The 57,671-nt window shown below is 74.2% G+C and carries 46 protein-coding genes and 1 rRNA gene (1 of these 47 running past the window's edge); 36 read left to right on the forward strand and 11 right to left on the reverse strand.

All coding sequences use genetic code 11. The features are described from left to right. The 10 genes from rrf to ACZ5WK_RS32985 form a co-directional block, all read left to right on the forward strand. Positions 1-74 (forward strand): 5S ribosomal RNA (gene rrf / locus ACZ5WK_RS32940); the annotation flags it as partial. Between the two features lie 233 nt (positions 75-307). Beyond that, the gene (locus ACZ5WK_RS32945; RefSeq protein ID WP_465553012.1) at positions 308-1,684 is read left to right on the forward strand and encodes a sensor histidine kinase; all 1,377 of its coding nucleotides are present in this window, start codon (positions 308-310) and stop codon (positions 1,682-1,684) included. After that, complete coding sequence (locus tag ACZ5WK_RS32950) at positions 1,636-2,301, forward strand: response regulator transcription factor (protein WP_465553014.1); 666 nt, start codon at positions 1,636-1,638, stop codon at positions 2,299-2,301. The genes ACZ5WK_RS32945 and ACZ5WK_RS32950 overlap by 49 nt, the downstream gene beginning before the upstream one ends. 203 nt (positions 2,302-2,504) lie before the next feature. Further along, complete coding sequence (locus ACZ5WK_RS32955; protein WP_465553016.1) at positions 2,505-4,130, forward strand: DUF2637 domain-containing protein; 1,626 nt, start codon at positions 2,505-2,507, stop codon at positions 4,128-4,130. A 131-nt stretch (positions 4,131-4,261) separates the two neighbouring features. Further along, a complete protein-coding gene (locus ACZ5WK_RS32960) occupies positions 4,262-5,551 on the forward strand; it encodes a DUF6986 family protein (protein WP_465553018.1) in 1,290 nt (429 codons plus the stop codon). A 91-nt stretch (positions 5,552-5,642) separates the two neighbouring features. Continuing rightward, positions 5,643-6,299 (forward strand): YigZ family protein, encoded by a 657-nt coding sequence (locus ACZ5WK_RS32965; protein WP_465553020.1) that lies wholly within the window; start codon positions 5,643-5,645, stop codon positions 6,297-6,299. A 156-nt stretch (positions 6,300-6,455) separates the two neighbouring features. Beyond that, positions 6,456-6,770: a cupin domain-containing protein gene (locus ACZ5WK_RS32970; RefSeq protein WP_465553022.1), complete on the forward strand. Its 315-nt coding sequence runs from the start codon at positions 6,456-6,458 to the stop codon at positions 6,768-6,770. A 194-nt stretch (positions 6,771-6,964) separates the two neighbouring features. Continuing rightward, complete coding sequence (locus ACZ5WK_RS32975; protein ID WP_465553024.1) at positions 6,965-8,701, forward strand: hypothetical protein; 1,737 nt, start codon at positions 6,965-6,967, stop codon at positions 8,699-8,701. Positions 8,702-8,814: 113 nt separating this feature from the next. Then, a complete protein-coding gene (locus ACZ5WK_RS32980; protein ID WP_465553026.1) occupies positions 8,815-10,497 on the forward strand; it encodes a restriction endonuclease in 1,683 nt (560 codons plus the stop codon). A 418-nt stretch (positions 10,498-10,915) separates the two neighbouring features. Then, the gene (locus ACZ5WK_RS32985) at positions 10,916-11,701 is read left to right on the forward strand and encodes a ZIP family metal transporter (protein WP_465553028.1); all 786 of its coding nucleotides are present in this window, start codon (positions 10,916-10,918) and stop codon (positions 11,699-11,701) included. A 24-nt stretch (positions 11,702-11,725) separates the two neighbouring features. On the opposite strand, the gene ACZ5WK_RS32990 is transcribed toward ACZ5WK_RS32985, so the two are convergent. Continuing rightward, positions 11,726-12,631 carry a LysR family transcriptional regulator gene (locus ACZ5WK_RS32990; protein WP_465553030.1) on the reverse strand — a complete coding sequence of 302 codons (906 nt, stop codon included), beginning with the start codon at positions 12,629-12,631 and terminating at the stop codon, positions 11,726-11,728. 106 nt (positions 12,632-12,737) lie between these two features. Here ACZ5WK_RS32990 and ACZ5WK_RS32995 point away from each other — a divergent pair, with 106 nt between their 5' ends. After that, complete coding sequence (locus tag ACZ5WK_RS32995) at positions 12,738-13,679, forward strand: EamA family transporter (protein ID WP_465553100.1); 942 nt, start codon at positions 12,738-12,740, stop codon at positions 13,677-13,679. Here the strand turns inward: ACZ5WK_RS32995 and ACZ5WK_RS33000 are convergent. Next, entirely contained in the window at positions 13,570-14,178 is a 609-nt protein-coding gene (locus tag ACZ5WK_RS33000) for a MarR family winged helix-turn-helix transcriptional regulator (RefSeq protein WP_465553032.1), read from the reverse strand. The two genes, ACZ5WK_RS32995 and ACZ5WK_RS33000, sit on opposite strands and share 110 nt — an antisense overlap. 226 nt (positions 14,179-14,404) lie before the next feature. Between ACZ5WK_RS33000 and ACZ5WK_RS33005 the strand changes: the two genes are divergently transcribed. Next, on the forward strand, positions 14,405-14,740 hold the full coding sequence (locus tag ACZ5WK_RS33005) for a DUF2218 domain-containing protein (RefSeq protein WP_465553034.1): 336 nt from the start codon (positions 14,405-14,407) through the stop codon (positions 14,738-14,740). Here the strand turns inward: ACZ5WK_RS33005 and ACZ5WK_RS33010 are convergent. Together ACZ5WK_RS33010 and gabT are read right to left on the reverse strand one after the other, a co-directional pair. Beyond that, positions 14,737-15,342: a phosphatase PAP2 family protein gene (locus ACZ5WK_RS33010; protein ID WP_465553036.1), complete on the reverse strand. Its 606-nt coding sequence runs from the start codon at positions 15,340-15,342 to the stop codon at positions 14,737-14,739. The two genes, ACZ5WK_RS33005 and ACZ5WK_RS33010, sit on opposite strands and share 4 nt — an antisense overlap. A gap of 525 nt (positions 15,343-15,867) precedes the next feature. Further along, positions 15,868-17,223 (reverse strand): 4-aminobutyrate--2-oxoglutarate transaminase, encoded by a 1,356-nt coding sequence (gene gabT / locus ACZ5WK_RS33015; RefSeq protein WP_465553038.1) that lies wholly within the window; start codon positions 17,221-17,223, stop codon positions 15,868-15,870. A gap of 240 nt (positions 17,224-17,463) precedes the next feature. On the opposite strand from gabT, the gene ACZ5WK_RS33020 reads away from it, so the two are divergent. The 3 genes from ACZ5WK_RS33020 to ACZ5WK_RS33030 all read left to right on the forward strand — a co-directional run bounded on the left by ACZ5WK_RS33020 (position 17,464) and on the right by ACZ5WK_RS33030 (position 22,965). Further along, positions 17,464-19,551, forward strand: coding sequence for an ATP-binding protein (locus ACZ5WK_RS33020; RefSeq protein ID WP_465553040.1), 2,088 nt, complete (start codon positions 17,464-17,466; stop codon positions 19,549-19,551). 173 nt (positions 19,552-19,724) lie between these two features. Further along, positions 19,725-21,290, forward strand: a complete 1,566-nt coding sequence (locus ACZ5WK_RS33025; protein WP_396325609.1) for a PucR family transcriptional regulator — start codon at positions 19,725-19,727, stop codon at positions 21,288-21,290. 232 nt (positions 21,291-21,522) lie between these two features. Further along, positions 21,523-22,965, forward strand: a complete 1,443-nt coding sequence (locus tag ACZ5WK_RS33030; protein WP_465553042.1) for an aldehyde dehydrogenase family protein — start codon at positions 21,523-21,525, stop codon at positions 22,963-22,965. A gap of 118 nt (positions 22,966-23,083) precedes the next feature. Here ACZ5WK_RS33030 and ACZ5WK_RS33035 read toward each other — a convergent pair whose 3' ends face one another. Then, positions 23,084-23,749, reverse strand: a complete 666-nt coding sequence (locus ACZ5WK_RS33035) for an NAD(P)H-binding protein (RefSeq protein ID WP_465553044.1) — start codon at positions 23,747-23,749, stop codon at positions 23,084-23,086. Positions 23,750-23,871: 122 nt separating this feature from the next. Between ACZ5WK_RS33035 and dxr the strand changes: the two genes are divergently transcribed. The 5 genes from dxr (at position 23,872) to ACZ5WK_RS33060 (ending at position 29,507) form a co-directional block, all read left to right on the forward strand. Beyond that, positions 23,872-25,101, forward strand: coding sequence for a 1-deoxy-D-xylulose-5-phosphate reductoisomerase (dxr, locus tag ACZ5WK_RS33040; protein ID WP_465553046.1), 1,230 nt, complete (start codon positions 23,872-23,874; stop codon positions 25,099-25,101). Between the two features lie 135 nt (positions 25,102-25,236). Continuing rightward, a complete protein-coding gene (locus ACZ5WK_RS33045) occupies positions 25,237-26,541 on the forward strand; it encodes a M50 family metallopeptidase (RefSeq protein WP_465553048.1) in 1,305 nt (434 codons plus the stop codon). 142 nt (positions 26,542-26,683) lie between these two features. Next, a complete protein-coding gene (gene ispG, locus ACZ5WK_RS33050) occupies positions 26,684-27,844 on the forward strand; it encodes a flavodoxin-dependent (E)-4-hydroxy-3-methylbut-2-enyl-diphosphate synthase (RefSeq protein WP_396325604.1) in 1,161 nt (386 codons plus the stop codon). A 137-nt stretch (positions 27,845-27,981) separates the two neighbouring features. Beyond that, positions 27,982-28,857, forward strand: coding sequence for a GNAT family N-acetyltransferase (locus ACZ5WK_RS33055; protein WP_465553102.1), 876 nt, complete (start codon positions 27,982-27,984; stop codon positions 28,855-28,857). Between the two features lie 74 nt (positions 28,858-28,931). Continuing rightward, positions 28,932-29,507: a GNAT family N-acetyltransferase gene (locus ACZ5WK_RS33060; RefSeq protein ID WP_465553050.1), complete on the forward strand. Its 576-nt coding sequence runs from the start codon at positions 28,932-28,934 to the stop codon at positions 29,505-29,507. On the opposite strand, the gene ACZ5WK_RS33065 is transcribed toward ACZ5WK_RS33060, so the two are convergent. Together ACZ5WK_RS33065 and ACZ5WK_RS33070 are read right to left on the reverse strand one after the other, a co-directional pair. Further along, complete coding sequence (locus ACZ5WK_RS33065) at positions 29,480-30,397, reverse strand: aminoglycoside phosphotransferase family protein (RefSeq protein WP_465553052.1); 918 nt, start codon at positions 30,395-30,397, stop codon at positions 29,480-29,482. The two genes, ACZ5WK_RS33060 and ACZ5WK_RS33065, sit on opposite strands and share 28 nt — an antisense overlap. Positions 30,398-30,651: 254 nt before the next feature. Then, positions 30,652-31,182, reverse strand: a complete 531-nt coding sequence (locus ACZ5WK_RS33070) for a ferritin-like domain-containing protein (RefSeq protein WP_465553104.1) — start codon at positions 31,180-31,182, stop codon at positions 30,652-30,654. A 931-nt stretch (positions 31,183-32,113) separates the two neighbouring features. Between ACZ5WK_RS33070 and rimP the strand changes: the two genes are divergently transcribed. The 10 genes from rimP to ACZ5WK_RS33120 all read left to right on the forward strand — a co-directional run bounded on the left by rimP (position 32,114) and on the right by ACZ5WK_RS33120 (position 45,978). Then, the gene (gene rimP, locus ACZ5WK_RS33075; protein ID WP_465553054.1) at positions 32,114-32,668 is read left to right on the forward strand and encodes a ribosome maturation factor RimP; all 555 of its coding nucleotides are present in this window, start codon (positions 32,114-32,116) and stop codon (positions 32,666-32,668) included. A gap of 81 nt (positions 32,669-32,749) precedes the next feature. Then, on the forward strand, positions 32,750-33,784 hold the full coding sequence (gene nusA / locus ACZ5WK_RS33080) for a transcription termination factor NusA (protein ID WP_465553056.1): 1,035 nt from the start codon (positions 32,750-32,752) through the stop codon (positions 33,782-33,784). A gap of 146 nt (positions 33,785-33,930) precedes the next feature. Next, on the forward strand, positions 33,931-34,179 hold the full coding sequence (locus ACZ5WK_RS33085) for a YlxR family protein (RefSeq protein WP_241002778.1): 249 nt from the start codon (positions 33,931-33,933) through the stop codon (positions 34,177-34,179). 250 nt (positions 34,180-34,429) lie between these two features. Beyond that, positions 34,430-37,606: a translation initiation factor IF-2 gene (infB, locus tag ACZ5WK_RS33090; RefSeq protein ID WP_465553059.1), complete on the forward strand. Its 3,177-nt coding sequence runs from the start codon at positions 34,430-34,432 to the stop codon at positions 37,604-37,606. A 141-nt stretch (positions 37,607-37,747) separates the two neighbouring features. Further along, positions 37,748-38,044 carry a DUF503 domain-containing protein gene (locus tag ACZ5WK_RS33095; protein WP_396325598.1) on the forward strand — a complete coding sequence of 99 codons (297 nt, stop codon included), beginning with the start codon at positions 37,748-37,750 and terminating at the stop codon, positions 38,042-38,044. A 153-nt stretch (positions 38,045-38,197) separates the two neighbouring features. After that, positions 38,198-38,638, forward strand: coding sequence for a 30S ribosome-binding factor RbfA (gene rbfA, locus ACZ5WK_RS33100; RefSeq protein WP_209416822.1), 441 nt, complete (start codon positions 38,198-38,200; stop codon positions 38,636-38,638). Positions 38,639-38,640: 2 nt separating this feature from the next. Continuing rightward, positions 38,641-39,744 (forward strand): DHH family phosphoesterase, encoded by a 1,104-nt coding sequence (locus tag ACZ5WK_RS33105; RefSeq protein WP_465553062.1) that lies wholly within the window; start codon positions 38,641-38,643, stop codon positions 39,742-39,744. A gap of 22 nt (positions 39,745-39,766) precedes the next feature. Then, a complete protein-coding gene (gene truB / locus ACZ5WK_RS33110; RefSeq protein ID WP_465553064.1) occupies positions 39,767-40,696 on the forward strand; it encodes a tRNA pseudouridine(55) synthase TruB in 930 nt (309 codons plus the stop codon). Between the two features lie 296 nt (positions 40,697-40,992). Continuing rightward, positions 40,993-44,967 (forward strand): hypothetical protein, encoded by a 3,975-nt coding sequence (locus ACZ5WK_RS33115; protein ID WP_465553066.1) that lies wholly within the window; start codon positions 40,993-40,995, stop codon positions 44,965-44,967. A 66-nt stretch (positions 44,968-45,033) separates the two neighbouring features. After that, positions 45,034-45,978: a bifunctional riboflavin kinase/FAD synthetase gene (locus ACZ5WK_RS33120; protein ID WP_396325593.1), complete on the forward strand. Its 945-nt coding sequence runs from the start codon at positions 45,034-45,036 to the stop codon at positions 45,976-45,978. Positions 45,979-46,054: 76 nt separating this feature from the next. On the opposite strand, the gene ACZ5WK_RS33125 is transcribed toward ACZ5WK_RS33120, so the two are convergent. From ACZ5WK_RS33125 to eccE, 3 genes are all read right to left on the reverse strand, one after another. Further along, entirely contained in the window at positions 46,055-48,490 is a 2,436-nt protein-coding gene (locus ACZ5WK_RS33125; RefSeq protein ID WP_465553068.1) for a MinD/ParA family ATP-binding protein, read from the reverse strand. A gap of 240 nt (positions 48,491-48,730) precedes the next feature. Further along, entirely contained in the window at positions 48,731-49,498 is a 768-nt protein-coding gene (locus ACZ5WK_RS33130) for a hypothetical protein (RefSeq protein WP_465553070.1), read from the reverse strand. After that, a complete protein-coding gene (gene eccE, locus ACZ5WK_RS33135; RefSeq protein WP_465553072.1) occupies positions 49,498-50,757 on the reverse strand; it encodes a type VII secretion protein EccE in 1,260 nt (419 codons plus the stop codon). Before eccE ends, ACZ5WK_RS33130 begins: the two co-directional genes overlap by 1 nt. A gap of 314 nt (positions 50,758-51,071) precedes the next feature. Here eccE and eccB point away from each other — a divergent pair, with 314 nt between their 5' ends. The 6 genes from eccB to ACZ5WK_RS33165 all read left to right on the forward strand — a co-directional run bounded on the left by eccB (position 51,072) and on the right by ACZ5WK_RS33165 (position 56,958). Beyond that, the gene (eccB, locus tag ACZ5WK_RS33140) at positions 51,072-52,751 is read left to right on the forward strand and encodes a type VII secretion protein EccB (RefSeq protein WP_465553074.1); all 1,680 of its coding nucleotides are present in this window, start codon (positions 51,072-51,074) and stop codon (positions 52,749-52,751) included. A gap of 179 nt (positions 52,752-52,930) precedes the next feature. Continuing rightward, complete coding sequence (locus tag ACZ5WK_RS33145; protein WP_396325588.1) at positions 52,931-53,221, forward strand: WXG100 family type VII secretion target; 291 nt, start codon at positions 52,931-52,933, stop codon at positions 53,219-53,221. A 75-nt stretch (positions 53,222-53,296) separates the two neighbouring features. Further along, positions 53,297-53,590: a WXG100 family type VII secretion target gene (locus tag ACZ5WK_RS33150; RefSeq protein WP_465553077.1), complete on the forward strand. Its 294-nt coding sequence runs from the start codon at positions 53,297-53,299 to the stop codon at positions 53,588-53,590. 116 nt (positions 53,591-53,706) lie between these two features. After that, entirely contained in the window at positions 53,707-54,936 is a 1,230-nt protein-coding gene (gene mycP / locus ACZ5WK_RS33155) for a type VII secretion-associated serine protease mycosin (RefSeq protein ID WP_465553079.1), read from the forward strand. A gap of 87 nt (positions 54,937-55,023) precedes the next feature. Further along, positions 55,024-55,566: a SigE family RNA polymerase sigma factor gene (locus ACZ5WK_RS33160; RefSeq protein ID WP_465553081.1), complete on the forward strand. Its 543-nt coding sequence runs from the start codon at positions 55,024-55,026 to the stop codon at positions 55,564-55,566. A gap of 144 nt (positions 55,567-55,710) precedes the next feature. Continuing rightward, entirely contained in the window at positions 55,711-56,958 is a 1,248-nt protein-coding gene (locus ACZ5WK_RS33165) for a hypothetical protein (protein WP_465553083.1), read from the forward strand. A gap of 84 nt (positions 56,959-57,042) precedes the next feature. Here ACZ5WK_RS33165 and ACZ5WK_RS33170 read toward each other — a convergent pair whose 3' ends face one another. Further along, positions 57,043-57,671, reverse strand: partial view of an APC family permease gene (locus ACZ5WK_RS33170; RefSeq protein ID WP_465553085.1) — the final stretch only. 781 nt of this gene lie beyond the right edge of the window; the window shows 629 of its 1,410 coding nt (coding positions 782-1,410); its start codon lies off the right edge, out of view — the gene reads right to left on this strand; the stop codon is at positions 57,043-57,045.

Consider the following 57,671-nt stretch of genomic DNA (forward strand, 5'->3'; position numbering starts at 1 on the left):
ACCCGGAAGCTAAGCCTCACAGCGCCGATGGTACTGCAGGGGGGACCCTGTGGGAGAGTAGGACGCCGCCGAACAATCATTCACAAAGAACCCCCACCCGGGATCCGGGTGGGGGTTCTTTGCGTTTATGCCTTCCCCGATGGCTTTTGGCGCACGCCGGTCCACCGGGGTGGTGCTAGGTCCACCCCGGAAATGGGGTGTGACAGCCAGTGCCCCTGCAGCCCGCCTCGGGAACACTGAACCAGGACGATCGGGACCGGCCTCAGGAGCATCCGTGACAACAGCGAGTCGAACGAGCGGCGCGAGCATGCGCGACCAGACCGAAGCGGCCTTCGTGTCGGGCGTGCGCGGGCTGGCACGGCTGTCGCTGCTGGCGCTGGGTGCCGTCCCGGCGGTGGCCCTGCCGCTGCTGATGACGCTGTTCACCGGTGGCGCGGTCTCCTCGGTCCTGCAGTCGTACTACCCGGGGGACCTGATCGCCCTGGTGGCGGGCGTCGGTGCGGGCCTCGCGGCCGCCGGCCTCTTCGTCCGCCGGGTCGCCGACCGTACGCGTGCGCAGCTCGTCCGCTGGTACGGGGTTCGGCTGCCGGCCGAGTACGGGCCCCGGCCGGTGCTGGAGTCGGACGAGCGCGGGCACTGGTGGACGGGGTACTCGTACCACCGCTCCCGCTCCGTCGCCAGGCTCGCGCAGTTGCTGCACTGGGCGGCGCGGGACACGACGACGCGGTCGGAGATCGCCTGGCTGGTGGTCAGCCCGGTGGCGGCGTTCGCGCTGGCGGCGCCAGTGGCCTGCCTGCTGGTGGGCGGTGCGGCCTACGCGGTCGCGGCGCTGCTGGCGACCCGGGCTCCCGTCCCGATGGAGCTCGGTGGTTCCTCCGTTCTGCTCTCGGCCGTCTTCGGGCTGGCACTGCTGGCCCTCGGCGTGCTGGTCGCCCCGTTCGCGGTGCGCGGGTACGTCGAGCTGGCGCGCCGGGTGCTGGACCGGGACGGTCTGGCCTCGCGTGCGCAGCTGACCAAGCGGGTGGCGGAGCTGACCGAGACCCGGGCGGACGCGGTCGGCAACCAGGCGGCCGAACTCCGCCGGATCGAGCGGGACTTGCACGACGGCGCGCAGGCGCGACTGGTGGCGATCGGGATGACGCTGGGCACGATCGAGCACCTGATGGACACCGACCCGGTAGCGGCGCGCGAGCTTCTCTCGGAGGCGCGGCAGTCCTCGGCCCGGGCCTTGCAGGAGCTGCGCGACCTGGTCCGCGGCATTCACCCGCCGGTGCTCGCCGAGCGCGGGCTGGGCGACGCCGTCCGGGCGCTGGCGCTGGACAGCGCCTTGCCGACCGAGGTGTGCGTGAGCCTGCCGGACCGCCCGGCGGCGCCGGTGGAGGCGGCCGTCTACTTCAGCATCTGTGAGCTGCTGGCCAATGCGGCGAAGCACTCGGGCGCGGAGCAGGTCTGGGTGGACATCCTGTACCGGGCCGGGATGCTGCGGGTCACGGTGACGGACGATGGTGTGGGCGTGGCCGATCCGACGAGGGGTACCGGCCTGCGCGGGATCGAGCGCCGATTGGGTACCTTCGACGGTGTCCTCGCCATCGACAGCACGTCGGGCGGTCCGACCACCATCACCTTGGAGCTGCCGTGCGAGTTGTCCTCGCCGAGGACCTCTACCTCCTTCGAGAAGGCCTGATCCGACTGCTGGAAGCACACGGCTTCACGATCGCGGCGGCGGTCGAGACCGGTCCGGACCTGCTGGACGCCTTGCTGACGCACCGTCCGGACGTCGCGGTGGTGGACGTGCGGCTGCCGCCGACGCTCACCGACGAGGGGCTGCAGGCCGCGCTCCAGGCACGACGGGAGATCCCGGGCCTGCCGGTCCTGGTGCTGTCGCAGCACGTGCAGCAGTTGTACGCGCGGGAGCTGCTGGCGGACGGGACGGGCGGGGTCGGCTACCTGCTGAAGGACCGGGTGTTCAACGCCGAGCAGTTCATCGACGCGGTCCGCCGGGTGGCCGCCGGCGGGACGGCGATGGACCCGGACGTGATCGCCAAGCTGATGCAGAGCACCGCACGCCGCCCGGGTCCGCTCCAGCGGCTGTCGCCGCGCGAGCGGGAGGTGCTGGAACTGATGGCGGAGGGCTGCTCGAACTCGGCGATCGCGGCCCGGTTGGTGGTGAGCGACGGTGCGGTGGCCAAGCACATCGCCAACATCTTCACCAAGCTTGCACTGGCCCCTGCGGACGACGCGAACCGCCGGGTGCTGGCGGTGCTCGCCTACCTCAACGGCACGGTGGAGCGGGCCGGCTGACGGGTCGACCGGTCACGGCCGCGGGCCCGGGTGCGGGGCGGGCAGTGACACCCTGGGCTGCGGGAACGCTGATACAGGTGTACGAGTAAACTCCGGTGGGCCGAGCCCGGAGGTCGCTCAGCCGTCCGGTGCCCCGACAAGCGGGAACCGGCACGCCGGGGCAGCGTACGGCCGCAGCCGACATGCAGGGGTTGATAGACGTAATGGCACGCCCATCGCTCACCAAGGCCCATCGTGGCCTGCTCGGGCTGGTCGCGGCAGGAGCCTGCCTCATCTCGGGGATCGGCTTCGCGGGGTCGTACAACGCCGTGCGGGAGCTGGCCTCGGAGAAAGGATTCGGCGCCTTCTCCTACGCCTTCCCGATCGGCGTGGACGCGGGCATCGTCGTCCTGCTCGCGCTGGACCTGGTCCTGACCTGGCTGCGGATCCCGTTCCCACTGCTGCGGCAGACCGCCTGGCTGCTGACCGTCGCCACCATCGCGTTCAACGCGGCCGCCTCGTGGGGCGACCCGCTCGGGATGGGCATGCACGCGGTGATCCCGGTGCTCTTCGTGGTCGTCGTCGAGGCCTCCCGGCACGCCGTCGGCCGGATCGCCGCGATCACGGCCGACCGGCACATGGAGTCGGTCCGGGTGATGCGCTGGCTGCTCTCCCCGGTGCCGACCTTCCGGCTCTGGCGGCGGATGAAGCTCTGGGAGCTGCGCTCCTACGACGAGGTGGTCCGGCTGGAGCAGAACCGGCTGGTCTACCGGGCGCAGCTGCGCTTCCGGTACGGGCGTGGCTGGCGCCGCTCGGCGCCGATCCAGGCGCTGCTGCCGCTGAAGCTGGCCAAGTACGGGGTGCCGCTGGACCCGGCGGTGCTGGACCGGCTGGACGACGAGGCCCGCGAGGCCAAGGAGCTTCGGGCCGACCGGACGGCGGCCGCCGCGATTCCGCCGGCCGCCACCGCCGAGGCCGCGCTGCCGCAGCCGCAGTCACAGCTCCAGCCCTCGGCACAGCAGTCCCCGGTTCGGCAGGCTGCGCAGGCCCAGCAGCTCCAGCAGTCTCAGGTGGAACAGCCCCAGTCCCAGGCCCAGCAGCCCCAGCCCGAGGCCGGCGCGTCGGCCGTGGCGCCGGTGCCGGCCGAGGTGGCGGCGCCGATGCTCGCCAAGCTGGCCGCGGTGCGGCTGCGGGCGGCGCAGGAGCCGGCCGGCGCGGAGCAGCAGGCTCCGCCGCAGCCCCGGGAGGAGCTGAACGTCTGGACCGAGCGCCCGGTCCGTACCACCGGTCCGCAGGGCGACGGCTCGCCCGGCGGCCGGGTCCCCGGGCAGGCGTCGCCGTGGTTCAAGCCGCCGCGCCCGACCGGTCCGCAGCCGGACGGACCGTCGGCCGCGCAGCCCGCTCCGCAGCCGACGGGCCCGGCCGCCCAGCCGGTGGCCGCCCGGTCCGCGGCGCGGCCGGCCGCGCAGGCCGTCCTGCAGGAGCCCGAGCCGGCCCAGGACGGCGAGTACCAGCAGGAGGCGGAGTACTCCCAGGCCGCCGCGTACCAGCAAGCCGCCGAGTTCGCGCAGCAGGCGGGCAGCGCCCAGGAGCCGGCCGAGTCCGCCCACCAGGAGGACACGGCCGTGCGTCCGGTGTCGTCCCGGCTCGACCCGGAGCTCTGCTACGAGGCGCTGGTCCGCTACATCGACACCTTCGACCACCAGCCCGATCCGCAGCGCCTGGCCGACTGGCTGACCAAGGAGTACGGCGTGGCCGGCACCCGCCCGGACGGCTCGGTGCACCCGAAGGACGTCGCCGAGCTCTTCCCCGAGCTGCGCGACCGCTACGCCGCCGCCGGGAGGGACTGACCGACCGGCCGCGACCTGCCCGTCCATCGCTCGGTCGGCCATTGACGCCCGACCGCGGCGGGGTTACCTTCGCCTCAACAAACTGTTGAAGCGTCGGTCCGTCCGGACCGGCGAGGCGCGGAGGAGTGCGGATGTCGCAGGTCGAGCTGGACGGTACCGGGCCGGCGGGCGGAGCCTCGTTCTCCGGCGAGGCGCGCGCCGCCGTCGACGCGCTGCTCGCCCCGGTCGACGCCGACCTGGCCCGCCGCTACCCGGGCGACTCGGGCACCCGGCAGCCGGTGCACACCGTCTACGTCCCGGCCGACGCCTTCGGCGCCGACACCGTCCGCGACTGGGGCCGCCAGGCCCTGGAGGCCTTCGACACCCACGCCGGCACCACGGCCGAGCTGGCCCGCGCGCTCGGCGTGGCCGACGACGCGCTGCTCGCCGACGTGCACGCCCGGGTCCGGGCCAAGCTGGAGCGGGAGCCGGTCGAGGACCTGCGGATCGACTTCGAGGACGGCTACGGCCCGCGGCCCGACCCCGAGGAGGACGCGGCCGCCGTCCGGGCCGCCGAGCTGGTCGCCGCCGCGGTGGCGGACGGCAGCGCCCCGCCGTACATCGGCATCCGGATCAAGTGCATGGAGGCGGCCGTCCGGGACCGCGGCATCCGCACCCTGGAGCTGTTCCTCGCCACCCTGCTGGCCAACGGCGGCCTGCCCGAGGGCCTGGTGCTCACCCTGCCCAAGGTCACGTACGCCGAGCAGGTCACCGCGCTGGTCCGGCTGCTGGAGGACTTCGAGCGTTCGGCCGGTCTGCCGGCCGGCCGGATCGGCTTCGAGATCCAGATCGAGACCACCCAGGCGATCCTCGGCCCCGACGGCCGGGTCACCGTCTCCCGGATGATCGAGGCCGCCGAGGGCCGGGCGACCGGCCTGCACTACGGGACCTTCGACTACAGCGCCTCGTGCGGGGTCAGCGCCGCCTACCAGAGCATGGACCACCCGGTCGCCGACCACGCGAAGGCGGTCATGCAGGTGGCCGCCGCCGGGACGGGCGTCCGGCTCTCCGACGGCTCGACCAACGTCGTCCCGACCGGCTCCACCGAGCAGGTGCACGCCGCCTGGAAGCTCCACCACGACCTGGTCCGCCGCTCGCTGGCCCGCGCCTACTACCAGGGCTGGGACATGCACCCGGCGCACCTGCCGACCCGGTACGTCGCCGTCTACTCCTTCTACCGCGAGGGCCTGGAGGCCGCCGCCGCCCGGCTGGCCGCGTACGTCGCCAAGGCGGGCGGCGACGTGATGGACGAGCCGGCGACCGCCCGGGCGCTCAGCGGCTACGTGCTGCGCGGGCTGGACTGCGGAGCGGTCGACCTCGTCGAGGTCACCTCGCTGACCGGCCTGGACCGCGCACAGCTGGACGCGCTGGCCGGGCGCTGACCGAGGGTTAGGCTGGCGGGGCCGCCGGGGGCCACTCCGGAGGCCCCACCGGCCCCTGTGCCGCCCTCGTCCCCGGGAGAACCACCGCGCCATGTCCGCCACGCCGGAGCCGACCCCCAGGCAGTACCTCACCATCCGGCGCGCGGGCAGCCACGAGACCGAGATCAAGAAGTCCCGCTTCATCTGCCACCTCGCCCGGGTCACCGACGAGGACGAGGCGCAGGCGTTCATCGCGGGCATCCGCAAGCAGTACTGGGACGCCCGGCACAACTGCACCGCCTTCGTGGTCGGCGACGAGCAGCGGCGCGAGCGCTCCAGCGACGACGGGGAGCCCGGCGGCACCGCCGGGGTGCCCATGCTGGAGGTGCTGCGCCGGCGCGGGCTGACCGACACGGTGGCCGTGGTGACCAGGTACTTCGGCGGGATCAAGCTCGGCGCCGGCGGCCTGGTGCGGGCGTACGGGAACGCGGTGTCGGAGGCGGTGGACGCGGTCGGGCTGCTGGAGCGGCGGCCGGTGGCACTGCTCGCGGTGACGGCGGACCACACCCGGGCCGGGCGGGTGGAGAACGACCTGCGGGCGGCCGGGTACACGGTGAGCGACCTGGCGTACGAGGCCACCGGGGTGCGGATCGAGGTCGGGGTTCCGGAGCCGGACGTGGCCGCGTTCCACACCTGGCTGGCCGAGGCGACCGGCGGTACCGCGGTTGCGGTGGCGGCGGGGCGGACGTACGTCGAGGTGCCGGTCTGAGGCCGGTCCGCGCGCCGGGCCTCCGGGCAACCCGCGACCGCGGATCCGCACGCACGGGTTTCGGACAGACTTCCGGACAGTCCGGGTCCGGCCGGTTTCAGGGCCCGGCGGGCCTGCCTAGCCTGGGCGCACCGCCGACCAGGAGGCCGAGCCGAGATGCCCGTCGTCCAGACCGTCACGCTGCCCCCGGGCGCCAGTACCGGCTGGCACTACCATCCGGGCCGGGTCGACGTGGTGGTGCTCTCCGGGACTCTGACCCGGACGCTGCACGACGGCCGGGTCGAGGTCAGCCGTGCCGGGGACTCGCTGGTCGAGGAGGCGGGGCCGGTCCACGTCCACGTCGGCCGCAACCACGGGGGCGTCCCCGTGGTCCTGATCGCCGGCTACGACATCCCGGACGGCTGCCCGCTGGCGGTCCCGGTGGCGGCGCCGGAGTGGAGTCACAGCGGCGCCGGGCGTGACGACGGCTGAGCGCGGCCGCAGCAGATGACGGCCCGCGGCGGGGGGCGGCTTGAGCAGATTCACTCGAACGTATTGACGTGACCCGGAGTTGGAACTTCCACTCCGGGTTGTGGCGTTTCCTGGGCAAGGATCCGGCCGAACCGGACGAACCACGCATCGATGGAGGACGAGAGACCCCACCACCGCACCACGGAGGTATGCGCATGACCTCAGACCGCTCCCCGTCGCCGGCCCGTGCCGATCTGCCCGGCCCGAGAGGCCCCGCGACGCCCTACCGGATGACCGTCACCACCGCTCTCCCGCACGCCGACGCCGTCGCCCTGGCCGACCAGCGCCTCGGCGACTGGCTGAAACAGGAGGGCTGCGACGAGCCCCAGCGGGTGCTCCGCGAGCCCCCCGGCCACGATCCCGGCAGGCCCGCCCCCGGGCCCGACCTCGCGGCCGATCGCCCCACGGCCCCCACCGAGCGCCTGCGGCTGGGCGGCCGGGTCCTGCTCGACCGCGACGGCGGCCTGCTCCGCGGCGGCCCCGGCACCGGCCGCTACGACCGCCGCCGGCTGCGCACCCCGGCCCCGCACGGCACCCACCAGCTCACCCTGACGATAGCGACCGGGGTCGAGGGCCCCACCTGGGTCCGGCTGGAGGCCGAGACGCACACCACCCGCAGCGGCGTGCGGACGCCCTGCCGGGTGCCGGTGCCCGAGCTGGCCCGCACCCTGCTGCCGCTGCTCGACGCCGCCGACGGCCCCGCAGCCGTCCAGCTCGCGCCGCGGGTGCTGGCCGCCGGCGACGTCGACGCTCTCATCGACGAGCTCTGCGACCCGGAGCGCCGGCTGCCCACCGTGGTGGCCAGCGTGCCGGCCGACCGCGGGCTCGACGCATGGGTCGCCGAGGTCGTCCGCCCGCTCTGCGGACAGCTGCCCGGCCTCGCCACCGCCTACGTGCTGGACCCGGGCGCCCGCACGGAGTTCAACGTCGCGCTGGAGTACCACACCGTGTACGGCGGGGCGGTGCGCACCTACCTGCCCGAGGTCGACCCGGCCTCCCGGCACGACGGAGCCCGCCACCCCGTGCTGGCCCGCCGCCGGATCGAGGAGGACCTCCGCCGGGCGGCCGGCCTGCTGGCCCGCGAGCCCCGCCGGCTCGCCGCCGAACAGCCGCTGCCCCTGCCGCTGGCCGCCGTCCCCGTGCTGCGGGTCCCCCCGCCCGCACCCCGCGCGGGCACCGGTCCGGACGACGCCGCGGCCCTCGCCCACGAGGAGCAGCTGGACCGGGCCGAGCAGCAGGCCAGGGCCGACGAGCTGGAGCGGGCCCGGCACAGCCTGCGCCGGGAGCGCCGCCGCGGCGCCGCCCAGGTGCGCGCCCTGGCCGGCCGCCTCTGCGCCGGCCCCGGCGGCACGGCCGCACCCGGCCGGACCGGTCGCCGCTCCGGCGCGCCCGGTGCAGCCGGCACGCCCGGCACCTTCACCGAACTGATGGCCAGGCTGGGCGAGTTCCCGCTGCTCACCTTCACGGGGGACCAGAAGGCCGCGCTCGCCCTGGACGAGCTGCAGTGCTCCGGAGCCGGCTGGGCCCGGCTCACCTGGGACGGCCTGACGGCCCTTCAGGAGTACGCCGAGGCGGCCGTGCGCGGCGAGGCCGGCGGCGACTTCAAGCAGTGGTGCGAGCGGACCCCGGCCGGCTGCCACCGCTTCCCGCCCCGCAAGGCGGTGCGCGGGGAGTCCCGGACGGTCTTCAGCCACACCAAGTGGAAGCGCGAGCGGATGCTGCCGGTGCCGGAGTGTGTGGACGCCTCCCGGCGCGCGTTCATGGGCGCGCACCTGCGGATCGGCGGCGGGCGCACGGCACCGAGGCTGCACTACCTCGACGACTGCTCCGGCAGTGGCCGGATCTACGTCGGCTACATCGGCCTGCACCTGACCAACACCCGGACCAACTGAGAGGCTTGGCTGACCGGTGCGCCCGTTCGGTGGACAATGGCCGGCAGGGGTGGGCCGCGGGGTCGCCGGCCGGCCCGGGCAGGCGCCGGACGAGTATGGGGGAACGACCACCGATGCAGTACTCAGCAGACGGCCACTCCGACGGCACGGTCATGGCCCCCCAACCCGGCTTCCTGGCCTCGGTCTTCCGGGACCTCGGCGTGGACGTGCCCGACGGGCCCGACGGACCGGACGGTCCGCCGGGCCCGCCGACACAGGCCGGGCCGCCCGACGGCGCCTCGGCCGGCCCACCGGATGACGCGTCGTCGGCCTCCCCGTCCGGCGCCGGCGGGGACGAGGCCGTCGCCGCGCACGCCCGGGCCGCCGCGCTGACGCACCACCGCACGGTCACCGTCCAGGCCGAGCACAAGCGGCTGGCCGACCTGCTGCGCCGGGCCGCGCTGCCCGTCTCGGCCATGGACTTCGAGAGCCAGCTGCGCCAGTACGAGCCGCGGCCCTACCCGGCCGACGGCCCGGCACCGGCAGCCGCGGAGGCCGAGCCGCGCTGGGAGGACTACGCGCCCGCCGAGCCACCCACCGCCGACCCCGACGAGAGCCGGTCCCGGCGCCTGCTGGACTCCGGCTACCAGCGCGAGCTGGCCCGGGCCCGGCTCACCCACCAGCGTGCCCTGCGGGAGTGGCGCACCCGGCAGGCCGAGGCCGGCAGCCCGGCCGCGGACGAGTCCAGGCGGGCCCACGAGCAGGCCGAGCAGGCTCGGGCGCGCGCGGTGCGGGAGTACAACGACAGCCTGGAGGAGTGCCGCCGGGCCTACCGGCTCGCCGAGCCGGCCGCCGTCGAGTCGCTGCTGGAGCGTGCCCTGGCCGCCGCCGAGACGGCCACCCAGGACCTGCCGGCCCCCTGCCGGGCGGTGTTCCGCCCGCTCACCCGCACCGCCGTCCTCGACCTCGACCTGCCCGCGCTCGACCTGGTGCCCTCGCTGACTGGCTACCGGCTGGGCACGGACGGCGAGATCCTCCCGGTGCCGCGCCCGCCCGCCGACCGGGCCACCGACTACCTGCGGCTGGTCGCCCGGCTGGCGCTGCGCGCCCTCCAGGCCGCCGACGCCGTCGACACCGACGAGATACTGGCCGGCGTCGTGCTCAACGGCTGGCTGCGCGAGCCCGGCGGCGCGGAGCCGCTCTGCCTGGTGAGCGTGGACGCCGACCGCGACGCCCTGGCCCGCACCAGGCTGCTGCCGCCGGCCGCCTCCTACGAGGAGCACGACGGCGAGGGCGTCTACGCCGACGCGGAACAGGACGAGGCGCTGGTGCGGCTGCGCCAGCTCGGCGCCGCCGTCACCCCCGGCCCGTACGCCCGGGCCGGCGTCGAACCGGCCGCCGTCGCGGGGCTCGCCGTGCCGTCCGCGTCGGACCTCTCGGCGAACGAGTTCGCCCAGCTGGTCCGCGAACTGCTCACCCGGGGCGGGCTGGCGCAGTGGAGCGTAAGGTTGCGCGGACCGGCCGGGCTGGTCGCCACCGGCGAGGGGCCGGCCGGCAGCGCGCTGCCCGGGCGCTGGGTGGTCTGGGCCTCCCGCGGCGCCCAGCCGGTGGGGGAGGAGGAGATCAGGACGCTGGCGGAGGCGGTCCGGGAGGAGTCCGCCGAACGCGGCCTGCGGCTGACCACCGGGCGGTTCACCGACGAGGCGCTCGACCTGACCGCCGAGGACGGCCACCAGCACATCCATCTGGTCGACGGCGACGGTGTCCGCGAACTGACGCGCACCCACCTCGGACTCCCGCTCGCCGCCGGCCACTGAGGCGCAGGTCACCGAGGCGCGGCCACCGAACCGGAGGCCGCGGACCCGGAGGCCGCGGACCCCGAGGCCACAGCCCCGGACGCCACCGAACCGGAGGCCCCTGAGCCGTCGGCTGCCGGATCGTGGGCGGGAGAGGAACCGGCGGGGGACTGCGGAGGAACCGGCGCAGGAGCAGGGGCGAAACCGGCGCAGGAGCAGGGCAGAACGCCGCTCACCCTGACGGCCCGCCCGGCGGGCGGCTGCCCGGGCGGCGCGTGAGGCTGGTGGGCGCGGGTGCCGGTCTGCCGGAGCCCGGCCGGGTGGTGGCGCTGTACGGTGGCCGCCGGCACAGCCGTCCGGCACCGGTCGGCGGTCGGCCCGGCGGCGGGCAGGATGGGGGAGGCAGGGTGGGCAGGGTGCCCGGTACGGGGGAGATGCGGTGACCGCGATCCTGGTCGCCGCCGGGGCGTTCCTGATGACGCTGATCGGCGGCTACGTCGCCCAGCGCACCGGCGACCGCCGCCATCTGGTGCTCGGCTTCGCGGCCGGGCTGATGCTCGGTGTGGTCGCCTTCGACCTGCTGCCGGAGGCACTGCACCAGGCGCCCGAGGAGGTCCACGGCGTGCCGCAGGCCCTGCTGATGTTCGCGGCGGGCTTCCTGGCCATTCACGTCGTCGAGCGGGCGGTGGCCATCCACCGCGGCCACGAGGGCGAGTACGCCGAACACACCCACGGCCACCAGCCCGCCCACGGGCACGCGCACGGCCGCATGTCCGGCGGCAACGGGGCGCCGGGCATCGGGCTGACCGCGGCGCTGGCCCTGGTCGGCCACAGCGTGATGGACGGCTTCGCGATCGGCGCCGCCTTCCAGGCCGGTACCACCGTCGGGACGGTGGTCGCCATCGCCGTGGTCGCGCACGACTTCGCCGACGGCTTCAACACGTACACGATCACGCGGCTGTACGGGAACGACCGGCGGCGGGCGCTGACCCTGCTGGCGGCGGACGCGCTCGCACCGGTGACCGGCGCCGCGATCACCCTGCTGTTCACCATCCCCGAGCGGCTGCTCGGCCTCTACCTCGGGTTCTTCGCCGGCTTCCTGCTCTACCTGGCGACCTCCGACATCCTCCCCGAAGCGCACAGCCCGCACCCCTCGCGCACCACGCTGCTCTGCACGCTGGCCGGGGTGGGCTTCATGTGGCTGGTGATCGGCTTCGCGAGCTGACCGGCCGTGCGGCCGGCAGCGCGTTCACCCGCCGAGCGCGGCCCACCGGGCGCGGATCGCGGTCAGCGCCGCGGTGATCGCCGGGCGCCGGGAGGCCTGGGTGCGCCAGAGCGCGAACACCCGGCGGGAGGGTTCCGGCACGACCGGCCGGGCGACCACCTCCGGCGGGAGCGCCTTGCGGCCCAGCCGCGGTACCAGGCCGACGCCCAGCCCGGCCGCGATCAGCGCGATCTGCGTCTCGAACTCGCCGACCTGGTAGCACACCTCTGGCTCCTCACCGGCCTCCCGCAGCGTCCTCACCAGCCAGTCGTGGCAGATGTTGCCGGGCGGCACGCTGATCCAGCGCAGTCCGCTCAGCCGCCCCACCGGCACCACGGCCAGTGCGGCCAGCGGGTGGGCGGCCGGCAGCAGCAGGTCCACCGGGTCCGTGCCGAGGTCCAGCCGGGAGAGGCCCTCCTGCACCGGCAGCGGTACGGTCGGCCAGTCCTGGACGAGCGCGAGGTCCACCTCGCCCCGGGCCACCAGCTCGGCCGCCGGGTACGGGTCGCTCTCCAGCAGCCGGACGTCCAGTTCGGGGCAGCGCTCGCGCAGGTCGGCGAGCGCACCCGGCATCAGGCCCCGGGCGCCGGTGGCGAAGGCGGCCACCAGCAGCCGTCCGACCGCCTGGCCGCGCTGCTCCTCCAGCCGCACCTCGGCCTGCTCCACCAGCCCCAGCACCGCCTGCGCGGTGGCGGCCAGCTCGCGCGCGGCGTCGGTCAGCACCACGCCCCGGCCCTGACGCTCCAGCAGCACCGTGCGGGTCTCGCGCTCCAGCTTGGCGATCTGCTGCGAGACCGCCGACGGGGTGAACCCGAGCGAGGCCGCCGCCCCGCCGACCGAACCGTGTACGGCCACCGCGTGCAGCGCCCGCAGGCGTCCCAGATCCATCATGCAGCAATGCTAAAGCGTGGGGTTCAGTATTCATCGCTGGCGCTACACGGTTGCCGGGGGCCATCCTCGGTGCATGACCGCAACACCGGCCGCCACCGGCGGCAGCATGAGACCGCGTCACATCGCCCTGGCCGTCCTGGTCGCCGCCGTCTGGGGCCTCAACTTCGTGCTCATCCACGTCGGCCTGGAGAACTTCCCGCCGCTGCTCTTCTGCGCGCTGCGCTTCGCGGTGGTCGCCGTCCCGGCGGTCTTCTTCGTCGGGCCGCCCCGGGTGGCCTGGCGGTGGGTGCTCGCGGTCGGATGCGTGCTCGGGGTGGTCAAGTTCGGGCTGCTCTTCCTCGGCATGCACGCCGGGATGCCGGCCGGGCTCTCCTCGCTGGTCCTCCAGAGCCAGGCGGTCTTCACCGCGCTGTTCGCCGCCGTCCTGCTGGGCGAACGGCCCGGCGGCCAGCGGCTGGCCGGCCTCGCGATCGCCTTCGCCGGCATCGGGCTGAGCGCCGTCGACCACGGCCTCGGCGGTCCGGCCGGCGCGTTCGCCCTGGTCATCCTCGCCGCCCTGGCCTGGGGGCTCTCCAACGTGCTGACCCGCAGGGCCGCCCCGCCGGACGCGCTGCGCTGGATGGTCTGGGTCAGCGCCGTCCCGCCGCTGCCGCTGCTCGGGCTCTCCCTGATCGTCGAGGGGCCGGCCGCCGACCTGGAGGCGCTGCGCGAGATCACCCCGGCGGGTGTCGGCGCGATCGGCTACGTCGGGCTGGTCTCCACCCTGTTCGGATTCGTCGCCTGGAGCTTCCTGCTGCGCAGCTACGACGCCACCGCCGTGGCGCCCTACTCCCTGCTGGTGCCGGTGTTCGGGATGTCCTCGGCCTGGCTGCTGCTCGGGGAGGAGGTCAGCCCGCCGGCCGCCTGCGCAGCGCTGCTGGTGATCGCCGGGATCGGGATCACCGCGCTGCGGCCGGGGGCGCTGCCCGCCGCGGCGGCGTGGCGGCCGCGTACGCGGCCTCGGCGGAGCGCAGTGCGCGCAGCAGCGCGTCCTGCTCGGCGGGGCTGACCGGGCCGAAGTACTCCTGCGCCACCTCGTGCCGGACCAGTCCGATGCGCTCCACCGCCGAGTGGCCGGCCGCGGTCAGCACGATCCGCACCGCGCGCCGGTCGGCCGGGTCCGGGGTCCGCTCGACCAGGCCCGCGTCCTCCAGGGCGTCGACCACGGTGGTGGCCGAGCGCGGGGCGATGTGCAGCCGGTCCGCGAGGTCGCTCAGCCGCATCGCCCGGTCCGGCAGCTCGCAGCCGGGGGCGTGCGAGAGGGTACGCAGGGCGCGGCCCTGGCCGGGGGTGATGCCGTAGGGCTCCAGCCGCTCGCTGGTGCGGCGCCGGATCCGCTTGATCGCCCGGGTCATCGCGTCGGCGAGTTCGGCGGCGGTGTCCTGGGGGGCACTCTCCCGGTCGGCGCTCTCCGGGCCGGCGCTCTCCGGGCCGGCGGTCTCCGGGTGGGCGGCCGCGTCGGGGGCCGGGGAGGAGCCTGCCGCGTCGTCGGTCGGCGTGGTGGTCATGGGCGGCTCTCCTCGGCAGGTGTCCGACCAAGGGTATCGGCCGGTCCGGGCCGTGGAGTGCGGTGCGGACCGGCCACCGGACGGGCCGTGGAAGCGGGCGCGGGGGCGGGCGCGGAACCGGACCCGGACGGTGCTGGAAAAAATGTTGAGTAAAGCTCAGTATCTGGGTTAACGTAGCCGCAAGTGAGGGCACCCTAAGTGCCCTCCGTCGATTCCTGGAGGGCCCGTGCCCCGTTCCGAAGCCCGCGTCGCCACCGACCGCCCCGCCCGCTACGCCAAGCAGCTCGCCGCCCACATGGGCCGCAAGATCGAAGCCCGCTGGTCCGACGAGACCGGCTGCGGCACCCTCACCTTCGGTGCCGGCACCGCCACCCTGGAGGCCGCGCCCGACGCCCTGCTGCTAGCCGTCGAGGGCGAGACCGAGAACCTGCCCGGCCTGGAGGACGTCGTCGGCCGCCACCTCGTCCGCTTCGGCGCCCGCGACGAACTGGTCGTCGAATGGCGTCGCGACAACGGCGACGCCGGCCTCGTCCACCGCAACGACGAGCCCGCCGAAGCCTAGCCCCTGCGCGGCGGCAGCCACCGGGCGAGCGCCCAGAGCACCAGCCCGGCCAGGCACCAGCCGGCCACCACGTCCAGCAGCCAGTGGTAGTCGCTCCACACCAGCCCGAGGCCGACCCCGACCGCCAGCAGTGCGGCCGCCGCGTACAGCCGGCGGCGGGCCGCGGCACCCACCGTACGGGCGAGCAGCAGCGCGGCCACGCCGTACGAGAAGGTCGCGGTCGCCGTGTGCCCGGACGGGTACCAGCCCCACTGGTCCGGCGCGAGCGGCACCCCGAACGGGCCCGGCCGGGCGAACCAGGCCTTCGCCGGCACCACCAGCAGAGGGATCAGCCCGGCCGTCAGCACCGCCACCACCACCGGCAGCCACCAGCGCGGCGCCCCGGCCCGGCGGGCCCGCCAGCCGGCCAGTGCCCCGCCGGCCAGCAGCACCGGGATCGCCGGCACCGAACTGCCCAGGTCCGAGAGCGCCTTGCCGAGGTGGTTGAGCAGGGTGCTGTGCAGCTCGTGGCGGGTCTCCCGGACGGCGTGCCGGGCCCAGCGGTCCAGCCCCAGCAGCGGCCCGTCCACAGCCACCTGCCAGGACACCAGCACCAGCACCACGCCCAGCAGGACCGGCAGCGCGGCCGAGGCGCCGAACCGGCCGAGAACGCGAAGTGGCCGCCCCGGAGCAGGGGGGAGAGCTCCGGGGCGGCTCTGATGATCGCCGTTCCGCGCGCCCCGGGGGGTGTGGGTCGGACGGTCGGTCGATCGGCCTTCGGTGTGCACCGGCCCTTGCGGGACGGCCTGGTTGTCCTCACGGCCGACACGCGGACCCGCCGCTGGGGGCGGTGCCGCGGACGGGTCCGCCAATGGCTGAGGCTCGCTGTCCATCTGTCATGACACTACGTCAACGGCTGTGCCGCTCCGAGTGGCTTCAGCGATTCCGCACAGCATCTTCACCCCGGCCGGGCCACCGTTCGGACACCCCCGCACACCAGGCCGAACCGGGCCGAACCGGGCCGCGACAGCCGAACGGCCCGTGGGGATGAGAGTCCCCACGGGCCGTTCAGCGCTGTCCGGACATCCCTCCGGCGGGTCTGGGTCGCCCCGTGGGACGGCCGGTGTCGCCCTGCGGGCGCCGCCGGCTCAGGCGGTGGTGACGCCCTGGAGCGAGAAGGCACCCTCGAGGATGTCCAGGCCCTCGTTCAGCAGGTGCTCCGGCATGACCAGCGGCGGCAGGAAGCGCAGCACGTTGCCGTAGGTACCGGCGGTCAGCACCACCAGGCCCTCGGCGTGGCAGGCCTTGGCGATGGCCGCGGTGGCCTCCGCGTTCGCCTCCTTGGTGCCCGGCTTCACCAGCTCGATCGCGATCATCGCGCCGCGGCCGCGGACGTCGCCGATGATGTCGAACTTCTCCTGCATCGCCCGCAGGCGGTCCAGCATGATCTCGCCGATCCGCTGCGCCTTGCCGTTGAGGTCCAGCTCCTTCATGGTCTCGATGGAGCCCAGCGCGGCGGCACATGCCACCGGGTTGCCACCGTAGGTACCGCCCAGGCCACCGGCGTGCGCGGCGTCCATGATCTCGGCGCGACCGGTCACCGCGGCCAGCGGCAGACCGCCGGCGATGCCCTTGGCGGTCGTGATCAGGTCCGGGACGATGCCCTCGTCGTCACAGGCGAACCACTGGCCGGTCCGGCAGAAGCCGGTCTGGATCTCGTCCGCGACGAACACGATGCCGTTGGCCTTCGCGAACTCCACGATCGCCGGCATGAAGCCCTTGGCCGGCTCGATGAAGCCGCCCTCGCCCTGGATCGGCTCGATGATGATCGCGGCGACGTTGTCGGCGCCGATCTGCTTGGTGATGATCTCGATCGCCTGGGCGGCGGCCTCGGCGGCGCAGTTCTCCGCACCGGTCAGCCAGCGGTACGGGTAGGCCACAGGCACCCGGTAGATCTCCGGGGCGAACGGACCGAAGCCCTGCTTGTACGGCATGTTCTTCGCCGTCAGGCCCATGGTGAGGTTGGTGCGGCCGTGGTAACCGTGGTCGAACACCACGACGGCGGTGCGCTTGGTGTAGGCGCGGGCGATCTTCACCGCGTTCTCGACCGCCTCGGCGCCCGAGTTGAACAGCGCGGTGCGCTTGTCGTGGTCACCCGGGGTCAGCTCGTTGAGCTGCTCGGCCACGGCCACGTAACCCTCGTACGGGGTCACCATGAAACAGGTGTGGGTGAAGGCGGCCAGCTGCTCGGTCGCCTTGGCCACCACGGCCTCGGCGCTGTTGCCGACATTGGTCACGGCGATGCCGGAGCCGAAGTCGATCAGCGAGTTGCCGTCCACGTCCTCCAGCACGCCACCGTTGGCGCGGGACACGTACACCGGCAGCGTGGTGCCGACGCCGGCCGCCACCGCACCCAGCTTGCGGGCCTGCAGCTCCTGCGACTTCGGACCGGGGATCGCGGTGACCAGGCGGCGCTCCTGCGGGAGCGGCGTTGCGGCGCTCATGGGTTTCTCCAGACTTCTCGGCTCGGTGCTTCGCAGGCTACGGCCGCCCTCCCCGGCCAGGCATGCGCCACTCGGTAGCACTGGGCCGTCCGACTTGTCCGGGGCGGCCAGCGCGGGTGGTGCGACTACCCGCAGGCTTCGCTCCACTACATTGAGCGCGGGCGTGTCGCCGGTACGGCGGCATGGGTATGGCGGCACCGACGACGGTCGGGCCGGGCGGGCGAGGGAGCGGGGCCGTACATGGAACTGGACGGGGCGCAGGGCCACGGCGAGCGGACCACCACCAGACCCCCCACACCCCTGCCCCATCCCCGACCCGCCTTCGACCTCCGCACCTGGGTCGCCGCCCCCCGCCCCGAAGCCCCCCCGGGCATCTACCGCCAGGGCTACCAGCAGGTCGACCCCGAGCAGGCCGAAGAGGCGAAGGTGCCCACCGGGCCATTGCTGCTGCGCGCTGCCTTGAACGTGGTTGCAACCATTGCCACGTACTACATCGGCACCGTTGTGTTGATGTATGCGGCGGGGTTCCTGCTTCGTTGGTTCGATGGAACGTCTCCCGAACAGTTCGATGTCGTGCAGGTCCTGATCAACCTGGTCACCATCAGCTGCGCGGCGGCTGTTTTCTGGCGGACCGGCCGGTGGCGGGAGGTGGCCCGCCGATTCCTCACCCGCTCGGGCTGGCGGCAGAACATCGCTCCCGTGCTCGCACGAGCCATCACCCATGAAGGGCCGGGACCTGTCAAGCCGATGTCGCCGCCGGAGGCGGGACCGGTTGCGGACCCGTGGCTTGCCCAACGTATTGGTGGGGGCGAGGCGGCGGCAGGCAGACTCGACCGGGAACCGGTCGGGGACGTGGACTATGTGCGGATCCAGCGGGCGTGGGAGTCGGCCCAGGCCGACCGCGTGTTCGTGCCGGCGTTTGTGGAGCAGGTGATGGCCCGCGGCGCGGCAGCATTCAGCCATCCGTCGGGGAGTCGGGATCTGCACGGGCGGGCCGCGCATCACGATCTGCTGGTACAGCAGGTGCGGCTCGGGACGACGCAGGATGTTCCGAAGAACTCGCAGATCTACCGGACGACGGGGTTTGCACTCGATCCGACCCTGCTTGGCACCTCACTGCTGGCAGTCGGCCCGGCGGGCACCGGCAAGACGGCACGACTGGCCCGGCCCGCCGCCGAGGCGCTCTGTCTTCAGGCGCTGGCAGGGACGGCGTGTGCGGTGGCGATCGGGGCTGCGGACGCCGATCTCGGCCCAGACGCCTGGTACGACGTGGTGATCGCGCCGGGAGAGCCGGGTTCCGCCTACGGGCTGGACCTCTACGGCGCCACGCAGGACCCGGACGAGGCTGCCGCTCGGTTGGCGGACGCACTGCTGCCGGACGAGCTGACCGCACGTGCGGAGAGCGCCCGCATGGCGCTCCAGCAGGTGGTGGGTCCGTTCCACGCCGCCTACGGCCGCTACCCCGGTGTGCGAGAGCTGCGGGGGCTGCTCTCGGGTGAGGCGGGCGTGACGGACGCATTGGTGAAGGCCCTGCGGGTGGCGGGCCGACTGGAGACGTACGAGCGGGACCTTGAGCACCGTGACCTGCAACGGGGCAGGGCGGACGACCCGGGCGCACTGCTGGCGGACCGGCTGGCACTGCTGGACAGGCCGGCTTTCGAGGGAGCGTTCATGACGGACGGCTCCGGTCGGCCGCCGTTCGCGATGCGTGCCCTTGATCACCCGCTGCGGGTACGGGTGAAGCTTCCAGAGCGCAGTCACCCGGAGGCGGCGCGCATTCTGTCCCGACTGGTGGTGGGGCAGTTCGTTCTGGCGGCCGTTGTCCGTGAGGATCGTTCGCTCTTCGCCGGTCTCGTGGTGGACGACGCGTCGGCAGCACTCGATGCGAGTACGGTGCGGGGCCTGCAGCGGATGCGCGGCGCAAACGCCGGCGCGGTTCTGCTGCTGCGCACACTCATGGACCTGCCGGAGGCGCTTAGGACCCCGCTGTTCGGTGCCGTCGGGTGCCGAATGGTCTTCCCCGGCATCGCGCCCTGGGACGGAAAGTTCTTCTCCGAAGCCTGGGGCACTCACGTGATACACGAGAAGGTCGTCACCCATGTCCCGCAGACGGAGGGCGGCGCCCTCCGGCGGGCCGGGCGGTTGGGGCGGAAGGCATTGTCGGGGACGACCGCGCAGACCGAATCGGTGACCACCCGGGACGTGGAGCGGTTGCGCTGGTCGCCGTCGGATCTGGCGCACGCGTTGCCGGCGGGGCATGCCGTGGTGTCGTTGACGGCGGTGTCGGGTGAGCAGGTGCCGCCGCTGCTGGTGGATCTGCGGGGCTGAAGCTCGCCTTCGAGGTGGATTCGGCAGTGCCGGTTGTCCGGGGCGTCCATAATGAGAGGAGAGACTCCCCCCTCGACCCCCACCCCGAACCAGAAGCCACTGAAGCCCCAGCTCCTCTGCCCTCTCCTCGCCCGGCCGCAACGGCGCGGTCAGGTCGTTCCCTCGAAGGTGCCATGCCTCCCACACTCGCCTCCGTCGTCCGCAACACCTCGCTCCATCTGACGGTCCTCGCCGGTGCGGACCATCTGGAGCGGCCGGTCCGCTGGGTGCACACCAGCGAGCTGGACGACCCGACGCCGTTCCTCGAGGGCGGTGAGCTGCTGCTCACCACCGGTATCAAGCTGGGCCGTACCGCCGCCCAGCTGCAGGCGTACGTGCACCGGCTGGCCGACGCGGGCGTGGTGGGGCTGGGTCTGGGTGTCGGGCTGTCGCACACGGAGGTGCCGCAGCCGCTGGTGGACGCGGCGGCGCAGCGCGGGCTGCCGCTGTTGCGGGTGCCGGAGCCGACGCCGTTCATCGCCATCAGCAAGGTGGTGTCGGCGGCGCTGGCGGCCGAGCAGTACGAGGCGGTGACGACCAGTTTCGAGGCGCAGGAGGAGCTGACCCGGGCGGCGCTGGGCAAGGACGGCACCACGGCGGTGGTGCGCCGGCTGGCGGCGCGGCTGGGTGGTTGGGCGGCGCTGTACGACGGGTCGGGTGCGCTGTCGGTGGTGGCGCCGGACTGGGCGGCCCGCCGGGCCGGCCGGCTGGCGGCCGAGGTGGACCGGCTGCGCCGGCGCCCGGCGCCGTCGAGTGCGGCGCTGCAGGGGCGTTCGCCGGGGATAGACACGGCGGACGAGGACTACGTGGTGGTCCAGTCGCTGGGGGCGGACCGGCGGGCCCGGGGCTTCCTGGCGGTGGGGACCGAGGACCGGATCACCCCGACCGAGCGGTACGTGCTGAATGCGGCGGTGGCGCTGCTGACCCTCACCCTGGAGCGCTCGCGCGAGCTGCGGCAGGCGGAGGAGCGGATGGGCGCGGCGCTGCTGCGGATGGTGCTGGCGGGCGAGGTGGCGACGGCCCGGCAGGTGGCGGCTGGGCTGTTCGGCGGTCTGCCGGAGGGGACGGTCCGGGTCATGGTGGCGGGCGCCGGGCAGGGCGTGGACGCCGCGGAGGCGCTGGGCGAGCTGGGGGACCGGGCCGAGCAGGCGGGTGCCCGGGTGGGCGAGAAGCTGCTGGTGGCGCGGGAGGACGGTGCGCACGGGGCGCGGCTGATGGTGCTGGCGCTGGACAACGGTTCGGTACACCGGGCCTGTCTCGGTGTGGTGGAGGAGCACGAGGGGCTGTCGCTGGGCGTCTCGGCGCCGGCCGCACTGGAGGAGGCGGGGACGGCGCACGCGCAGGCCGAGCGGGCGCTGGCGGTGGCGCTGCGTGGTGGCCGCCGGTCGGTGGACCACGAGGAGGTGGGCGCGGGTTCGCTGCTGCCGTTGCTCGGGGAGGACGCGGTGACGGCGTTCGCTGAGGGGCTGCTGCGTCCGCTGCGGGAGCACGACCGTACGGCGCGTGGTGACCTGGTGGCCTCGCTGCGGGCCTGGCTCTCCAGACACGGGCAGTGGGACGCGGCCGCCGCCGATCTCGGCGTTCACCGGCACACCCTGCGGTACCGGATGCGGCGGGTCGAGGAGTTGCTGGGCCGCTCGCTGGACGACACGGACGTGCGGATGGAGCTCTGGCTGGCGCTCCGATCCGGCGAGGAGTAACACCGGCTCCGGCCCGAGCCCCCCGCCCGGCCGGCCCCGGTCCCACGGACCCCGGCCCGTCCAGCCCCGGCCCCGGCCCTGCGGGACCCGTCCGGCTGGACGCTGTGGAGTGCGCGCGGAGGCGAACGCTACTCCGTGGCCAATCCGGGTCGGCGTGCCGCCGCCCTACCCTCGGTTTCAGGCTCCACGTCCGTGGGGCCGTGAGGACGACGAGGAGAGGGCCGGTACCACGGTGACCACCACGTACGAATTCTGGCTGGCCGGCCGCCGGGCGAGCGGCGACGCCGACTTCGAGGTGCACAACAGCTGGGACGGCCGCCTGGTCGGCAAGGTCAGCGTGCCGACCGAGGCCCAGGTCGAGGAGGCGCTGGACGCCGCCGTCGCCGCGCTTCCGGTGTTCGCCGCGACCCCCGCGTACGTGCGTGCCGCCGCGCTGGACCACGTGGCCAAGCGCCTGGCCGAGCGCACCGAGGAGATCGCCCGGCTGATCACTGCCGAGAACGGCAAGCCGATCAAGTGGGCCCGCGGTGAGGTCGGCCGTGCCGTCTCCGTCTTCCGCTGGGCGGCCGAGGAGGCCCGCCGGACCAACGGCGAGACCATGCGGCTGGACACCGACCCGGGCGGCGTGGGCCGTTTCGCGGTGGTGCGCAAGTTCCCGCGCGGCGTGGTGCTGGGCATCGCGCCGTTCAACTTCCCGCTGAACCTGGTCGCCCACAAGGTCGCCCCGGCGATCGCGGTCGGCGCCCCGATCATCCTCAAGCCGGCTCCGGCCACCCCGCTCTCGGCGATGGTGCTGGGCGAGATCCTGGCCGAGACGGACCTGCCGGCCGGCTCCTGGAGCGTTCTGCCGGTGCCGAACGACCGGATGCCCGCCCTGGTGCAGGACCCGCGTCTGCCGGTGATCTCCTTCACCGGCTCGGACAAGGTCGGCTACCAGATCATGGACTCGGTGCCGCGCAAGCACACCACCCTGGAGCTGGGCGGGAACGCCGCCGCCGTGGTGCTCGCCGACTGGTCCTCCGAGGCCGACCTGGACTGGGCCGCCACCCGGATCGCGATGTTTGCCAACTACCAGGGCGGCCAGTCCTGCATCTCGGTGCAGCGCGTGATCGCCGACGCGTCCGTGTACGACGCGCTGGTGGAGAAGGTCGTGGCCAAGGTCCGGGCCCAGGTCACCGGTGACCCCAACGAGGACGCGACCGATGTCGGCCCGCTGGTCGACGAGAACGCCGCCAAGCGGGTGGAGTCCTGGGTGGACGACGCCGTCGCCAAGGGCGCCAAGGTGCTCACCGGCGGTACCCGCGAGGGTGCGACCTACGCCCCGACCGTGCTGGCCGACCTGCCGGCCGACGCGATCCTGGCCAAGGCCGAGGTGTTCGGCCCGGTTCTGTCGCTGCACAAGGTGGACGGCACCGACGAGGCCTTCGCCGCCGTCAACGACTCGGCTTTCGGCCTGCAGGCGGGCGTCTTCACCCGTGACCTGCAGACCGCCTTCCGCGCCCAGCGGGAGCTGGAGGTCGGCGGCGTGATCATCGGTGACGCCCCGTCCTACCGCGCCGACCAGATGCCGTACGGCGGCGTCAAGGACTCCGGCGTCGGCCGCGAGGGCGTCAAGTACGCGATGGACGACTACACCGTCGAGAAGGTCCTGGTCCTCACCGGCCTGGACCTCTAGGACGGCGCACCGACAGGACGGCGCACCGACAGGACGGCGCACCGACAGGACGGCGCACCGAGGGCCCGGCACCGCTTCAGCGCGTGCCGGGCCCTCGGTGCGTCGACGTCCGGGCCGGTCAGGCGTGCCCGGCGGCCGCCGCGACGGCCTCCGCCACGGTGGCGTTGCCGGAGACCAGTTCCAGGGTCTGCCCGGCGGTGCCCGGCTCGTGCAGCAGCGCGGCCAGGACGGCGGCCACGTCGGCCCGGTCCACCGCGCCGCGCCCGACGGACGGGGCGAGCCGGACGAGGCCGGTGCCCGGTCCGTCGGTGAGCCGGCCGGGGCGCAGCACCGTCCAGTCCAGCGTGGTGCGGGCCCGGACGGCGTCGTCGGCGGCGCCCTTGGCCTGCAGGTAGGTCTCGAACACGGGGTCGGCGGGGTAGTGGGCGCCGGCGTCGGCGCCCATCGAGGAGATGATCAGGTAGCGCCGGACGCCGGCGAGTTCGGCGGCGTCGGCGAACAGGACGGCGGCGTCGCGGTCGACGGTGTTCTTGCGGGCGGCTCCGCTGCCCGGTCCGGCGCCGGCGGCGAAGACCACCGCGTCGGCGCCGGTGAGCAGGGGGGCGAGTTCGTGGACGGTGGCGGCCTCCAGGTCGAGCAGCAGCGGCTCGGCGCCTGCGGCCTCGAGGGCCTCGGCCTGTTCGGGGCGGCGGATGATCCCGGCGGGCCGGTCGCCGTGCTCGGCGAGCAGCCTTTCCAGCTTGAGCGCGATCTGTCCGTGGCCTCCGGCGATGACGGTACGCATGGCTTTGACGGTAGCCGGGGCGTCCGGCGGCGTCCTGCGGAGGAGGGGCGTCCCGGGGAGGAGGGGCGTCCTGCGGAGGAGGGGCGTCCCGGGGAGGCCGGCGGGCAGGACACAATGGGCGCATGACTTCGCTCGCCCACCCGCAGCTGCGCTTCACCCCCGCGGTGAAGGACCCTTCCGCTCCCCGGGAGCTGGTGATCCTCGGCTCCACCGGTTCGATCGGCACCCAGGCCATCGACGTGGTGCGCCGCAACCCGGACCGTTTCCGCGTGGTCGCCCTGTCGGCGGCCGGCGGCCGGGTGGAGCTGCTCGCCGAGCAGGCCCTGGAGCTGGGCGTGCACACGGTGGCGGTCGCCGACCCGGCGGCCGAGCCGGCGCTGCGCGAGGCGCTGGCGGCGAAGGCGGCCGGCCGGCCGCTGCCCGCCGTGCTGGCGGGCCCGGACGCGGCCACCGAGCTGGCGGCGATGGAGTGCCACTCGGTGCTGAACGGCATCACCGGTTCGATCGGCCTGCGTCCGACTCTGGCCGCGCTGGAGGCGGGCCGGGTGCTGGTGCTGGCCAACAAGGAGTCGCTGATCGTCGGCGGTCCGCTGGTGAAGGCGGTGGCGAAGCCCGGGCAGATCGTGCCCGTGGACTCCGAGCACGCCGCGCTGTTCCAGGCGCTGGCCGGCGGCACCCGGGCGGAGGTCCGCAAGCTGGTGGTCACCGCCAGCGGCGGCCCGTTCCGCAACCGGACGCGTGAGCAGCTGGCCGGCGTCACCCCGAAGGACGCGCTGGCGCACCCGACCTGGGCGATGGGCCCGGTGGTGACGATCAACTCGGCCACCCTGGTGAACAAGGGCCTGGAGGTGATCGAGGCGCACCTGCTCTACGACGTGCCGTTCGAGCGGATCGAGGTCGTGGTCCATCCGCAGTCGGTCGTGCACTCGATGGTGGAGTTCACGGACGGGTCGACGCTGGCGCAGGCCAGCCCGCCGGACATGCGGATGCCGATCGCGCTGGGCATCGGCTGGCCGGACCGGGTCCCGGACGCGGCGCCCGGCTGCGACTGGACCAAGGCGGCCACCTGGGAGTTCTTCCCGCTGGACAACGAGGCCTTCCCGGCGGTCGAGCTGGCCCGCGAGGCGGGGTCGCTGGGCGGCACCGTCCCGGCCGTCTTCAACGCGGCGAACGAGGAGTGCGTGGAGGCGTTCCTGAACGGCCGCCTCGCCTTCACGGGAATCGTGGACACTGTTGCCAAGGTCGTGGCCGAGCACGGGGCGCCGGCGTCGGGAACTTCTCTGACCGTCGAGGACGTCCTGCACGCGGAGGACTGGGCCCGCGCCCGGGCCCGCGAGCTGGCGGCGGGCTGACGGCTCCGGCCGCAGTGCAGCGGTACCGCGGGACCGACGGGCCGTCGTACGGTAGGTCGCCCTGCCGTACGACGCTCTACGGCACGACGCGGTACGACAAGACGACGAGCGGAGCGGCATGACGGAGGGCCAGCTGTGGCAACGGTTTTGACGGTGGTCGGCATCCTGGTCTTCGCGGTCGGGCTGCTCATCTCGATCGCCTGGCACGAGCTGGGCCACCTCTCCACGGCCAAGCTGTTCGGCATCAGGGTGCCGCAGTACATGGTCGGCTTCGGCCCGACGGTCTGGTCCCGGAAGAAGGGCGAGACCGAGTACGGCTTCAAGGCGATCCCGCTGGGCGGGTACATCCGCATGATCGGGATGTTCCCTCCCGGTGAGGACGGGCGGATCACCAAGCGCAGCAGCTCGCCGTTCCGGACGATGATCGAGGACGCCCGGGAGGCGTCCTACGAGGAGCTCCAGGAGGGTGACGAGAGCCGCCTCTTCTACACCCGCAAGCCCTGGAAGCGCGTCATCGTCATGTTCGCCGGCCCGTTCATGAACCTGATCCTGGCGTTCGGGCTCTTCCTGACGGTCAACATGGGCTTCGGGCAGCCCACCGCGCTGCCGACCATCGGCTCGGTCTCCCAGTGCATCGTCAAGGCCGGCCAGCCCACCGACGTCTGCCCGGCCGACGCGCCGCCGACCCCGGCCTTCCAGGTCGGCCTGAAGCAGGGCGACAAGGTCGTCTCCTTCGACGGTGACCGGATCCGCGACTACGACCAGCTCCAGGCGGACATCCGCAAGTCGGCCGGCAAGGTCGTGCCGATCGTGGTCGAGCGCGACGGGCAGCAGCTCACGCTCACCCCCACGATCGCCGTCAACGCCGTGCAGAAGTTCGACGGCAACAATCTGCCGGTCAAGGGCGAGACCGTGCAGGCGGGCTTCCTCGGGTTCACCCCGAAGCGCGCGATCGTCCAGCAGACCTTCGGCCAGTCCCTCGACCGGATGTACGACATGGGCGAGAACGGGGTGAAGTCGCTGGCCGCCCTGCCCGGCAAGATTCCGGGCCTGTGGAACGCGGTCGTCGGCGACGCCCCCCGCGACCCGGACTCGCCGATCGGCATGGTCGGTGCCGCCCGGGTCAGCGGTGAGGTCTTCTCCCTCGACATCCCCGGCAGCCAGCGGATCGCCTTCTTCGTGAACCTGCTGGCCGGTATCAACCTGTCGCTCTTCCTGTTCAACATGCTGCCGCTGCTCCCGCTGGACGGCGGCCACATCGCCGGCGCGGTCTGGGAGTCGGTCCGCCGGCGTCTCGCACGGCTGTTCAAGCGGCCCGACCCGGGCCCCTTCGACGTGGCCCGGCTGATGCCGCTCGCCTACGTGGTGGCCAGCATCTTCATCGGCTTCACCCTGCTCGTGCTGGTAGCCGACCTGGTGAACCCCGTCAAGATCAGCTGACGGTGCGGGTACGGCTGGTGTGCCCGGGGCCACCACCGTGCCGTACCGTTGGAGGCCGGGTGCGCGTTCATCGGCGCGCCCGGCCCCGGCCTTCCCGAACGGCCGGACCGACCTCACCTCAACCCCGGGGAACCCTGCGCACATGACCGCGATCTCGCTCGGTATTCCGTCCCTGCCGCTCAAGCCGCTCGCCAAGCGCCGTTTCTCCCGGCAGATCATGGTCGGCAACGTTCCGGTCGGCGGCGACGCGCCCGTCTCGGTGCAGTCCATGACCACCACGGTGACGGCGGACATCAACGCCACGCTGCAGCAGATCGCGGAGCTGACCGCCTCCGGCTGTCAGATCGTCCGGGTGGCCTGCCCGTCGCAGGACGACGCCGACGCGCTGCCGATCATCGCCAAGAAGTCGAAGATCCCGGTCATCGCGGACATCCACTTCCAGCCGAAGTACGTCTTCGCCGCGATCGACGCCGGCTGCGCCGCGGTCCGCGTCAACCCGGGCAACATCAAGGCCTTCGACGACAAGGTCGGCGAGATCGCCAAGGCCGCCAGGGACGCCGGGGTCCCGATCCGGATCGGCGTCAACGCGGGCTCGCTCGACAAGCGCCTCCTGGAGAAGTACGGCCGGGCCACTCCCGAGGCGCTGGTCGAGTCCGCGCTCTGGGAGTGCTCGCTGTTCGAGGAGCACGACTTCCGCGACATCAAGATCTCGGTCAAGCACAACGACCCGGTCGTGATGATCAACGCGTACCGCCAGCTCGCCGCCGCCTGTGACTACCCGTTGCACCTCGGCGTCACCGAGGCCGGCCCGGCGTTCCAGGGCACCATCAAGTCCGCGGTCGCCTTCGGCGCGCTGCTCGCCGAGGGCATCGGCGACACCATCCGGGTCTCCCTCTCCGCCCCGCCGGCCGAGGAGATCAAGGTCGGCAACCAGATCCTGGAGTCGCTCGGCCTGCGCGAGCGCGGCCTGGAGATCGTCTCCTGCCCGTCCTGCGGCCGCGCCCAGGTCGACGTCTACAAGCTCGCGGAGGAGGTCACCGCCGGCCTGGAGGGCATGGAGGTGCCGCTGCGCGTCGCCGTCATGGGCTGCGTCGTCAACGGTCCGGGCGAGGCCCGCGAGGCCGATCTCGGCGTCGCCTCCGGCAACGGCAAGGGCCAGATCTTCGTCAAGGGCGAGGTCATCAAGACCGTCCCCGAATCGAAGATCGTCGAGACCCTGATCGAGGAGGCCCTCAAGCTCGCCGAGCAGATGCAGGCCGAGGGCGTCGAGTCGGGTGCCCCGACCGTGACCGCTGCGGAGTGACCAGCGGACGGTAGTTTCCGGAGGCGGGGTCGTCCGTGCGCGGACGACCCCGCGGCCGTAGCCGGGTGGGGCCACGGAGTAGGGTGCGGCCAGAGTCGTCTCAGTGAGGTGCTGTCTCGATGCTCGATCGAGGTGTGATGCTCCCCAGCTCGTTCCAGGCCGCCCGCGCCCTGGTGACCACGCGCGTCCTGGAGGCCCCCGACCTCGCGGACACCCTGGAGGTGTTGCACCGGGACCCGGTCGCCAACGCCTTCGTCGCCACCCGGGTCGAGGCCGTCGGCCTGGACCCCTGGCGCCTCGGCGGCGAGATGTGGGGCTGGTACGACGAGCACGGCGAACTGGACGCGCTCTGTTACGCCGGCGCCAACCTCGTGCTGGTCAACGCCGGGCCGCAGGCCGTCCAGGCCTTCGCCGAACGGGCCCGCCGCCAGGGCCGCAGGTGCTCCTCGATCGTCGGCCCCGCCGAGCCCACCGCGGCCCTCTGGGCACTGTTGGAGCGCAGCTGGGGCCCGGCCCGGGAGGTCCGCGGCCACCAGCCGTTGATGGCCACCACCGTGCCGTCCGCCGAGATCGCCCCCGACCCGCTGGTGCGGCGGGTGCGGCGCACCGAGGTCGAGACGCTGATGCCGGCCTGCGTGGCGATGTTCACCGAGGAGGTCGGGGTCTCCCCCCTGGCCGGCGACGGCGGACTGCTCTACCAGGCCCGGGTCGCCGAACTGGTCGCCGCCGGGCGCTCGTTCGCCCGGTTCGCCGAGGACGGCCAGGTGGTCTTCAAGGCCGAGATCGGAGCCGTCACCGAGGGCGCCTGCCAGATCCAGGGCGTCTGGGTGGACCCTGCCCACCGCGGTCAGGGGCTCTCCGAGACCGGAATGGCCGCCGTCCTCGACATCGCCCTGCGCGAGGTCGCCCCGGTGGTCTCGCTCTACGTCAACGACTACAACCTGCGCGCCCGCGCGGCCTACCGCCGGGTCGGCTTCCGCGAGGTCGGCGCGTTCATGAGCGTCCTTTTCTGAGGCGTGCGCTGTGGAGGAAGCCGGTTCCGGGCCCAGGGCCGCACCGGGCCCTCGCCGGTAGTAACGTCCGGGTCATGGATCAGCTGACCGGGGTGACGATCGAGGCCATCGACCTTGCGGCGTGGGCGCCGCAGGCGCTCGATGTCCAGGCGGTGGCGTTCGGGCTGACGCCCGAGGAGGTCATGGTCCGCCTGCACATCGTCGGGCGGCACGCGCAGCAGCCCGGGGTGATCGCGCTGGGCGCGCTCAGCGGCGGCCGGCTGGTCGGTTTCGGGTACGGCATGCCCAACCGCCGCGAGCACTGGTGGAGCACCGTGATCCAGCCCTACCTGGAGGCGTACGGGTACGGGGAGTGGCTGGACGACGTCTTCGCGATCACCGAGCTGCACGTGCTGCCCGACCACCAGGGCCGGGGTATCGGCTCCGCCCTGATCCGGACCCTCTGCGAGCGGTCCGGCCTGCGCCGCAGCATCCTCTCCGCGATCGACGCCGAGACCCCCGCCCGCCGCCTGTACCGCTCCCTCGGCTACCAGGACCTCGCGCGCGCGGTGCACTTCCCCAACACCGAGCGCCTCTACGCCGTCATGGGCGCCCGGCTTCCGCTGCTGAAGCCGCCGGCGCCTCAGAGCGCGCCGGCGAACTCCAGGTAGAGCTCGGCGTCCTCCCGGCGGCCCGCCGCCAGCGCGCGCAGGCCGAGGTCGGCGGCGCGGACCAGCGTCCAGCCGCGCAGCCGGTCCCGGTCCACGTCCAGGGCGTCGGAGAGCTGGTGCAGCCGGCGGCGGACGGCGGCCGGCACGCCCGGGGAGCCGACCAGCGTGTCGGCCCGGTCCAGCGCCAGCCGGGCCAGGTCGTAGGCGCGTTCGCCGGTCAGCGGCCGGGGGTCGATCGCCAGCCACGGCGCGCGGTCGGCGGCCAGTACGTTGCCGTGGTGGAAGTCGCCGTGCAGCAGGAACACCTCGGTGGCGGAGCCGAGCAGCCCCTCGGCGGTCTCCACGGCCTCGGCGACCAGGGCGGACACCTCGGCGGCGCCGGGCAGTTCGGGGTGGCGGCGCAGCCGCTCGGCGGTGGCGGCGACCCGGTCGGCGAGCGGGGGGAACGGGTGGCCCTCGGACGGCTCCACCCAGAGCCGGTGCAGCAGGCTGGTGGCCTCCAGCATCGCCTTCGGCTCGGCCAGCGACCGCAGCGGGATGTCACCGTGCAGCCGCTCCAGCAGCAGCACCCCCCGGGCCGGGTCGGCGGCCAGCAGGAGCACGGCCCCGCGGCCGGCCCAGTGGGCGAGCGCGGCGTGCTCCTGTGCGGTCTCGGGAGTGACCAGGCCGGCCTTGAGGACGGCGGGGCTGAGGTCGTCGCGGTGGACGTAGCCGATCAGGCTCAGGCTGCCACCGGGGTCGAGCACCCGTTCCAGGGTGAGATCCCAGCGGGCCAGCCCGTCGGCGACCAGGCCGGGCAGCTCCGCCAGCCAGCTCCGCCCCTCCTCGTCCGCGCCGACGCTTCGCGCCAGCCACTCGGGGACGGTGATCTGCCCTGATGCTGCCGACATGCTGGCCTTCCGGTTGGTGCTCCCCCGTGGTGCTACCCGTCCATTGTCGGCCATGGCGGCGAAACCGCAGGTCAGCGACGCAGGGGAGTGGGGCGGGGCGAGGGCGGTATCTGCAGGTCAGGGCGGTGGGGGCGGGAAGCCGGCGGGGCCGGTCCCGGTGCGGGGCACCGGGGCCGGGAGGCGGGGGTGAGGGGGCGGGGCGAGGGGGCGGGGCGTGGGAGGCCGGCGGGCCGGCTTCCCGTGCGGCCGCGGCGTCAGGCGCCGGCGGTCGGCGCGGGGCTGCCCGCGCTGGGGCTGCCGGCGGTGGGGGTGCCGGGTGCCGGGGTGGTGGCGGGGTCGGGAAGGCCCGGGAAGGCCGTGGGGGCGGCACCCCAGCGGCGGGCGCGCAGGGCGCACTCGCGGAGCGCGTCGGCGGCGGTGGTGCGCTGGGTGCCGGTGACGGCGGCGACCAGGTCGGCGTAGACGGCGGTGAGCCGGGTCTCGATGTGGGCGGCGAGCCGGCCCGCGCCCGCAGCGTCGCTGACCGCGAACGGCAGCTGGTACCCGGCGGCGGCCGCGCTCGGGGTGGCGCCGGCCCCGCCGAGCAGCCGCTGCCAGGCGTCCCGCCGGGTCTGGTGGGCGGCGTAGGCGGTGCGGGCGTCGGTGCGCTGCTGGTCGTCGGGGAGCCGGGCGCCCACGACGCCGTAGCCGTAGATCGCGGCGTGTTCGGCACTCAGGGCGCCCTGGAAGGCCGTGACGGCGTCGGGGCCGATGGCCGCCGCGCTGCCCGGACCGGACGGGGACACGGACGAGGCCCCGGACGGGGCGGCGGACGGCGAGGCGGACGCGGAGGCGCCGGCCGGCTCGGTCGGCGCGGGGGCCGGGACGGTCGGCGGGGCGGCGTCACCGAGCGCGACGGCGTGCAGCACCCCGGCGGTGGAGACCGAGGCGAGCAGCCGGGCCAGCTGCGGCGAGGCGGCGCCGAGGTCGGCGAGCCGGGCCTGCGCGGTCTGCCGTTCCAGCGAGGCGAGCGCGGCGGTGGTGGTGACCGCCGAGGCGGTCCCGCCGGCGGCGGAGGCGGGGGCCGGGGGAGAGGCCGAGGCCGAGGCGGCGCCCGGGGTGGTGGCGGACGGCGACGCCCCCGGAAGGCCGGCCGCCAGGGCGGCCCGGTGCTGGACCACCTCGGCCCGCAGCGGCTGGAGCTGTGCGGCCTGCCCCGCACCGGGCCCGGCCAGCAGGGCGTCGTACCCGGCGAGCAGCGCGTCGGTGGCGGTGACGGCGCGCAGCCGGACCGGCTCGTCCGGGTCGGGGCGGCGCCGCTCGCCCTCGGTGGTGCCGTGCCCGTCGTCGTGCGAGTCGGTGCACGCGGCGAGGGCGCCGCCCGTCGTCAGGAGCAGCCCGAGGGCCAGGAAGGTCCGTCGGCTGGGCGGCTGCATCGTCGTCACTCCGGGGCGTGTACGGGAGGACGGCCTGCCCGTCTGCCTCGTTGGCGTGAATGATTACAGAATCCCCATGTCTGTGGGGGCGGATTGGGTCCGCCGGTGCCCGGCCGGGCCGGTGTGACCTTGCTCGCAGTGGTGTCGCGCGGGCTGCCGTGCGCCGTCCGGAATCGGTGGTTGGCGGTTTCACCGGATAGGCTTTGGGCCGAGCTGCCGCGACCCGGCCTGTGCCGTACCGGCGCCGGGGGGCGCGGTCCCCCTCCTGACAACAGCAGACGCGGCCGAGGAGTCCACCCGGATGAGCACCACCCACATCGACCGGCTGCGTGCGTTGCTGGAGCCCTTGGCGGCCCGGGAGGGCCTGGACCTGGAGGACGTGAAGGTCACCCAGGCGGGCAGCCGCCGGCAGGTGCAGATCGACGTGGACGCCGACGGCGGCGTGGACCTGGACGCCATCGCGGAGTTCAGCCGCGTGGTCGGCGAGGCCCTGGACGAGTCCGACGTGATGGGCGCCGGCGCGTACGTGCTGGAGGTCGGTTCGCCGGGCGCCGAGCGTCCGCTGAGCGAGCCCCGCCACTGGCGCCGGGCCGAGGGCCGGCTGGCCAAGATCCACCTGGTCGACGGCGGGGAGATCGTCGCCCGCGTGCTGGAGGCGGACGAGGACGGCGCGCTGGTCGAGGTGCAGCCGGTGAAGGGCCGCGGCCGCCCCAAGGAGCGCCGTCTGGCGTACACCGAGGTGGACCGGGCGCGCGTCCAGGTGGAGTTCAACCGCAAGGACGAGAAGCTCCTCGACGAGACCCCGGACTTCGCCGACGACGACGCTTCCGACGAGGGGGACGACGGTGCCGAGTGACGCTCCGCGCACCGACCGGAGGGCCGCTCAGGCCATGAGCCCCAGCAACATGAACGTGACGAAAGACGAGGAGGCGTAGCCGTGGACATCGACATGAGTGCCCTGCGCACGCTGGTCAACGAGAAGAACATCCCCTTCGACCTGCTGGTCGAGTCCATCGAGTCGGCCCTCCTCACCGCGTACCACCGCACCGAGGGCTCGCGCCGCCGCGCCCGGGTCGAGCTGGACCGCAAGTCCGGCCACGTCACGGTGTGGGCGACGGAGGACCCGGCGGAGCTGGACGAGGGCGTCGAGCCGAAGGAGTTCGACGACACCCCGAGCGGCTTCGGCCGGATCGCGTCCAGCATCGGCATCCAGGTGATGATGCAGCGCCTGCGTGACGCCGCCGACGACCAGACGTTCGGCGAGTACGCGGGCAAGGAGGGCGACATCGTCACCGGTGTCGTCCAGCAGGGCAACGACCCGAAGAACGTGCTGGTCGACATCGGCAAGCTGGAGGCCATCCTGCCGCCGCAGGAGCAGGTCCCGGGCGAGGACTACCGGCACGGCACCCGTCTCAAGTGCTACGTGGTGGCGGTGCGCCGGGGTGTCCGCGGCGCGTCGGTGACGCTCTCGCGCACCCACCCCAGCCTGGTGAAGAAGCTCTTCGCGCTGGAGGTCCCGGAGATCGCGGACGGCAGCGTGGAGATCGCGGCGATCGCCCGCGAGGCCGGCCACCGCACCAAGATCGCGGTCTGGTCGCGCCGGGCCGGGCTGAACGCCAAGGGCGCCTGCATCGGCCCGATGGGCAGCCGGGTGCGCGCGGTGATGGGCGAGCTGCACGGCGAGAAGATCGACATCGTCGACTGGTCGGAGGACCCGCGCGAGATGGTCGCCGCGGCGCTGTCCCCCGCACGGGTGACGAGCGTGGAGATCGTGGACTACAACCAGCGCTCCGCACGGGTGATCGTGCCCGACTACCAGTTGTCGCTGGCGATCGGCAAGGAGGGGCAGAACGCCCGCCTGGCCGCCCGCCTCACCGGCTGGCGGATCGACATCCGGCCGGACACCGAGGGCCAGGGCGAGGGTCAGCCGGAGGGCCGGCCCGAGAACGGCGGCCGTGCCGGTGACGTCTGAGAGCGGCTTCGCCCAGTCATAACCGTTGTCACGGGCCCCCCGCCGTTCCACCCTGGATCGGCGGGGCGGCGCCATGTCCCTTCGGAGGGGTAGACTTGCCTTCGTCTGGCCGGACGCATGTCCGAGCACGCCCGGAACGCACCTGCGTGGGCTGCCGCAAGCGAGCGGCCAAGCACCAGCTGTTGCGTGTCACGGCGGTCGAGGGCGTCTGCGTCCCCGATCCCCGTGGCGCACTGCCGGGCCGGGGCGCGCACCTGCACCCCGATCCGGCCTGCCTCGACCTCGCGGTCCGCCGCCGGGCGTTCCCCCGGGCCTTCCGGCTCCAGGGCACGCTCGACACCGAGCGGCTCCGCGGGTACATCGAGGAGCGGGCAGGCGACACCCCGGCGCCCTGAGCTTCCTCAGGCCGGCCCGGCGGGCACCTCCCCGTTACGGCCGCCGCTCCACGCGGCGGAGAACCACCGCAACAAGCACAGTGCGCGGGCAGCCGCGCGCCGTGCCACCAGTCAGGTACCTCGCGATGTGGAAGTAGGTCGAGATTGCGATGAGCACTCGATGAGTACGCGATGAGTACGCGATGGGTACGCCCATGAAGTAGCGACAGTCCGGCGGACGAGACCCCCCGGACTCATAGACAGGAGTGAAGTGGCTAAGGTCCGGGTTTACGAACTCGCCAAGGAGCTTGGCTTGGAGAGCAAGGCCGTCATGGCCAAGCTGACCGAGCTCGGTGAGTTCGTCCGTTCGGCGTCCTCGACGATCGAGGCGCCGGTCGTGCGCAAGTTGACTGACGCTCTGGGAGTGGCCCCCACCGCTGGTGGTTCCGCTGCCAAGCCTGGCCCGCGGAAGCCCGCGGCGCCCCAGCCCGCCGGTGGTTCCGCCGCCGGTGCGGCCGCACCCAAGCCGGGTGCCCCGACCCCGGGTCCGCGCCCTGCCGCGGCGCCGGGCCCCCGTCCGACCCCCGCAGCCGGACCGGCGCCCGCCGCCCCGGCTGCTGCCGCCCCGCGCCCCGCGGGCGCGCCGACCCCGGGCCCGCGCCCGGCGGCCCGCCCCGCCGCACCGGCGGCTCCGGCTGCTCCGGCGGCCGAGTTCTCCTCGCCGGCTCCGGCCGAGGCGCCCACCGAGCGTCCGGCCGCCCAGGCCGCGCGTCCGGCGGCTGCCGGCCCCGCCGGTGGCGGCGCCCGTCCGGGCCCGCGTCCGGCCGGTCCGCGTCCGGGCAACAACCCGTTCACCTCGGGCAGTGCCACGGGCATGGCCCGTCCCGGTGACCGTCGTCCGGCCGCGCCGGGTGCGCGTCCGGGTGCCGGTGCTCCCGCCGGTGACCGCCCGCGTCCGGGCGGCGACCGCGGCCCGCGCCCCGAGGGCCTGGCCGGTGGACGTCCGGGTGGCGACCGTGGCGCCCCGCGCCCCGGTGGTGACCGTCCGCGTCCCGCCGGTGCTCCCGGTGCCGACCGTGGCGCCCCGCGCCCCGGTGGCGACCGTCCGCGTCCGGCCGGTGGCCCCGGTGCCCCCGGTGCCGGTGCCCCCCGTCCGGGTGGTGCCCCGCGTCCCGACGGCATGCCCCGTCCGGCCGGTCCGCGTCCCGGCGGCCCGACCCCGTCCGGCATGCCGCGTCCGAACCCCGGCATGATGCCGCAGCGTCCGGCTCCGGGCCCGCGTCCGGGCCCCGGCGGCCGTGGCCCCGGTGGCCCCGGCGGCCGTCCCGGTGGTCCGGGTGGCGCCGGTGGCGCCCGTCCGGGCTTCGCCGGCCGTCCGGCCGGTCCGGGCTCGCGTCCGGCCGGTGGCGGCTTCGGCGGCCCCCGTCCCGGTGGCGGTGCCCCCGGTGGCGGTGGCGGCTTCGGCCCGCGTCCGGGTGGCTTCGGCGGCCGTCCCGGCGGCCCGGGTGCCCGTGGTGGCACGCAGGGTGCCTTCGGCCGTGGCCCCGGTGGCCGTCCGGCCCGTGGCCGCAAGTCGAAGCGGGCGAAGCGCCAGGAGTACGAGGCCATGCAGGCCCCGTCCGTCGGCGGTGTGATGCTGCCTCGCGGCAACGGTCAGACCGTTCGCCTGTCGAGCGGCGCCTCGCTGATGGACTTCGCGGAGAAGATCAACGCCAACCCGGCCGCGCTCGTCTCCGTCATGTTCAACCTCGGTGAGATGGTCACCGCGACCCAGTCGGTCTCCGACGCGACCCTCGAGCTGCTGGCCGGCGAGATGGGCTTCATCCTGGAGATCGTCAGCCGCGACGACGAGGACCGCGAGCTGCTGGAGTCGTTCGACATCGACTTCGGCGCCGACGAGGGCGACGAGGACCAGCTGGCCCCGCGCCCGCCGGTCGTCACCGTCATGGGTCACGTCGACCACGGTAAGACCCGCCTGCTGGACGCCATTCGCAAGTCGAACGTGGTGGCCGGCGAGGCCGGTGGCATCACCCAGCACATCGGTGCCTACCAGGTGGCCACGATCGTGAACGGCGAAGAGCGCCCGATCACCTTCCTGGACACCCCGGGTCACGAGGCGTTCTCCGCCATGCGTGCCCGTGGTGCCAAGTCCACCGACATCGCGATCCTGGTGGTCGCGGCCAACGACGGTGTCATGCCGCAGACGGTCGAGGCGTTGAACCACGCCAAGGCCGCGGGTGTGCCGATCGTGGTCGCCGTCAACAAGATCGACGTCGAGGGCGCCGACCCGACCAAGGTCCGCGGTCAGCTGACCGAGTTCGGGCTGGTGGCCGAGGAGTACGGCGGCGACACCATGTTCGTCGACATCTCCGCGCGCCAGGGCCTCAACATCGACCAGCTGCTGGAGGCCGTGGTCCTGACCGCGGACGCCTCGCTGGACCTGCGGGCCAACCCCGAGCAGGACGCGCAGGGTATCGCCATCGAGGCCCACCTCGACAAGGGACGCGGCGCCATGGCGACCGTCCTGGTCCAGCGCGGTACCCTCCGCGTCGGTGACTCGATCGTGGTCGGCGACGCCTACGGCCGCGTCCGCGCGATGCTGGACGAGAACGGCAACAGCCTCGCCGAGGCCGGCCCGTCCCGCCCGGTGCTGCTGCTCGGTCTGACCTCGGTGCCCCGCGCCGGCGACAGCTTCATCGTCGTCGACGAGGACCGCACCGCCCGTCAGATCGCCGAGAAGCGCTCGGCCCGCGACCGCAACGCCGCCTTCGCGCAGCGTCGGGTCCGGGTGTCCCTCGAGGACCTCGACAAGGCCATCGCCGCAGGCGAGATCGAGCAGCTCAACCTCATCATCAAGGGTGACGTCTCCGGTTCGGTCGAAGCCCTCGAGGACGCCCTCGTCAAGCTCGACGTGGGCGAGGAGGTCGAGCTCCGCATCCTGCACCGCGGTGTGGGTGCGATCACCGAGTCCGACGTCAACCTGGCGATGGGTTCGGACGCCATCATCATCGGCTTCAACGTGCGCGCCGAAGGCCGTGCGCGTACCGCGGCCGACAAGGAAGGCGTGGACGTCCGGTACTACTCGGTCATCTACCAGGCGATCGAGGAGATCGAGAACGCCCTCAAGGGCATGCTCAAGCCCGAGTACGAGGAGGTGCGCCTCGGCTCCGCGGAGATCCGCGAGGTGTTCCGTTCCTCCAAGTTCGGCAACATCGCGGGTGTCATCGTCCGCGAGGGCCTGCTGCGCCGCAACGCCAAGGCCCGCCTCATCCGCGACGGCAAGGTCGTGGCGGAGAGCCTCACCATCGAGGGTCTGCGTCGTTTCAAGGACGACGCGACCGAGGTCCGCGAGGGCTTCGAGGCCGGTGTGACCCTGGGGTCGTTCAACGACATCAAGGTCGAGGACATCATCGAGACCTACGAGATGCGCGAGAAGCCGCGCGCGTAAGCGAGTGGTGTCCGGGGCCGGTCGACGGGTGGAATTCCCGTCGACCGGCCCCGGTCTCGCTGTGTAGGGTCCGGGAGTAGCAGTACCAGCCCGGTTCAGGGCTGTCCCCGAGGCCTTCCAGGTCGGCGAGACCTGTCATACATGTTCGTGGGAACACTCACCTTCGACCTGCTGCTGGGCGACGTCCACTCGCTCAAGGAGAAGCGTTCGATCGTGCGGCCCATCGTGGCCGAACTGCAGCGCAAGTACAGCGTGTGCGCTGCCGAGACCGGGAACCAGGAGCTGCACCGCAGGGCCGAGATCGGCCTCGCGGTGGTGTCCGGCGAAGCCGGGTACGTCACAGAGATCCTGGACAGCTGTGAGCGGTTGGTCGCCGGCCGCCCCGAGGTTCAGCTGCTCTCCGCCAGGAGGCGCTACCACAACGACGACGATGAATGAGGTCTGCGGAAGGGACCGGCGCGAGTCGCCGTTCTCACACAGATCAGGACCGAGAGCGCCCACAAGGCTGGGCGCGGGCCGGTACTTTGGGGCATGGGCCCCGACGGGCAGGCAGTACGCCCGGGCACCCGGCCCACTGCACGAGGAGGCAACGTGACCGACACCGCAAGGGCGCGCAAGCTCGCCGACCGCATCCAGGTGGTCGTCGCCCAGACCCTGGAACGGCGGATCAAGGACCCCCGGCTGGGGTTCGTGACCATCACCGACACCCGGGTCACCGGCGATCTGCGCGAGGCCACCGTCTTCTACACCGTCTTCGGTGACGAAGCCGAGCGCGAGGCCTCGGCCGCCGCGCTGGAGAGCGCCAAGGGCGTGATCCGCTCCGAGGTCGGCAAGATCGGGGTGCGTTTCACCCCGACGCTGACCTTCGTCGCGGACGCCCTGCCGGAGAACGCCCGGAACATCGACGACCTGCTCGACCGGGCCCGGGCCATCGACGCCGCGGTGCGCACCACCGCGGCGGGCGCGACCTTCGCCGGCGACGCCGACCCGTACAAGGTGCCGGCGTCCGAGCGTGACGACGAGGACGAGTAGTCATGGCGGGTGAGCCGGCAGCGGCCGGTTCGACAGCTGGATCAACCACGGGGGCGTCCTCCACCAGCACGGTGGAGGGTGCCCTCGCGGTGCTTCCGGGGCCGCGCGCCGAGGAGAGCGGCTTCGAGCTGGTCTGGCAGCAGGTGGTCGCGGAGATCGGGCGGGCCGGCTCGATCGACCTGATCTGCCACATCTGCCCCGACGGTGACGCGCTCGGCTCGGCCCTGGCGGCCGGGCTGGCCCTGCGCGGGCTCGGCCACGACGTCCGGGTCTCCTTCGGTGACGACCCGCAGATCGTGCCGGAGTCGTTGTCCTTCCTGCCCGGCCAGGAGCTGATCGTGCCGGCCTCCGAGGTGCCCGACACCCCCGAGCTGGTGCTCTGCTTCGACGTCGCCGCGGAGAGCCGGCTCGGCCTGCTGCACGACAAGGCCTTCGCCGCGCCCGTGCTGGTGGTCATCGACCACCACGCCTCCAACCCGGGCTTCGGCACCCACCAGCTGATCGACCCGACCGCCCCGGCCACCGCCGTCCTGGTGGACGAGCTGCTGCGCCGCCTCGGCGTCGAACTCGACCAGCCGCTGGCCACCTGCCTCTACACCGGGGTCGCCACCGACACCGGCTCCTTCAAGTACCGGGCCACCACGCCCGCGACCCACGAACTCGCCGGGCGGCTGCTGGCCACCGGCATCCGGCACGACCTGATCTCCCGGCAGCTGTGGGACACCTCCTCCTTCGGCTACCTCAAGGTGCTGGCCGCCGCGCTCGACCGGGCCGTCTACGAGCCCGACGCGGCCGGCGGCCTGGGCCTGGTGTGGACCTGGGTGCCGTACCAGGACCTCGCGCTGTTCAGCGTCACCGTCGAGGAGATCGAGGGCCTGATCGACATCGTCCGCCGCCCGGCCGAGGCCGAGGTCGCGCTGGTGCTCAAGCAGGACCCGGACGGCACGCTGCGGGGCTCCTCGCGCTCCAAGGGTGCGGTGGACGTCGCGGCCGCCTGCGCCGAACTCGGCGGCGGCGGGCACACCTTCGCGGCCGGGTTCAGCGCCCGGGAGGGCGTGGAGACCGTGGTCGAGCGGTTCCGGGCCGCACTGCGGCCCGTCAGTTGATCATCTTTAGAGAAAGAACTTGATGAAGCGCAAAGGCACCGGTCCGGACGGCCTGGTCATCGTCGACAAGCCGGAGGGCATCACCTCGCACGGGGTGGTCGCCAAGCTGCGGTGGCTGGCCGGGACGCGGAAGGTCGGCCACGCCGGCACGCTCGACCCGATGGCCACCGGCGTGCTGGTGATCGGCGTGGAGCGGGCCACCCGCCTGCTCGGGCACCTGATGCTCACCGCCAAGACGTACGAGGCGACCATCCGGCTCGGCCAGACCACCGTCACCGACGACCGGGAGGGCGAGGTCACCTCGTCCACGGCGGCGGACGGCGTGGGCCGGGAGGCCGTCGAGGCCGGGATCGCCGCGCTCACCGGCGAGATCATGCAGGTGCCGTCCAAGGTCAGCGCGATCAAGATCGACGGCAAGCGGTCGTACGCGCGGGTGCGCGAGGGCGAGGAGTTCGAGCTGGCGGCCCGGCCGACCACGATCCACTCCTTCACCGTGCACGAGTACCGGGAGGCCGTCGCCGAGGACGGCACGCCGGTGCTCGACCTGGACGTCACGGTGGAGTGCTCCTCCGGCACCTACATCCGGGCGCTGGCCCGCGACCTCGGCGCCGGGCTCGGCGTCGGCGGCCACCTGACCGCGCTGCGGCGGACCAAGGTCGGCCCGTACGGGGTGGAGTCGGCGCGGACGCTGGAGCAGCTGGAGGCCGCCGTCACCGGCGACTCCGGCGCGGGGCTGGAGGTGCTGCCGATCGGGGAGGCCGCCGCGGCGGCGTTCCCACGCTGGGACCTCGACGCCGAGCAGGCCAAGCTGCTCTCGCACGGCGCCCGCCTGAAGGCGCCCGGGCTGGGGGTGGACGGGCCGATCGCGGTGTTCGGGCCGGACGACCGGTTCCTCGCGCTGGTGGAGGAGAAGGGCGGCCAGGCGAAGCCGGTCGCGGTCTTCGTCGGCTGAGTCCTTCCGCTGAGTCCTTCCGCGGTACGAGCCCCCTGGCGCCCCTGCGGGCGGCAGGGGGCTTTCTGCTGCCCCGGTACGGCTGCGGCGCGCGGCGGCGGGGCCACGCACGGGGAGCATGGGCGGGCCGGTGCCGAGGTTCACCCGCACAGGGGAGCGCACGAGGTGAACCATGGTGGTGAGCGGCGTGGGCGGGGTCGGGGCGCGCCGACGGCGGGCAGGCTCCCGGGCGGCGAGCAGGTCGCCGCGACGAGTCCGCTCCCGGGCCGGCGGGCCCTGCGGGGAGGGCTGCGCGAATGCCGGGAACCCTGGACGGAAACGAGGCGGCGCACGATCCGGGGCGGTACCTGCTGCGGATCCGCGACCTGGACGGACGGCTGCACGGGCTGGGGTTCGTCGCCGACCCGCAGGGCACCGTCCTCACCGCCCACGAGAGCGTCGCGGGCCTCGACCGGATCGTCCTGCACACCCCAGGAGGGCAGACCCGCGTCCTGGGCCCGGAGAGCGTCCTGCCACTGCCCGGGCACGGCCTCGCCCTGCTGCGGACCGACGGCGTCGGCGGGCTGCCGGTGCCGCCGCTGCCCGTCGCCCGCCCGGACGGCGTGCGCACCGGCCGCGACGTGGTGCTGCCCGCACTGAGCGGGGAGGACGGCCGGGTGGTAGCGCTCGCCTGCGGCCTCATCGGCGCCACCGGGGCGGTCTACGTGCCCTCGCCGCCGGCCGTGGGGCCGGACCGCTTCCACCTGCTCGGCGGCGTGCTGCTGCTCGGTCTGCCGGCCGGCGGCGGTGCGGTGGCCGTGCCCGCCGGGGCGCCCGTGCTGGACGCCCGCAGCGGCGTGGTGATCGGCGTCGCCGCGCCGGCCGTGCGCGCGCCCGAGCAGGCGGGCGCGCTCGCGGCCGTCCCCGCGTACGGGGGCGGTGCGGGGGAGCGCGCGCCGGAGCTGGCCGAGGCGCTGGCGCGTAACGACGCCGGTGTCCCGGCGTACGGGCCGGCGCTCAACCTGGCGGGTGTCCTGCGCCTCACCGCCGCCCAGGTGGCGTCCGCCGGCGCGGGCCCCGACCGGGTGGGCGCCCTGGCCGCCGACCGGGTCGACCGCCCGGACGGCCTGGCCGGGGACGAGCCGGCCGCGACGGTCACCGCCCTGGTCGGCGCGCCGGGCTCGGGCCGGAGCACCGAACTGGCCGCGCTCGCCGTCCGCCGCGGTGGCGGCGACCGTCCGCTGCCCACCCTCTGGCTGCGTGGCGCCGACCTGCGCGCGGAGTCCGCCGCGCTCGCCGACGCGGTGGAGCGCGCACTGGCGGCGGCCGCGACCGCCCTGGGCAGCCGCCCGGTGCCCGGGCCGGACACCGTGGCAGGTCTCTGCACGGCGGCGGGGCGGCCGCTGCTGGTGATCCTGGACGGGCCCGAGGAGGCGCCCGTCCCGCTCGACGCGGCCTGGCTGCGGGCGGCCGGGGAGTGGCTGACGGCCACCGGCGCACGGCTGGTCACGGCCTGCGGGGAGGACGCCTGGGAGCGGCTGGCACCGGACGGGGACGGGGCCGACGACGGCGTGGCATGGGGGGAGCGCTATGCGGGGGGTGGTGTCGATGGCGGGGCGGCGGGGTGCGGCGGCCCGGCCGCCGGCCGGTGCCTGCCGGGCGGGGGCGGCGGGGCCGCGGTGCCGGGGGAGCACCGTCTGCCGGGTGGTTCAGGGGGCGCAGCGGTGGAGCAGGGGGCCACGGCCGCCGGCCGGTGCGTCCCGGAGGGGGGTGACGCCTGGGCGGCGGCCGGGGAACGCCATGCGCCGGGTGGTGTCGTAGGCGGGCCGGCGGGCCCGTCCGGCGGCTTACCGGACGGCGCGGGCTGTCGCTGTCGCAGGGTCCTCGCCGTTCACCGGCTCGGGCCGCTGCCGGCCGAGGCGGCGGACCGGGTGCGGCGCCGGTACGGGCTGCGGCCGGGATGGCCGGCGCCGGCGGACGCCCGGCATCCGTTGGCGGTGCGGCTGGCCGGGGAGCTGTGGGCGGAGGGGGTGCGCGGCGAGCCGCCGGGCCGGGGCGAGCTGTTCGCGGCGCAGCTGGACCTGCGCTGTCTGCGGGTGGCCCAGCGGCTCGCCTCCGACGGCCGGCCCCGGCGGCCGGGGGCCCACCGGCGGGGCGCCGGCCGGCCGGCGGGGCTGTCGCACGGCCGGGTGCGGCGGCTGGCGGCCGCGGTGGCGGGCCGGGTGCACGAGGCGGCCCGGCGGATGCTGGGGGCGGAGCAGGGCGGGCTCGGCCGGGCGGTGTTCGAGGAGCTGTTCCCGGTGGCGGGCGGCTGGGCGACGGCCGTCCTGGCGGAGGGCCTGTTCGTGCCCGCCGGGCCGGGCTACCGGTTCGCCCACGGCGAGTTCTCCGACTGGCTGCAGGGCCTGCACCTGGACCTCGACGCGGCGCTGCGCCTGCTGCTCGGCGAGGCCGAGGACACGCCCCCCTCGCCCGCCAACGGGCAGGAGGGGCCCGGGCCGGCGGGGGAGGCCCGTTCGGTGGCCCGGCACCGGGTCGGCCCGGTGGCGGCCGCGCTGCGGCGGCTGGCGCAGACCTGGGGCGCGCCCGCCCTGGATCCCTGGCTGCACCGGATCTGGCGGGCCCTGGACCTGCGCCCGCCGGGCAGCGAACCGGGCTGGTGGGCGGGCCGGTTGCTGGTGGCCGGGCTGGCGGCCAGCCCGGACCTCGGTGAACACCGCGCGCTGCTCGGCCAGTTGGCCGTCCGGATCGCCGAAGTCGCCCCGGCGGCCGGAGGGTTCGAGCGGCTGCCGGCCGACGGTCTGGGCCGCTTCGGCCCGGCGTTCTGGACCGGTCTCGGCCTGCCTGCGGAGCAGGAACTGGAGCTGCTGCGCCGCCTGGTGACCGCGGACGGCCCCGGGCAGCCGTTTCTCGCCGCCGCGGCCGGCCGGCTGCGTGCCGACCCGGCAGGCGTGCTGCCGCTGCTCTGCGGCTGGTTCGACGACCCGCGCGGCCTGCCCGGCCGCCCCGGCACCACCGTCGCCGACCTCGCCCACGACCTGCTGTACGCCCACCGGGCACTGGCCCTGGACGAGTTGACGGAGGCGCTGGCCGACGCCGCGCACCCGAGGGCGGACGCGCTGCTCACCGTGCTCGCCTCCGAGGAGCCCTCCGCGCTCTGCCGGGCGGTGGACCGCTGGAGCCACGACCGGCGGCCCGAGCGTCATGTCGCCGCCGCCGTCCACGCGTTGCGGGCCGCCCCGTACGCGCGCGGCGCCGGTGCGGAGCTGCTGCGGTTCACCGCGCTGACCCTGCTGGCCCGGGAGGAGGAGCCCGGGCTGCACGGCGCCGCCCTGGCCCTGCTGGTCCGGGACGGGCGGACCAGGGCCGCCCACCTGCCGGCGGCGCTCGCCGTCTACCGGCACGGCGAGGACGGCTTCCTCACCGCGCGGGCGCTGGCCCCGGCGCTGGAGAGCGACCCGGAGCCGGTGGTCGCCGCGTTCGCCGACCGGCTGCAGCGGCCGGGCACCCCGGCCGCCGAGATCCTGCGGGTGCTGGCCGACGCCGCCCCACCGGCCGGCCGGCGGGGCGCCGAGCTGGCCGCCCGGCTGCTGCGGGCGCAGCCGGCGTCGGCCGGCCCGGTCGCCGTCGACTACCTGGGCCGCCGGCTGCGGCACGGGGCGGCCGAGGAGCCGGCCGCCCGGTTGGAGCTGAGGCTGCTTCTCGGCAGCGCCCTGGCGGCCCGGGAGGCGGCCGTGCGGCGGCCGTTCGCGGAGGTGCTGGCGGTGCCGGTGGCCCAGGCCGCGGCGGACGCCCTGCGGTGTGATCTGCTCGACACGCTGCTGGCCGCCGAGAGCGACCCGGAGGTGCTCGGAGCCGTCGTGGAGCGGCTGGCCGGGCACTGCGCGGCCGAACGGCCGGCCCGGGCCCGGACGGTGCTGGCCCGGGTGGTGGCCGGACTGCCGGATGCGGACGGGCTGCTGGTCCGCTGCGCCGTCCGCTCGGCGGAGTTCGCGCTGCTGCTGGCGCAGTGGCCCGAGGACGGCTGGCCGCTCCCGCCGCGCGGGCCCGGGCTGGACCGGTTGCGGGCGCTGGCGGCGGCCGGGCGCGACCCGCGGTACGCCGCCGCCGACGCCGAACGGGGCGAAGCGCGCGGCGAAGGGCCCGAAACCGGGCGCCGTGCAGGGCAGGAGGACGCCTGGGAGGACGAGCAGGTGACCGTTCGCACACCGGCCGGCCCGGCCCGGTACCCGGCGGTGCGCCCAACCCGCCTTCCGGTGCCGAAGCAGGGGCAGGCGCATGGCACGCTATAGGGGTTCGGGTTTTGAGCGTTTGAGCGTACAGAAGGTACGCGCCGTACGGAACAAGGAGCGGTCAGGGTGCAGCGCTGGCGTGGCCTGGAGGAGATCCCCGGTGACTGGGGACGCAGCGTCGTCACCATCGGTTCGTTCGACGGTGTGCACCGCGGACACCAGCTGATCATCAACCGGGTGGTCGAGCGCGCCCGCGAACACGGCGTCCGTTCGGTCGTCGTCACCTTCGACCCGCACCCGAGCGAGGTGGTCCGCCCGGGCAGCCACCCGCCGCTGCTGGCCCCGCAGCCGCGCCGCGCCGAGCTGATCGAGGCGCTCGGCGTGGACGCCGTGCTGGTGCTGCCGTTCACCGCCGAGTTCTCGAAGGAGTCCCCGGAGACCTTCTTCCAGCAGGTGCTGGTGGACGCGCTGCACGCGTGCCTGGTCATCGAGGGCCCCAACTTCCGCTTCGGGCACCGGGCGGCCGGCGACGTCCGGCTCCTCACCGAGCTGGGGCGGGCGGCCGACTGCGGCGTCGAGGTGCTCGACCTGGAGGTGCGCGGGGCGGCCGGCGACGGCGAGCCGTTCTCGTCGACGCTGACCCGGCGGCTGGTCGCGGCCGGCGACATGGCCGGCGCCGGCGAGGTGCTGGGCCGCCCGCACCGGGTCGAGGGCGTGGTGGTCCGCGGCGCGCAGCGCGGCCGCGAGCTGGGCTTCCCGACCGCCAACGTGGAGACCGTGCCGCACAGCGCGATCCCGGCCGACGGCGTCTACGCGGGCTGGCTGACGGCCGACGGCGAGAGGATGCCGGCGGCGATCTCGGTCGGGACCAACCCGACCTTCGACGGCACCGCCCGCACGGTCGAGGCCTACGCGATCGACCGGGTCGGCCTGGACCTCTACGGGCTGCACGTCGCCGTCGACTTCCTGGCGTACCTGCGCGGGATGGAGAAGTTCGACTCCATCGACGCGCTGCTGGACCGGATGGCCGACGACGTCAAGCAGGCCCGCGAACTCACCGACGCCGCCTGACGCCCGCGTCCGCGGACACCGAAGGGCCCGCCGGCCGGTCTCGATCCCGAGACGGCCGGCGGGCCCTTCCGCGTTGCTACTGCTGCTGGGGCGGCTGCGGGTAGCCGTACCCGGCGGGCGGCTGCGCACCGGGCTGCGGCTGGCCCTGGGGCGGCTGCCCCTGGGGGTAGCCGTAGCCGGCCGGCGGCTGGGCCTGCTGCTGCCAGTCCTGCTGCGGCGGCTGGGTGCCCGGCTGCGGCTGGGCCTGCGGGTAGCCGTAGCCCGGCGGGGGCGGCGGGGTCTGCCCCGGCTGCGGGGACCACGGCGCGCCGGGCGCGGGCTGGTTGGCCGGGTAGCCGCCCTGACCGGGCTGGCCCGGCTGCGGGTAGGGCTGCGGCTGTGCCTGCTGCGGGTAGCCCTGCTGCTGCGGGTCCGCGTACGGCTGGGGCTGGCCCGGGTACGGCGCGGCGGCCTGCGGGGGCTGCTGCGCCTGCTGCTGCCAGCCGGACTGCTGGGCGGACTGCTGGGCGCGGATGATGTCCTCGCCGACCAGGGTGGCCAGATCGAAGTACGCCTCGCGGACCTTGGGCCGCATCATGTCGAGGTTGACCTCGGCACCGGCCGCCAGGCTCTCGTCGAACGGCACCACGACGACGCCGCGGCAGCGGGTCTGGAAGTGCGCGACGATGTCCTCGACCTTGATCATCTTGCTGGTCTCGCGGACCCCGGAGACCACCGTGATGCTGCGCTGCACCAGGTCCGCGTAGCCGTGCGCGGAGAGCCAGTCCAGCGTGGTGGAGGCCGACGAGGCGCCGTCCACGCTCGGCGTCGAGACGATGATCAGCTGGTCGGCGAGGTCCAGCACCCCGCGCATCGCGCTGTACAGCAGGCCGGTGCCGGAGTCGGTCAGGATGATCGGGTACTGGCGGCCCAGCACGTCGATCACCTGGCGGTAGTCCGAGTCGTTGAACGTCGTCGAGACGGCCGGGTCGACGTCGTTCGCCAGGATCTCCAGGCCCGAGTGCAGGTCCTGCGAGGTGAACTGGCGGATGTCCATGTAGCTGCGCAGGTGCGGGATGGCCGTCACCAGGTCGCGGATGGTCGCGCCGGTCTGGCGCTTGACCCGGCGGCCGAGGGTGCCCGCGTCCGGGTTGGCGTCGATCGCGATCACCTTGTCCTGGCGCTCACTGGCCAGGGTCGCGCCGAGCGCGGTGGTGGTCGTGGTCTTGCCGACGCCGCCCTTGAGGCTGATCACGGCGATCCGGTAGCAGCTCAGCACCGGGGTGCGGATGACCTCCAGCTTGCGGGCCTTCTCGGCCGCGGCGGCCTTGCCGCCGAACTGGAAGCGCGGCTGCTGGCGCTGCTGCTTCGGCTGGCTGCGCAGCAGGCGGTCCGAGGAGAGCTCGACCGCGGCCGTGTAGCCGAGCGGGGCGCCGTGCGCGGTCTGCTGCGGGGTTGCGGCCTGCTGGAACGCCGCCGGAGCCTGCTGCTGGGGCTGCTGCTGCGCCTGCTGCCACGGCTGGGCCGGACCCGGCTGCTGGGCCTGCTGGGGTTGCGGCTGGACCTGCTGGGGTTGCTGCGGCTGCTGCTGCGCCTGCGGCACCTGCACCTGCTGCGGGGACTGCTGGTAGGTGTTCGGCTGCGGCCAGCCGGCCTGCCGGGGGTCGACCGGCGGCGCCTGCGGACCGGGTGCCTGCGGACCGGGCGCCTGCGGGCCCGGCGCCTGCTGGGCCTGGGCCCAGGCGGCCTGCGGGTCCTGCGGCGGCACGGGCTGGGCGTACGGGTGTGCCTGCTGCGGCTGCACCTGCGGGACCGGCTGCTGCACGGGCTGCTGCGGGTCCGCGTACGGCTGCGGCTGCTGCTGCGGGTCCGCGTACGGCCCGGGCTGCTGGGGCGTCGTGGGGGCGGCCGGCGGCCAGGACTGCGCGGCGGCCTGCGGCTGCTCCGGCGCGGGGCCGGGGACCGGCGCGGCCGCCTCGGCCGACGGCGCGGCGAACGGGACGTGCTGCGCCTCGACGTGGGTGGCGGGCGCGGGGGCCGCGGCCGTCTCCGGGCCCGGGACGGGGGCCGGAGCGGCGACCGCCTGCGGCGGCACCGCAGGACCGTCCACCCCCGCAACGACGGGCGGCGCGGCCAGGACGGTCGGTGCAGGCTCGGGCGAGGCCACCGGCGCGGGCGCGCCCACAGGGGTCGGCGCAGGCGTCGCCACCGGCGCCGCCTCCGACGCGGGTACGGGCGCAGGGGCGGGCACGGGCGCGGGAGAAGGAGTGGGCACCGGTGCGGCCGCAGCCCCCGAAGCCGTCCCCGAACCAGCCCCCGCCGCGGCGGCCCCCGCCGCCGGCGCGCCCACCGCACCCGGTGGCCCGCCCGCCGCTCCGGCCGCAGGCCCGGGCGTCACCGGCGCGGCCGGAGCCGCGGCGGCCTCCGTCTGCACGTACCAGGACGGGGGAGAGTAGTCGGGCGCGTCGGACCAGTCGTCGTCGTCCTCCGCCGCGTTGTCGCCGACGTAGACGCCGTCCCGATCGCTGCTCACCTAGGGCTCCCTCGTGTTCGCCGCCGCTGTTCGCGGTGCCGTTGCCGCATCAAAGACTAGGCCGTGCACCAGCCCCCGTTGAAGGCGGAGTCTCATCTCGCCGGGCAACCGGCGGGCGAGCACCGGGCCGGAACCGGGGGAATCCGGGCGGACAGCGGGGCGGCACCGGCACAACGGCGGGGGCGCGGCCGGAAGCACGGCCGGGGAGCACCGGGGCACCGGCGGGGGCGCGCACCGCGGTCAGTCGATCCGGCGCGGACCGCCCAGGACCTGCTGCTCGGCCTGCCCGGCGATGGCTCGGACGTACTGGCGGCGCATCCGGGTCGTCCAGAGCGTCATGTCGTCGCCGAGGGTGGGCAGCGAGGCGACGTCCTGCGGGCCGAGCGAGAGCACCCGGCCGATCAGCTCGGCCTCCTGCGGCGAGACCCGCTGCACACCGACCAGGTCGGCCGCGTTCAGCACCCGGGCCGCGTTCGGGCCCAGGTAGGGCAGCAGGGTCAGGGTGGTCTGCCAGGGTGCGGCGGAGAGCCTGCTGCGCGGCGGGCGGACGCCGAGGTCGCGCACGACCAGCACCGGCGAGTTCACCGAGGCGCCCTGCGGGCCGAGCCGGCCGACCTGGTGGATCGTCACGCACGGCTGGCCGCCGCCCGCGGCCTGCGCCATCGGGCCCCAGAGCTGTGCGCGGGCGGTCTCGACGGCGATCCGGGCGCCGGTGGCGGCCGCCCGCAGCGCGATGATCTGGGCCGTCCAGACGCCGCCGACCAGGACGAGGTCGTAGGCGCTGGGCCGGAACAGGCCGAGGACGGCGGGCTGCTGCTGCACGTCCTCGCCGATCAGCACGCCGTCGTCGCCGACCGGGAAGGAGAGCGCGCCGAGGTCCTCGACGGTCAGCACGTGCTTCTCCCGGCGCGGGCCGCGCAGCCCGAAGCCGGGCAGGATGCGCGGCCGGACCCGGGGCTGCTCGGCGCCGGGCTGCGGGCCGGGGGCCGGATAGGTCTGGTAAGCCATCAGGAAACACCTCCCAGGGGCAGGGTGGCGAGCATGCCGGGGGCCTGCTCCAGGTCGAGCCGGGTCAGGCCGAGGCCGGCGCTCTGGGCCCGGGCCTCCACCTGGCGGCCGACCTGGACCACCTCGCTCTCGCTGCGCCCGGTCACCCGGACGTGGCCGCTGATCGTCACCGAGCCGCCGGTGCCGTGACCGGCGGTCAGGCTGAAGGTGCTGGCCAGCGCGGGCGAGCCGGTGACCAGGTTGACGAGGTCGGGGGCGGCGATCCGCCCGGGGGAGCCGCCGGGGCGGCTGAGCTGCGGCCACCGGGAGACCCAGTAGGTGCTGTGCCAGCGGTCGTCGATCCGCCAGAACCGGTTGCTCTCCTGGGTGCGGCGCCCGCTGCCGCCGCCGCTTCCGGTGCCCTGGCGTCCGGCCACGGCGAGCGGGTTGGCGCAGCTGGAGATGGCGAGTGCGGCGATCAGCTCCCGCTCGTCCAGCACGGTGGCGTTGAAGCCGGCGCTGTTGAGCCGCCCGGCCAGCTGGTCGGTGACCCGCTGGAGCGCCTTGCGGGCGCCCTCCTCGCCGCCGCCGCGGGCGAGGACGGCGGTGGCGGCGCGCTCCGGGTCGAGCTTGAGCGCGACCCAGGTCAGCCGGAGGCCGGGGGTGGCGGTGCCGTCCGGCAGCTCGCGGTAGGCGCGGGAGGCCAGCGACTGCTCGGGCAGGTGCGGGGCGGGAGCGGGCTGGGTGTGCTGGACGACCTGGATCGACTCCAGGGTGATGTCGTCCACCTGCAGCGCCGAGCAGACCACGTCCAGCGGCAGCGGCAGCGCGGTCCGGACCGGGCGCAGCGGCTGGTCCTTGGCCTGGACGAGCAGGACCGAGCTGAGGAAGGTGCCGTCGCCGACCATGCCGGTCTCGCGGCGCATCGGGCGGCCGCCGAAGTCGGTCTCGGTGGCGTGGGTGTAGGTGCGCAGGGCGGGTTCGAGTTCCAGCGCGGGGGCGAGGGCCGGGTCGGTGCCGGCCGGCGGCACGTTGGTCCGGGCCTGCTTGCGACGGGCCTTCAGGGTCGAGCGCACCAGCAGCAGCTCGGGGATGGTCCGGCCGCGCAGCGGGATCACGGCGAGGACGACCAGCGTCAGCGCGACCGCGCCGAAGGCGCCGGCCATCGGCTTGCTGATGGTCCAGCCGACCGCCACCAGGGCCACCGCGACCTCGACCAGCACGAGTTGCTGGAGCCTCAGCCGGCCGCCGAGCAGCCCGGGCCGGGGGTGGACGCGCACCGGGACGGCGGAGCCGGGCCCGCCGGCGGGCGTGGGCAGGGGCGCGGAGGCGGAGCCCGGGTCGTGCTGTGCCCGCCGGCCGGACCGGCGCGACCCCCTGCCCTGTGCCGTGCTGCGGCGCCCTTGAGCGGTCTGGCTTGGCATCCCCCGAGTGGCCCTCTCTGATCAGTTGTCGCGGCCCGGTTGGCCGGTTCGCGAACCGTACCCGTACCGTACTCACCGTCTGCTGCCGCATCGTAGAGGGTTCGAGGTCGCTCTCGCCCGGCGGGTGCGGACTCACGGGGCAGGTCGGTCGGACAGGGGAGACGACGAGGATGGCATCACGCCGGGACGAGCTGAACGCCTACACGTTCGCCCGCAAGCGCACAGTCGGGGCATTTCTGCTGCCCGGCGGCGGGGGCAGTGACGAGGACGCGCCGCGTCCGGTCAAGGCGATCCTGCCGAGTGTGGTGGTGGGTGCGCTGGTGGTCGGCGGGTTCGGGCTCTGGGGCGTGTTCAAGCCGAGCGCGCCGGTGGGCTGGGACGACGGCAAGAACATCATCCAGGGCAAGCAGAGCACCACCCGCTACGTGGTGCTGAAGGACCCTGACGGCAAGACCAAGCGGCTGCACCAGGTGCTCAACATGGCCTCGGCGCGGCTGGTGCTGGCGGCCGACGCCAAGGTGGTGGTGGTCGCCGACGACGTGCTCGACAAGTACCCCAACCACGGCCCGACGATCGGCATCCCGTACGCGCCGGACAAGCTGCCGACCAAGGACAACGTCAGCAGGGCGATGAAGTGGTCGGTCTGTGACCGCCCCGGCTCGGACGACAAGCAGGCGACCGTCAACCAGGCGGTGTTCGTGGCGGGCGGCGCCGACGCCAAGGCGCTGGAGGCCAAGGACCGGGTGCTCGACGTCGACCAGTCGCTGCTGGTGGAGCAGAAGGACGACCAGCAGGTGACCGTGCAGCCCGGCGCGGGCCAGCCGGCGGCCGGCCAGAGCAAGCTGAAGCTGTTCCTGATCGACGCGAAGGGCCGCAAGCACGCCATCGCGCCGAACGACCCGGACGACACCAAGACGCAGCTGATGGGTGCCATCTTCGGGACGACCGCGACCTCCCAGCCGGTCAAGAAGGAGTGGCTGGACACCCTGTCGAACGGCAGCGACATCGTCTTCCCGAAGATCGACGGGCTGGTCCCGGACGCCAAGGCCCCCAACTCCTCGGTGGCGCTGCAGAACGCGGAGGACCGCAAGGTCGGCCGGCTGGTCAAGGCCGGCGACCGGTACTACGTGGTGGGCAAGGACAAGCTGTACCTGATCACCCAGTTCCAGGCCGAGTTGATCCGTCAGAACCCGGCGCTGCAGCCGCTGTACAACCAGGACGCGAACAAGAACCCCCGGATCGACGACATCACGCCGGCGGAGCACGCCGCGCTCAAGAGCGACGCGCCGCTGATGGGGGAGGGCGGCAAGGACTGGCCCAGCAGGACCGGTGCGCCCGCCAACAACTGGCAGGCGCAGAAGGACGCGAAGATGGTGCTCTGCAGCACCTTCGACGGCGTGGCGGAGGACGGCAAGACCCCCCGTCGCAGCGTCTGGGCGGGCCCCGACTACCCGGTGAAGTCCGGTACCGGCGCGGCCGTCTCGGCCCATGTGACGCCCGGTCTGGGCCTGTTCTACCGGGCGCTGGACAGCGGCGTGGACGGCTCCGGCAGCGACTACCTGATCACCGAGACCGGTCTGCGCTACGCGGTGCCGGCCAACAGCACCGGTGGCAAGGGCGGTTCGGCGACGGCGCCGCCCGGGCAGCCGAGCCCCAGCGCCACCAAGGCCCCGTCGGCCCAGCCCACCGACCCGGCCGCGCCGCCGCAGCAGGAGGAGACCGGCGGGAACCAGGCCCGGCTCGGCTACCAGGGACTTCAGCCCGTACCGGTGCCGCAGCAGTGGTCGAACCTGGTGCCGGCCGGTCCGGCGCTCAACTCCAAGAGCGCGGCGCAGCAGCAGAACGCCTGACCGTCCCTGTCCGGTAAAGGAATTGGTCCCAGTGTCATGGTCTCGTAACTAGCAGTTGCCCGGTGTTGGGTCGGCTGCGTGTGCCGACTACAGTTCTGCAGGACATCACACCGTGATGCGCGGAGTGGCCGGAAACGGCTGCCCGGACACAATGTCTGTCTCATGGGGGACGGTAGAGCATGGGTCAGTTCACGACGACCGCTCAGGAGATGCTGGCTTTCGCCAAGCACATGGACGAGGTCATCGGCAAGATTGACGGCGAGATCAAGAGCCTCAACGCGCTGGTCGACTCGGTCAAGGGCGGCTGGAAGGGCCAGGCGGCTGCGGCCTACGGCAACCTCCAGACCGAGTTCAACCAGGACGCGGCCAAGCTGAACGAGTCGCTGCGGGCCATCAAGGGCGCGATCGAGATCACGACCAAGCAGTACTCGCAGACCGACGCGGACCAGCAGACCGCGTTCAAGGCCTGATCCCTGCTTTCTGCCAGGTCAGTCATCGACGTCCCCGGCTGAGGGTCGACGTCGCCATCTCGACAAGGAGACACTGTGTCCGACGGCCAGATTCTGGTGAACTTCGAGACCGTGCGAGGTGCCGGTACTCAGGTTCGCAACACCGCCAACACGATCAAGAACCAGCTCGACGAGCTCAAGAGCGGCGTCAACAAGATCGCCCAGAGCTGGCAGGGTGCTGCGCAGGAGGGCTACCGCGCCCACCAGACGCAGTGGGACCAGCGCGCCGCCCACCTGCAGGAGACGCTGGCGAAGATCGCCACCGCTCTGGACCAGGCGGCGGAGAGCTACAACAACACCGAGAACAGCAACAAGAAGCTCTGGACCTGACGGAGCCTGAGCCCCCGTCGGGGGCATGAGTGACTCCGCCGAAGGGGCGGGTGCCCGGTACCGGGCACCCGCCCCTGACGCGCAACCACGGGGTGGAAGACATGAGGGGTGGCAGGGTGTCCGTAGTCAGGTACCGGAAGGCGGCCGCGACGGCGGCGGCGCTCGCGGTGCTCGGCGGCCCGCTGGCCGCCCCGGCGCACGCGGACGGCCCCGGCCTCGCCGCCGCCGGTGACTGCTCCAAGTCCGCCCAGAACGTGATGGCCGTCCCGTGGTCGCTCCAGCGCATGGTGCTCGACGAGCTCTGGCAGGGCGGCCGGACCACCGGCGCGGGCGTGACCGTCGCCGTCATCGACACCGGGGTGGACGACACCAACCCGCAGCTCGCCGACAAGGTCGTCGACGGCGGCTCGCTGCTGAAGGAGAAGGACGGGCAGAAGCCCGAGGGCGGGGGCAAGGTCGACCCGGTCGGCCACGGCACCAAGGTGGCCGGCATCGTCGCCGCCGCCGCCCGCAGCGACGTGACCGGTTTCGTCGGGCTCGCCCCGAGCGCCCGCATCCTGTCGATCCGCCAGAACGACGCGGAGGGCAGCGGGGACGTCCACACCCTGGCCGCCGCGATCAGCCAGGCGGTCCAGCAGGGCGCCAAGGTCATCAACATCTCCCAGGACGTGCGCGGAGCCGGCGACGCCGGCTTCGCCGGCTACCCCGAGCTGAAGGCCGCGATCGACGCCGCCGAGGCCAAGGACGTCGTGGTGGTCGCCTCCACCGGCAACGACGGCAAGGAGGGCGACACCTACCCGGCGGCGTTCCCCACCGTGCTCGCCGTCGGCGCCTCCGACCGCAACAACGAGCGCGCCCCCTTCTCCCAGTACGGCGACTTCGTCGACGTCGCCGCGCCCGGCGTCGACATGCTCTCCACCGTTCCCCACGGCGGCCAGTGCGTGGACAACGGCACCAGCTTCGCAGCGCCCTACGTCTCCGGTCTGGCGGCGCTGCTGGTCGGCGCCCACCCGAAGTGGAAGGCGCGGCAGGTCCGCGCCTGGATCGAGCAGACCGCGCAGCGCACCGACCGCAAGGCCAACGAGTACGTCGGCTGGGGCGTGGTCGACCCGGTCAAGGCCGTCACCAAGGCGCCCGAGGTGGCGCCGGAGGCCGCCCGGGAGGACCCGCCGGTCGAGCTGGCCGCCGCCCCGATCGTGCCGCAGCCGGTCGGCCTCGGCGAGACCCAGGCCGACCGCGACGGGCGCACCGCGACCTACGTGCTGGGCATCGGCGCCCTGCTCGTCGCGCTCCTCGTCGGCGGCGGCATCGTGCTGCGCGACCACCGCCGCCGCCCCTCGAACTGAACCGGAGACTTTCCGGCCCGTCTGTAACATCCGGCCCTGCCCGCCGCATCCAAGAGATGTCGACGACGAGAGCAGGGGGCGCGGGGGATGGGGCGGATCGGTGCCATACGTGAGAGCAAGGACGCGGAGTTCCTGGAACTCGTGTCGAGCCGAACCGGGCACCTCTACCGTTCCGCCTGCCTGCTCACCAGCGGCGACACCCACCACGCCGAGGACCTCGTCCAGGAGGCCCTCAGCCGGATGTACGTGCTGTGGCGCCGCAGTGCGTGGACCGGCGGACGGCACCGCATCGACAACCCCGGGGCGTACGCCCACACCGTGATGGTGCGCACCTTCCTCGCCCAGCAGCGCCGCCGCTCCAGCGGCGAGCGGCCCACCGGCGAGCTGCCCGAGCCCGAGGGCCGCGAGGCGGACAGCACACTGCGGCTGACCCTGCTCGACGCGCTCGGCCGGCTGCCCGCCAAGGACCGGGCCGTGCTGGTGCTGCGCTACTGGGAGGACCGCAGCGTCGAGGAGACGGCCGAGGTGATGCGCGCCTCCTCGGGCGCGGTCCGCACCCGGAGCAACCGTGCCCTGGGCCGGCTGCGCACCCTGCTCGGCGACTCGCTCGCCGAGCTCGCGGCCCACTGAGCCCGCGGCCCGCGGACGCCGGGCGTCCGCCGCGCACCGGGCCTGCCGCGCACCGGGTCCGCCGCCCGTCGGATTCCCTGCCCGCCGCGTGCAAACACCCCGCCCATCGACCCATCCCGTGACCGAAGGAAACGGTGATCACGCATGTCCGAACAGGACAAGTTCGAAGACGATCTTCTCTACGCCATGACCCGTACCGGGGAGGGCTTCCGTGCCGAGCAGGCCCCACTGGTCACCGCCGGCCTGGCCCGCGGGCGCCGTCGCTGGCGCCGCCGTTCGGCCGCCGCCGTGGTGAGCGGCGCGGCCGCCCTGGCCCTGGTCGGGACGGGCGCGGTGTACCTCTCCGGCAGTGCCGACGGCACCGGGAGCGGGACGGCACTCACCGCGGCCGCCTCGGGCAGCGGCGCCGCGGGCGGCTCGGGCGCCGCGCCCACCGCCCAGGCGCCGTCGGCCTCCGCCTCCAAGGCCGTGATCAGCGGCGACGAGGTGCTCGCCACCCTTCAGGCACTGCTGCCCAAGGGCCAGGTGTCCGACGGCAAGGGGCGCGGCACCGGGGACGGCCCGGCCGCGGGCACCCTCGCCGGGGCGGACCTGGTCTTCGACGACGGCCACGGCAGGTCGCTGGTGCAGATCGGGATCCAGAAGCACCGCAAGGGCCAGTCGCAGCCGCACACCTGCCCGACGGACCTCAAGCTCGCCCGGGTCGACTCCTGCACCGCCACCACCCTGCCGGACGGCTCCCAGCTCGTCCTCAGTCAGGGCTACGAGTACTCGGACAACCGCGCCGACACCAAGGAGTGGTACGCGACGCTGACCGGCCCGGACGGCCGGGAGATCATGCTGAGCGAGTGGAACGCGCCGCAGGAGAAGGGCGCGCCGGACAGCCGTCCGAACCCGCCGTTCACCCTGGACCAGCTGAAGGCCGTGGTCACCGACAAGTCCTGGGACCGGATCGTCGCGGCGGTCCAGTACGACGGGGTCGACCACGCGGCGCAGGACACCGGCCTGACCCTGGAGGACCGTCAGGCGATCCTGGCCAAGCTGCTGCCCGCCGGGGTGACGGTGACCAAGATCACCGGCAACGAGGTCTTCGCCGACGTCCAGCTGGCCCAGGGGGCGGCCACCGGATCCCTGGTCCTGCGGGTGCAGAAGCTGGTGCCGGACCAGTCGACGGAGCAGCTGTTCGACGGCTCGACCGCGCTGCCCGACGGGAGCAGGCTCAAGCTCTACGGCCCGGGGACGGCCGACTCCAAGGGCACGCCGATGGCCGACGTCCTGCGTCCGGGCAACCTGCGCGTCCTGGTCGCCCAGGGTCCGACCGGCAAGCCGCTGCTCACCCTCGACCAGCTGACGGCGATCGCCGGCAGCCCGCTGTGGCAGGCCGCGAAGTAGGGCCTCGCACGGAGAACGGCAGTGCCCCGGGGAGCCCGGGGCACTGCCGTGTGGGGGAGGGGTGGGGGTCCTGACGGGCCGTTCTCAGGCCTGCTGGTCCTCGGGGAGGGTGATCACCCAGCGGGTGGCCTGCCGGGGGCGCAGGTAGAACAGCCAGTAGAGGGTGGCGACGGCGGTGATGCCGCCGGTCCAGAGCAGTGGCACCGTGTCCAGCTGTGTGATGACGTAGACCAGCACCACGATCAGGACGGCCGGGATGGCCGGCCAGAGCGGCATCCGCCAGGCGGCGGCGTGCTTGTGGTGGTTGCGGCGCGAGAGCAGTGCGGCGACCGCGACCAGCAGGTACATCCCGGTGACGGCGACGCCGGTGATCTCGCTCAGCAGCTCGCCCTTGACGAAGCAGAGCGCGGCGCCGGGCAGGCCCACGGCCAGGGTGGCGACCCACGGGGAGCCGAACCGGCCCAGGGTGGAGAAGGCCTTGTTGACCGGCTCCGGCCAGGCCTTGTCGCGGGCGGAGGCGAACAGCACCCGCGAGTTCTGGATGACCATGACGATGCCGGCGTTGATGATGGCCAGCGCGACGCAGAGGCTGATGAAGGTGCCGACGGCGGAGTTGCTCCAGGTGGTGACCATGCCGGAGATGTCGCCGGAGCTCAGGGTCTCCAGGTCGGGGGCGCCCATGGTGATGGCGGCGACCGGGATCAGGATGACGG

The organism is Kitasatospora sp. NPDC032757 (genome assembly GCF_055579305.1).

Excerpts from the sequence above, each read along its gene's own strand:
- ACZ5WK_RS32960 (WP_465553018.1), top strand. The coding sequence starts at position 4,262 with ATGTCGCAGGTCGAGCTGGACGGTACCGGGCCGGCGGGCGGAGCCTCG.
- ACZ5WK_RS33115 (WP_465553066.1), top strand. The coding sequence starts at position 40,993 with ATGCCGGGAACCCTGGACGGAAACGAGGCGGCGCACGATCCGGGGCGG.
- eccB (WP_465553074.1), top strand. The coding sequence starts at position 51,072 with ATGGCATCACGCCGGGACGAGCTGAACGCCTACACGTTCGCCCGCAAG.
- ACZ5WK_RS32965 (WP_465553020.1), top strand. The coding sequence starts at position 5,643 with ATGTCCGCCACGCCGGAGCCGACCCCCAGGCAGTACCTCACCATCCGG.
- truB (WP_465553064.1), top strand. The coding sequence starts at position 39,767 with ATGAAGCGCAAAGGCACCGGTCCGGACGGCCTGGTCATCGTCGACAAG.
- ACZ5WK_RS32995 (WP_465553100.1), top strand. The coding sequence starts at position 12,738 with ATGAGACCGCGTCACATCGCCCTGGCCGTCCTGGTCGCCGCCGTCTGG.
- ACZ5WK_RS33055 (WP_465553102.1), top strand. The coding sequence starts at position 27,982 with ATGCTCCCCAGCTCGTTCCAGGCCGCCCGCGCCCTGGTGACCACGCGC.
- ACZ5WK_RS33145 (WP_396325588.1), top strand. The coding sequence starts at position 52,931 with ATGGGTCAGTTCACGACGACCGCTCAGGAGATGCTGGCTTTCGCCAAG.
- ACZ5WK_RS33130 (WP_465553070.1), bottom strand. The coding sequence starts at position 49,498 with ATGGCTTACCAGACCTATCCGGCCCCCGGCCCGCAGCCCGGCGCCGAG.
- ACZ5WK_RS33060 (WP_465553050.1), top strand. The coding sequence starts at position 28,932 with ATGGATCAGCTGACCGGGGTGACGATCGAGGCCATCGACCTTGCGGCG.
- ACZ5WK_RS33095 (WP_396325598.1), top strand. The coding sequence starts at position 37,748 with ATGTTCGTGGGAACACTCACCTTCGACCTGCTGCTGGGCGACGTCCAC.
- gabT (WP_465553038.1), bottom strand. The coding sequence starts at position 17,223 with ATGAGCGCCGCAACGCCGCTCCCGCAGGAGCGCCGCCTGGTCACCGCG.
- ACZ5WK_RS33065 (WP_465553052.1), bottom strand. The coding sequence starts at position 30,397 with ATGTCGGCAGCATCAGGGCAGATCACCGTCCCCGAGTGGCTGGCGCGA.
- ACZ5WK_RS33165 (WP_465553083.1), top strand. The coding sequence starts at position 55,711 with ATGTCCGAACAGGACAAGTTCGAAGACGATCTTCTCTACGCCATGACC.
- ACZ5WK_RS33000 (WP_465553032.1), bottom strand. The coding sequence starts at position 14,178 with ATGACCACCACGCCGACCGACGACGCGGCAGGCTCCTCCCCGGCCCCC.
- ACZ5WK_RS33160 (WP_465553081.1), top strand. The coding sequence starts at position 55,024 with ATGGGGCGGATCGGTGCCATACGTGAGAGCAAGGACGCGGAGTTCCTG.
- ACZ5WK_RS32955 (WP_465553016.1), top strand. The coding sequence starts at position 2,505 with ATGGCACGCCCATCGCTCACCAAGGCCCATCGTGGCCTGCTCGGGCTG.
- ACZ5WK_RS32945 (WP_465553012.1), top strand. The coding sequence starts at position 308 with ATGCGCGACCAGACCGAAGCGGCCTTCGTGTCGGGCGTGCGCGGGCTG.
- ACZ5WK_RS32970 (WP_465553022.1), top strand. The coding sequence starts at position 6,456 with ATGCCCGTCGTCCAGACCGTCACGCTGCCCCCGGGCGCCAGTACCGGC.
- ACZ5WK_RS33105 (WP_465553062.1), top strand. The coding sequence starts at position 38,641 with ATGGCGGGTGAGCCGGCAGCGGCCGGTTCGACAGCTGGATCAACCACG.
- rimP (WP_465553054.1), top strand. The coding sequence starts at position 32,114 with ATGAGCACCACCCACATCGACCGGCTGCGTGCGTTGCTGGAGCCCTTG.
- ACZ5WK_RS33035 (WP_465553044.1), bottom strand. The coding sequence starts at position 23,749 with ATGCGTACCGTCATCGCCGGAGGCCACGGACAGATCGCGCTCAAGCTG.
- ACZ5WK_RS33020 (WP_465553040.1), top strand. The coding sequence starts at position 17,464 with ATGGAACTGGACGGGGCGCAGGGCCACGGCGAGCGGACCACCACCAGA.
- ACZ5WK_RS32980 (WP_465553026.1), top strand. The coding sequence starts at position 8,815 with ATGCAGTACTCAGCAGACGGCCACTCCGACGGCACGGTCATGGCCCCC.
- ispG (WP_396325604.1), top strand. The coding sequence starts at position 26,684 with ATGACCGCGATCTCGCTCGGTATTCCGTCCCTGCCGCTCAAGCCGCTC.
- dxr (WP_465553046.1), top strand. The coding sequence starts at position 23,872 with ATGACTTCGCTCGCCCACCCGCAGCTGCGCTTCACCCCCGCGGTGAAG.
- ACZ5WK_RS32975 (WP_465553024.1), top strand. The coding sequence starts at position 6,965 with ATGACCTCAGACCGCTCCCCGTCGCCGGCCCGTGCCGATCTGCCCGGC.
- ACZ5WK_RS33025 (WP_396325609.1), top strand. The coding sequence starts at position 19,725 with ATGCCTCCCACACTCGCCTCCGTCGTCCGCAACACCTCGCTCCATCTG.
- ACZ5WK_RS32990 (WP_465553030.1), bottom strand. The coding sequence starts at position 12,631 with ATGATGGATCTGGGACGCCTGCGGGCGCTGCACGCGGTGGCCGTACAC.